This is a genomic window from Cognatishimia sp. SS12, assembly GCF_028369055.1.
Taxonomy (GTDB): Bacteria; Pseudomonadota; Alphaproteobacteria; order Rhodobacterales; family Rhodobacteraceae; genus Cognatishimia.
The window spans coordinates 168012-224703 of sequence record NZ_JAQNCZ010000005.1 but is presented as its reverse complement, the minus strand read 5'-3'; the positions used below and the strand labels follow the sequence as shown (position 1 = coordinate 224703).

At 59.3% G+C, this 56692-nt stretch carries 55 protein-coding genes and 1 tRNA gene (1 of these 56 running past the window's edge); 37 read left to right on the top strand and 19 right to left on the bottom strand.

The features are described from left to right. Nucleotides 1-117 precede the first annotated feature (117 nt). The 4 genes from N6L24_RS12715 to N6L24_RS12700 are packed head-to-tail and all read left to right on the top strand — an operon-like array spanning nt 118 to nt 5827. A complete protein-coding gene (locus N6L24_RS12715; protein ID WP_271845061.1) occupies nt 118-2052 on the top strand; it encodes an extracellular solute-binding protein in 1935 nt (644 codons plus the stop codon). 6 nt (nt 2053-2058) lie between these two features. Continuing rightward, a complete protein-coding gene (locus N6L24_RS12710; RefSeq protein WP_271845060.1) occupies nt 2059-3147 on the top strand; it encodes a microcin C ABC transporter permease YejB in 1089 nt (362 codons plus the stop codon). Continuing rightward, on the top strand, nt 3147-4253 hold the full coding sequence (locus N6L24_RS12705; RefSeq protein ID WP_271845059.1) for an ABC transporter permease: 1107 nt from the start codon (nt 3147-3149) through the stop codon (nt 4251-4253). Before N6L24_RS12710 ends, N6L24_RS12705 begins: the two co-directional genes overlap by 1 nt. Continuing rightward, a complete protein-coding gene (locus tag N6L24_RS12700) occupies nt 4250-5827 on the top strand; it encodes an ABC transporter ATP-binding protein (protein ID WP_271845058.1) in 1578 nt (525 codons plus the stop codon). The genes N6L24_RS12705 and N6L24_RS12700 overlap by 4 nt, the downstream gene beginning before the upstream one ends. A gap of 3 nt (nt 5828-5830) precedes the next feature. Here N6L24_RS12700 and hemN read toward each other — a convergent pair whose 3' ends face one another. Next, nucleotides 5831-7186: an oxygen-independent coproporphyrinogen III oxidase gene (gene hemN, locus N6L24_RS12695; RefSeq protein WP_271845057.1), complete on the bottom strand. Its 1356-nt coding sequence runs from the start codon at nt 7184-7186 to the stop codon at nt 5831-5833. A 63-nt stretch (nt 7187-7249) separates the two neighbouring features. Between hemN and fnrL the strand changes: the two genes are divergently transcribed. Beyond that, nucleotides 7250-7996 carry a transcriptional regulator FnrL gene (gene fnrL, locus N6L24_RS12690; protein WP_271845056.1) on the top strand — a complete coding sequence of 249 codons (747 nt, stop codon included), beginning with the start codon at nt 7250-7252 and terminating at the stop codon, nt 7994-7996. A 66-nt stretch (nt 7997-8062) separates the two neighbouring features. Here fnrL and N6L24_RS12685 read toward each other — a convergent pair whose 3' ends face one another. Beyond that, nucleotides 8063-8902 carry a universal stress protein gene (locus tag N6L24_RS12685; RefSeq protein ID WP_271845055.1) on the bottom strand — a complete coding sequence of 280 codons (840 nt, stop codon included), beginning with the start codon at nt 8900-8902 and terminating at the stop codon, nt 8063-8065. 189 nt (nt 8903-9091) lie between these two features. Between N6L24_RS12685 and ccoN the strand changes: the two genes are divergently transcribed. From ccoN to ccoP, 4 genes are read left to right on the top strand one after another with little or no spacing between them, the layout of a single operon-like run. Next, nucleotides 9092-10696, top strand: coding sequence for a cytochrome-c oxidase, cbb3-type subunit I (gene ccoN / locus N6L24_RS12680; RefSeq protein ID WP_271845054.1), 1605 nt, complete (start codon nt 9092-9094; stop codon nt 10694-10696). 14 nt (nt 10697-10710) lie between these two features. Next, nucleotides 10711-11439: a cytochrome-c oxidase, cbb3-type subunit II gene (ccoO, locus tag N6L24_RS12675; protein WP_271845053.1), complete on the top strand. Its 729-nt coding sequence runs from the start codon at nt 10711-10713 to the stop codon at nt 11437-11439. A 9-nt stretch (nt 11440-11448) separates the two neighbouring features. Next, nucleotides 11449-11634: a cbb3-type cytochrome c oxidase subunit 3 gene (locus N6L24_RS12670; protein WP_271845052.1), complete on the top strand. Its 186-nt coding sequence runs from the start codon at nt 11449-11451 to the stop codon at nt 11632-11634. Further along, nucleotides 11631-12497 carry a cytochrome-c oxidase, cbb3-type subunit III gene (gene ccoP / locus N6L24_RS12665; protein WP_271845051.1) on the top strand — a complete coding sequence of 289 codons (867 nt, stop codon included), beginning with the start codon at nt 11631-11633 and terminating at the stop codon, nt 12495-12497. The genes N6L24_RS12670 and ccoP overlap by 4 nt, the downstream gene beginning before the upstream one ends. Nucleotides 12498-12570: 73 nt before the next feature. Here ccoP and N6L24_RS12660 read toward each other — a convergent pair whose 3' ends face one another. Continuing rightward, nucleotides 12571-12867: an antibiotic biosynthesis monooxygenase family protein gene (locus tag N6L24_RS12660; RefSeq protein WP_271845050.1), complete on the bottom strand. Its 297-nt coding sequence runs from the start codon at nt 12865-12867 to the stop codon at nt 12571-12573. Nucleotides 12868-13236: 369 nt separating this feature from the next. Between N6L24_RS12660 and ccoG the strand changes: the two genes are divergently transcribed. From ccoG to ccoS, 4 genes are read left to right on the top strand one after another with little or no spacing between them, the layout of a single operon-like run. After that, the gene (gene ccoG, locus N6L24_RS12655; protein ID WP_271845049.1) at nt 13237-14664 is read left to right on the top strand and encodes a cytochrome c oxidase accessory protein CcoG; all 1428 of its coding nucleotides are present in this window, start codon (nt 13237-13239) and stop codon (nt 14662-14664) included. Continuing rightward, nucleotides 14664-15125, top strand: a complete 462-nt coding sequence (locus tag N6L24_RS12650) for a FixH family protein (RefSeq protein ID WP_271845048.1) — start codon at nt 14664-14666, stop codon at nt 15123-15125. Before ccoG ends, N6L24_RS12650 begins: the two co-directional genes overlap by 1 nt. Before the next feature lie 2 nt (nt 15126-15127). Further along, nucleotides 15128-17296 (top strand): heavy metal translocating P-type ATPase, encoded by a 2169-nt coding sequence (locus N6L24_RS12645; RefSeq protein WP_271845047.1) that lies wholly within the window; start codon nt 15128-15130, stop codon nt 17294-17296. Next, nucleotides 17293-17451, top strand: coding sequence for a cbb3-type cytochrome oxidase assembly protein CcoS (gene ccoS / locus N6L24_RS12640; protein WP_271845046.1), 159 nt, complete (start codon nt 17293-17295; stop codon nt 17449-17451). The genes N6L24_RS12645 and ccoS overlap by 4 nt, the downstream gene beginning before the upstream one ends. Here ccoS and N6L24_RS12635 read toward each other — a convergent pair. Next, on the bottom strand, nt 17448-18134 hold the full coding sequence (locus N6L24_RS12635) for a fumarylacetoacetate hydrolase family protein (RefSeq protein WP_271845045.1): 687 nt from the start codon (nt 18132-18134) through the stop codon (nt 17448-17450). The two genes, ccoS and N6L24_RS12635, sit on opposite strands and share 4 nt — an antisense overlap. A gap of 11 nt (nt 18135-18145) precedes the next feature. Further along, complete coding sequence (locus tag N6L24_RS12630) at nt 18146-19597, bottom strand: D-alanyl-D-alanine carboxypeptidase family protein (protein ID WP_442872603.1); 1452 nt, start codon at nt 19595-19597, stop codon at nt 18146-18148. 369 nt (nt 19598-19966) lie between these two features. Between N6L24_RS12630 and clpS the strand changes: the two genes are divergently transcribed. From clpS to N6L24_RS12605, 5 genes are all read left to right on the top strand, one after another. Next, on the top strand, nt 19967-20308 hold the full coding sequence (gene clpS / locus N6L24_RS12625; RefSeq protein WP_271845043.1) for an ATP-dependent Clp protease adapter ClpS: 342 nt from the start codon (nt 19967-19969) through the stop codon (nt 20306-20308). 27 nt (nt 20309-20335) lie between these two features. Then, the gene (locus N6L24_RS12620) at nt 20336-21319 is read left to right on the top strand and encodes a class I SAM-dependent methyltransferase (protein WP_271845042.1); all 984 of its coding nucleotides are present in this window, start codon (nt 20336-20338) and stop codon (nt 21317-21319) included. 37 nt (nt 21320-21356) lie between these two features. Next, complete coding sequence (locus N6L24_RS12615) at nt 21357-22160, top strand: SDR family NAD(P)-dependent oxidoreductase (RefSeq protein WP_271845041.1); 804 nt, start codon at nt 21357-21359, stop codon at nt 22158-22160. Nucleotides 22161-22170: 10 nt separating this feature from the next. Next, nucleotides 22171-23064: an oxygen-dependent coproporphyrinogen oxidase gene (gene hemF / locus N6L24_RS12610; protein ID WP_271845040.1), complete on the top strand. Its 894-nt coding sequence runs from the start codon at nt 22171-22173 to the stop codon at nt 23062-23064. An 80-nt stretch (nt 23065-23144) separates the two neighbouring features. Continuing rightward, nucleotides 23145-24266 (top strand): alpha-hydroxy acid oxidase, encoded by a 1122-nt coding sequence (locus N6L24_RS12605; protein WP_271845039.1) that lies wholly within the window; start codon nt 23145-23147, stop codon nt 24264-24266. Here the strand turns inward: N6L24_RS12605 and hemC are convergent. Beyond that, complete coding sequence (gene hemC / locus N6L24_RS12600; protein ID WP_271845038.1) at nt 24263-25219, bottom strand: hydroxymethylbilane synthase; 957 nt, start codon at nt 25217-25219, stop codon at nt 24263-24265. The two genes, N6L24_RS12605 and hemC, sit on opposite strands and share 4 nt — an antisense overlap. A 113-nt stretch (nt 25220-25332) precedes the next feature. On the opposite strand from hemC, the gene hemE reads away from it, so the two are divergent. Continuing rightward, complete coding sequence (gene hemE / locus N6L24_RS12595) at nt 25333-26367, top strand: uroporphyrinogen decarboxylase (RefSeq protein WP_271845037.1); 1035 nt, start codon at nt 25333-25335, stop codon at nt 26365-26367. A 55-nt stretch (nt 26368-26422) separates the two neighbouring features. On the opposite strand, the gene queF is transcribed toward hemE, so the two are convergent. From queF to N6L24_RS12570, 5 genes are all read right to left on the bottom strand, one after another. Further along, complete coding sequence (gene queF, locus N6L24_RS12590) at nt 26423-26884, bottom strand: preQ(1) synthase (RefSeq protein ID WP_271845036.1); 462 nt, start codon at nt 26882-26884, stop codon at nt 26423-26425. A 19-nt stretch (nt 26885-26903) separates the two neighbouring features. Then, on the bottom strand, nt 26904-27614 hold the full coding sequence (queE, locus tag N6L24_RS12585; RefSeq protein WP_271845035.1) for a 7-carboxy-7-deazaguanine synthase QueE: 711 nt from the start codon (nt 27612-27614) through the stop codon (nt 26904-26906). After that, complete coding sequence (gene queD / locus N6L24_RS12580) at nt 27611-27964, bottom strand: 6-carboxytetrahydropterin synthase QueD (RefSeq protein ID WP_271845034.1); 354 nt, start codon at nt 27962-27964, stop codon at nt 27611-27613. Before queD ends, queE begins: the two co-directional genes overlap by 4 nt. Continuing rightward, nucleotides 27964-28665, bottom strand: a complete 702-nt coding sequence (gene queC, locus N6L24_RS12575) for a 7-cyano-7-deazaguanine synthase QueC (RefSeq protein ID WP_271845033.1) — start codon at nt 28663-28665, stop codon at nt 27964-27966. Before queC ends, queD begins: the two co-directional genes overlap by 1 nt. A 123-nt stretch (nt 28666-28788) precedes the next feature. Next, a tRNA-Met gene (locus tag N6L24_RS12570) sits at nt 28789-28865 on the bottom strand. A gap of 196 nt (nt 28866-29061) precedes the next feature. Between N6L24_RS12570 and N6L24_RS12565 the strand changes: the two genes are divergently transcribed. The 8 genes from N6L24_RS12565 (at nt 29062) to N6L24_RS12530 (ending at nt 36724) form a co-directional block, all read left to right on the top strand. After that, complete coding sequence (locus tag N6L24_RS12565; protein ID WP_271845032.1) at nt 29062-29991, top strand: ABC transporter ATP-binding protein; 930 nt, start codon at nt 29062-29064, stop codon at nt 29989-29991. Further along, entirely contained in the window at nt 29988-30749 is a 762-nt protein-coding gene (locus N6L24_RS12560) for an ABC transporter permease (protein ID WP_271845031.1), read from the top strand. Before N6L24_RS12565 ends, N6L24_RS12560 begins: the two co-directional genes overlap by 4 nt. 96 nt (nt 30750-30845) lie before the next feature. Continuing rightward, nucleotides 30846-31643, top strand: a complete 798-nt coding sequence (locus N6L24_RS12555; RefSeq protein ID WP_271845030.1) for a S49 family peptidase — start codon at nt 30846-30848, stop codon at nt 31641-31643. 175 nt (nt 31644-31818) lie between these two features. Then, complete coding sequence (locus tag N6L24_RS12550) at nt 31819-32796, top strand: calcium/sodium antiporter (protein WP_271845029.1); 978 nt, start codon at nt 31819-31821, stop codon at nt 32794-32796. 399 nt (nt 32797-33195) lie between these two features. Then, nucleotides 33196-35073: an excinuclease ABC subunit UvrC gene (uvrC, locus tag N6L24_RS12545; protein WP_271845028.1), complete on the top strand. Its 1878-nt coding sequence runs from the start codon at nt 33196-33198 to the stop codon at nt 35071-35073. 293 nt (nt 35074-35366) lie between these two features. After that, complete coding sequence (gene pgsA, locus N6L24_RS12540; protein ID WP_271845027.1) at nt 35367-36026, top strand: CDP-diacylglycerol--glycerol-3-phosphate 3-phosphatidyltransferase; 660 nt, start codon at nt 35367-35369, stop codon at nt 36024-36026. A gap of 4 nt (nt 36027-36030) precedes the next feature. Beyond that, entirely contained in the window at nt 36031-36276 is a 246-nt protein-coding gene (gene moaD, locus N6L24_RS12535; protein ID WP_271845026.1) for a molybdopterin converting factor subunit 1, read from the top strand. Between the two features lies 1 nt (nt 36277). Next, the gene (locus N6L24_RS12530) at nt 36278-36724 is read left to right on the top strand and encodes a molybdenum cofactor biosynthesis protein MoaE (protein WP_271845025.1); all 447 of its coding nucleotides are present in this window, start codon (nt 36278-36280) and stop codon (nt 36722-36724) included. A gap of 5 nt (nt 36725-36729) precedes the next feature. Here N6L24_RS12530 and N6L24_RS12525 read toward each other — a convergent pair whose 3' ends face one another. The 3 genes from N6L24_RS12525 to ubiA are packed head-to-tail and all read right to left on the bottom strand — an operon-like array spanning nt 36730 to nt 39992. Next, entirely contained in the window at nt 36730-37062 is a 333-nt protein-coding gene (locus tag N6L24_RS12525) for a hypothetical protein (RefSeq protein WP_271845024.1), read from the bottom strand. A gap of 4 nt (nt 37063-37066) precedes the next feature. Beyond that, nucleotides 37067-38968, bottom strand: a complete 1902-nt coding sequence (locus N6L24_RS12520; protein ID WP_271845023.1) for an OmpA family protein — start codon at nt 38966-38968, stop codon at nt 37067-37069. Nucleotides 38969-39026: 58 nt separating this feature from the next. Continuing rightward, nucleotides 39027-39992 carry a 4-hydroxybenzoate octaprenyltransferase gene (gene ubiA, locus N6L24_RS12515; protein ID WP_271845022.1) on the bottom strand — a complete coding sequence of 322 codons (966 nt, stop codon included), beginning with the start codon at nt 39990-39992 and terminating at the stop codon, nt 39027-39029. Nucleotides 39993-40004: 12 nt separating this feature from the next. Between ubiA and N6L24_RS12510 the strand changes: the two genes are divergently transcribed. From N6L24_RS12510 to N6L24_RS12495, 4 genes are read left to right on the top strand one after another with little or no spacing between them, the layout of a single operon-like run. Further along, on the top strand, nt 40005-40730 hold the full coding sequence (locus N6L24_RS12510; protein ID WP_271845021.1) for a 16S rRNA (uracil(1498)-N(3))-methyltransferase: 726 nt from the start codon (nt 40005-40007) through the stop codon (nt 40728-40730). Continuing rightward, nucleotides 40727-41584 (top strand): GNAT family N-acetyltransferase, encoded by an 858-nt coding sequence (locus N6L24_RS12505; protein ID WP_271845020.1) that lies wholly within the window; start codon nt 40727-40729, stop codon nt 41582-41584. Before N6L24_RS12510 ends, N6L24_RS12505 begins: the two co-directional genes overlap by 4 nt. Continuing rightward, on the top strand, nt 41581-42090 hold the full coding sequence (locus N6L24_RS12500) for a hypothetical protein (protein ID WP_271845019.1): 510 nt from the start codon (nt 41581-41583) through the stop codon (nt 42088-42090). Before N6L24_RS12505 ends, N6L24_RS12500 begins: the two co-directional genes overlap by 4 nt. A gap of 60 nt (nt 42091-42150) precedes the next feature. Beyond that, on the top strand, nt 42151-43521 hold the full coding sequence (locus N6L24_RS12495; protein WP_271845018.1) for a glutamate--cysteine ligase: 1371 nt from the start codon (nt 42151-42153) through the stop codon (nt 43519-43521). Nucleotides 43522-43596: 75 nt separating this feature from the next. On the opposite strand, the gene N6L24_RS12490 is transcribed toward N6L24_RS12495, so the two are convergent. The 5 genes from N6L24_RS12490 to N6L24_RS12470 form a co-directional block, all read right to left on the bottom strand. Further along, complete coding sequence (locus N6L24_RS12490; protein WP_271845017.1) at nt 43597-44601, bottom strand: ATP-grasp fold amidoligase family protein; 1005 nt, start codon at nt 44599-44601, stop codon at nt 43597-43599. A gap of 38 nt (nt 44602-44639) precedes the next feature. Next, nucleotides 44640-45245, bottom strand: coding sequence for a glycerol-3-phosphate 1-O-acyltransferase PlsY (gene plsY, locus N6L24_RS12485; RefSeq protein ID WP_271845016.1), 606 nt, complete (start codon nt 45243-45245; stop codon nt 44640-44642). Next, nucleotides 45245-46522 carry a dihydroorotase gene (gene pyrC, locus N6L24_RS12480; protein ID WP_271845015.1) on the bottom strand — a complete coding sequence of 426 codons (1278 nt, stop codon included), beginning with the start codon at nt 46520-46522 and terminating at the stop codon, nt 45245-45247. Before pyrC ends, plsY begins: the two co-directional genes overlap by 1 nt. A 46-nt stretch (nt 46523-46568) precedes the next feature. Continuing rightward, nucleotides 46569-47120 carry a hypothetical protein gene (locus N6L24_RS12475; RefSeq protein WP_271845014.1) on the bottom strand — a complete coding sequence of 184 codons (552 nt, stop codon included), beginning with the start codon at nt 47118-47120 and terminating at the stop codon, nt 46569-46571. Between the two features lie 118 nt (nt 47121-47238). After that, the gene (locus tag N6L24_RS12470; RefSeq protein WP_271845013.1) at nt 47239-48195 is read right to left on the bottom strand and encodes an aspartate carbamoyltransferase catalytic subunit; all 957 of its coding nucleotides are present in this window, start codon (nt 48193-48195) and stop codon (nt 47239-47241) included. A gap of 115 nt (nt 48196-48310) precedes the next feature. Between N6L24_RS12470 and N6L24_RS12465 the strand changes: the two genes are divergently transcribed. The 6 genes from N6L24_RS12465 to N6L24_RS12440 form a co-directional block, all read left to right on the top strand. Continuing rightward, the gene (locus N6L24_RS12465; RefSeq protein WP_271845012.1) at nt 48311-49090 is read left to right on the top strand and encodes a uracil-DNA glycosylase; all 780 of its coding nucleotides are present in this window, start codon (nt 48311-48313) and stop codon (nt 49088-49090) included. A gap of 7 nt (nt 49091-49097) precedes the next feature. Then, a complete protein-coding gene (locus tag N6L24_RS12460) occupies nt 49098-49718 on the top strand; it encodes a LysE family translocator (protein ID WP_271845204.1) in 621 nt (206 codons plus the stop codon). Continuing rightward, entirely contained in the window at nt 49718-50266 is a 549-nt protein-coding gene (moaB, locus tag N6L24_RS12455) for a molybdenum cofactor biosynthesis protein B (protein WP_271845011.1), read from the top strand. The genes N6L24_RS12460 and moaB overlap by 1 nt, the downstream gene beginning before the upstream one ends. 138 nt (nt 50267-50404) lie before the next feature. After that, nucleotides 50405-51871 carry an efflux RND transporter periplasmic adaptor subunit gene (locus N6L24_RS12450; protein ID WP_271845010.1) on the top strand — a complete coding sequence of 489 codons (1467 nt, stop codon included), beginning with the start codon at nt 50405-50407 and terminating at the stop codon, nt 51869-51871. A gap of 3 nt (nt 51872-51874) precedes the next feature. Continuing rightward, complete coding sequence (locus N6L24_RS12445) at nt 51875-55258, top strand: efflux RND transporter permease subunit (RefSeq protein ID WP_271845009.1); 3384 nt, start codon at nt 51875-51877, stop codon at nt 55256-55258. A gap of 89 nt (nt 55259-55347) precedes the next feature. Then, nucleotides 55348-56692, top strand: the 5' portion of a protein-coding gene (locus N6L24_RS12440; protein ID WP_271845008.1) for a sensor histidine kinase. 125 nt of this gene lie beyond the right edge of the window; 1345 of the gene's 1470 nt are visible here — the first part of the coding sequence; it begins with the start codon at nt 55348-55350; its stop codon lies beyond the right edge, outside the window.

Here is a 56692-nt window from a genome sequence, read left to right as displayed (position 1 = left end):
CCGTGCTCACCGTGAGTTTATGTAATCTTGCCTTGAATGACCGCGCATCGGGCCACTATGTTGATTCATAAGAACAAAGCGCGCAGACCGCGCCGCAGTCCAGGATGGGAGCACACGATGCCAAGTCAGGCCGATACCAATAAATTCCTGAATTTCACCCGCCGCAACATGTTGGGCCTTATGGGCAGCAGCGCCGCCGCCATTGGCTTTGGTCTGCCGGGGCGTGTCTATGCCGATGATCATGAGATCATCAAGGCGCATGGGTATTCTTATTTCGGCGATCTGAAATATCCGGCGGACTATCCGCATTTTGATTACGTCAATCCCAATGCGCCCAAGGGCGGCGAAATTTCCGTATCAACCCGCGGCACCTTTGATGGCATGAACCGATTTGCCAGCAAGGGGCGGTCGGGCCTGTTTTCGGGGCTGACGGGCGAATCAATGTTTGCGGCCGGCCCCTTTGGCACTGCGGTTCCGTCTGACAGTCTGACCGATGGCTATGGGCTTTTGGCCCACACGGTTGAATACCCGAAGAACAAGACCTGGTGTATCTTCCACATGCGCCCCGAAGCGCGCTTTGCCGATGGCACGCCGGTGACGGCGCATGATGCGCTCTTCACCCATAACCTGTTCTTGGAACAGGGCATTCGCAGCTATGCCCGCGCGGTCAAACAGCGCATCAGCGGCGCTGAAGTGCTGGATGATCACACCATCAAATACAGTTTTGTCGATGGTATTTCCCGCCGCTCTCTGATCTCGCAGGTCGGGGCGACGGATGTGTTTTCCAAAGCGTGGTATGAAAAAACCGGCGAGCGTCTGGATGAACCCAGCCTGCTGACGCCGATGGGCAGTGGCCCCTATGTGGTCGATGATTTTGAGATCAACCGCTATATCGTCTACAAACGCAACCCGGACTATTGGGGCTGGCACCTGCCGATCAACAAGGGGCGGCACAACTATGACCGCGTGCGGGTGGAATATTTCGCCGATGACGCTGCCGAGTTTGAGGCCTTCAAGGCCGGGGTCTACACCTTCCGCGCGGAAGGCAGCACCAAGCGCTGGGCCACCGGCTATGATTTCCCGGCCATCGACAAGGGCCACGTAAAGCGGGAAACCCTGCCCAGCGGCACGCCGCCATCGCCCACCGGGTTTATTTTCAACTTCCAGCGGGAACGGTATCAAGATGTGCGCGTGCGCGAAGCCATGTCGCTCGCGTTCAACATGGAATGGACCAGCGAATCTCTGCAATACGGGCTGACGACGCAGCGCCATTCCTTCATCGAAGGCACCGAGATTGAGGCCAAAGGCCCGCCAGAGGGACTTGAGAAAGCGTTCTTGGAATCGCTGGGCGATGTGGTGCCGCCGGACTTTATGACCCAGGACGCGGTGCGTGCGCATACGTCCAACCCCGCCTCGACCGTCGATCGCCGCAACAAGCGTAAAGCTTTGAAGCTGCTGGAAGAGGCCGGCTGGACCATTGGCAGTGACGGGTTGCTGGCCAATGCCGAAGGCATGCATTTTGAGCATAAATTCATGCTGTCCTCCGCCACTTCGGACACCGCCGAGGCGATCATCACCACCTATGTCGCGAACCTTCAGGACTTTGGCTTTAAGGCCGAGATGGAAAAGGTCGACTCCGCGCAAATGCAGCAGCGTTTCCTGGATAAGGATTTCGACATGCTGTTCACGCGCAACCAGTCCTTCCAGACCTCGGGCACCGGGCTTAACCAATACTATGGCTCGGAAACGGCGGTTGTGTCGTCTTGGAACCCGCAGTCGCTGCAAAGCCCGTTGGTGGATGCCATTATCGACGCTTCGCTGAACACCACCTCGCGCGAGGAAGAGGTCGCCTCGCTCATGGCGCTGGACCGCGCGCTGCGCTATCTGCGCATACAGGTGCCGGTGGGCTATGTCGCCGACAACTGGGTGGCCTACTACGATATGTTTGAACACCCCGAAGAGCTGCCGCCGTTGTCAGTGGGGTATCTCGATTTCTGGTGGTTCAATCAGGAGAAATACGAGGCTTTGAAAGCCGCAGGCGCGGTGGAGTAATAAAACTTGGGCGCATATATCCTTCGCCGTCTTCTTTTCGTCATCCCGACCCTTCTGGGCATCATGATCATCAATTTCACCCTCGTGCAATTTGTGCCCGGGGGGCCGATTGAGCAGATCCTGGCCGAGATGCGTGGCGAGGGGGACGTATTTTCCAGCTTCTCGGGCGGCGGTAATGATGTCGGCACCGAAGAGACCTTTGGATCGGACAGCGACTATATTGGTGCGCGTGGTCTGCCCAAGGAATTCATCGAGGATCTGGAAAAAGAGTTTGGCTTTGACAAACCCCCGCTGGAGCGGTTTTTCAACATGATGTGGGGGTATCTGCACCTGGATTTTGGCGAAAGTTATTTCCGCAAGATTTCCGTTGTTGATCTGGTGCTGGAAAAACTGCCGGTGTCGGTCACGCTGGGGCTGTGGTCCACGTTGATTGCCTATCTTGTGTCAATCCCGCTGGGCATTCGCAAAGCCGTGAAAGACGGGAGCAAGTTCGACACCTGGACCAGCGGCGCGATCATCGTGGCCTATGCGATCCCCGGCTTTCTGTTTGCGATCCTGCTGGTGGTGCTCTTTGCGGGCGGGTCCTATTGGCGCGTCTTCCCGCTGCGGGGGCTGACCAGCGAAGGCTGGGAAAATCTGTCGCTGATTGGCAAAATTCTAGATTACTTCTGGCATATTGCCCTGCCGGTCATCGCCTCGACCATCTCAGCATTTGCCACGCTGACCTTGCTGACAAAGAACTCCTTTCTGGATGAGATCAAAAAACACTATGTCATGACCGCCCGCGCCAAGGGCCTGACCGAAGGGCGCGTGCTCTATGGTCATGTATTCCGCAATGCCATGCTGATCGTGATTGCTGGCTTTCCGGCGGTGTTTATTGGGGTGTTCTTTGGCGGATCTTTGATCATTGAAACGATCTTTTCGCTGGACGGCCTGGGGCGGCTTGGCTTTGAAGCTGCCGTGGCGCGCGATTATCCGGTGATTTTTGGCACGCTGTTCATCTTTGGCCTGATGGGGTTGGTTGTGGGGATTCTCAGCGATCTGATGTATGTCTTTGTTGACCCGCGCATTGATTTTGAGCGGAGGGAAGGCTGATGGCGCTCTCTCCGATCAATCAGCGCCGCTGGCGCAATTTCAAACGCAACCGGCGCGCGTTCTGGTCGCTGATCATCTTTTCGATCGCCTTTGGCCTGAGCCTCTTTGCGGAATTCATCGCCAACGACAAACCGATCCTCGTGCAGTATCGCGGCGAATATTTCACGCCGATCTTCAGCTTCTATCCCGAAACGGCCTTTGGCGGCGATTTTCAGACCGAGGCGGCTTATGCCGACCCGGAGGTGAAATGCCTTATCCGCACCGGCGGGCTTGAGGTCTGTTTTGATGACCCCGAGGCGATTTATGCCGATGCAGCCGACGGCGAGGTGGACGGGACGGCGATTGAAAAAGGCTGGGCGCTTTGGCCGCTGATCCCCTATTCCTACAACACGGCGGTGGACCGCCCGGGCGCGGCACCCTTGCCGCCCAATGATCAGAATTTGCTCGGCACCGATGACACGAAACGCGATGTGGTGGCGCGGGTAATCTATGGTTTCCGCCTGTCGATCTTCTTTACGCTGATCGTGACCACCCTTGCGAGCCTTGTGGGGATCATTGCGGGTGCCATTCAGGGCTATTTCGGCGGCTGGACCGATCTGATTTTTCAGCGCTTCATCGAAATCTGGGGCGCAACGCCCAGCCTCTATGTCATCATCATTCTCTTTGCCATTCTCGGGCGAAGTTTCTGGCTGCTTGTCTTGCTGACTGTGCTCTTTGGCTGGACATCGCTTGTGGGGGTGGTGCGGGCCGAATTCTTGCGGGCGCGCAATCTGGAATACGTGCGCGCAGCCAAAGCGCTGGGCGTCAGTAACCGGGTGATCATGTTCCGCCACATGCTGCCCAACGCCATGGTTGCGACGGTGACAATGCTGCCTTTTATCGTGACCGGCACAATCTCGACCCTCGCCGGGCTTGATTTTCTGGGCTTCGGCCTGCCTTCCAGTGCGCCGTCTCTGGGTGAACTGACCTTGCAGGCCAAACAGAACCTGCAGGCACCTTGGCTGGCCTTCACGGCCTTTTTCACCTTCGCCATCATGCTGTCGCTGCTTGTCTTCATCTTCGAAGGGGTGCGCGACGCATTTGATCCAAGAAAGACCTTTTCATGAGCATACTTGAGGTCAAGGACCTGCGCGTGGCTTTCCGGCAGGATGGGCAGCTGTTTGAGGCGGTGAAAGGCGTGTCATTTTCGGTGGATCGCGGCGAAACCGTTGCGCTGGTGGGCGAGTCCGGCTCCGGCAAATCGGTCACAGCCCTGTCGACCGTGTCGCTTTTGGGCGAAACCGCCGAGGTGAGCGGTTCGGTGCAATATGACGGTCAGGAAATGGTCGCTGCCCCCGCGCGGCTTTTGCGCAAGGTGCGCGGCAATGACATCAGTTTTATTTTTCAGGAGCCGATGACCTCGCTCAACCCGCTGCATACGCTGGAACGACAGCTGGGCGAATCTCTGGCGCTGCATCAGGGCATCACGGGTCGCAAAGCGCGCGAGCGCATTTTGGATCTGCTGCGCAAAGTGGGTATTCGCGACGCCGAAAGCCGCCTTAATGCCTATCCGCATCAGCTGAGCGGCGGGCAACGCCAGCGCGTGATGATCGCCATGGCACTGGCCAACCAGCCCGATATTCTGATTGCGGATGAACCGACAACTGCGCTGGATGTGACCATTCAAGCGCAGATCCTAGAGCTTTTGGCTGGTCTCAAGCAATCAGAAGGTATGGGGCTGCTCTTTATCACCCATGATCTGGGGATTGTGCAGCGCATCGCTGACAAAGTCTGCGTGATGAAAGACGGTGAAATTGTCGAGGCCGGCCCGGTGGCTGAGATCTTTGGCAATCCGCAACACCCCTATACGCAAAAACTGTTGAATGCGCATTCCGTAGGCACCCCCGGTCCGGTCGCGGCCGATGCGCCGACGGTGGTTGAGACCGAGGATCTGCGCGTCTGGTTCCCGATTCAGCGCGGGCTGCTGCGCCGCACCGTTGGGCATGTGAAGGCTGTCAATCAGGCTGACCTGACGGTGCGCGCAGGCGAAACGCTGGGCATCGTCGGGGAAAGCGGATCGGGCAAGACCACGCTTGCACTTGCGATTATGCGGCTGATTTCCTCCGAAGGGCAGATTGTCTTTGACGGGCAGGACATTCGCGGCCGGTCCACCAAAGAGCTGCGCGCGCTGCGCAAGGACATGCAGATCGTGTTTCAGGACCCTTTTGGCAGCCTGTCGCCGCGGATGAGCTGCGAGCAGATCATCGCTGAGGGGCTGGGCGTGCACGGCAACCCGGGAGGCCGCGCACCGCGAGAATTGGTCGCCGAGGTGATGCAGGAGGTGGGGCTTGATCCGGCGACGATGCATCGGTACCCGCATGAATTTTCCGGCGGGCAGCGCCAGCGTATCGCGATTGCCCGCGCCATGATTTTGCGGCCCAAGCTTGTGGTGCTGGATGAACCGACGTCTGCGCTGGACAAGACCGTGCAGGTCCAAATCGTCGATTTGCTGCGGGATCTGCAAAAGAAATATGGCCTCGCCTATCTCTTCATCAGTCACGATCTGCAGGTGGTCCGCGCGATGAGCCACCGCATTCTGGTGATGCGCCAGGGTGATATCGTTGAGGCAGGGGCCTCTGAGACCTTGTTCGAAGCGCCCCAGCATGAGTATACCAAAACGCTGCTTGCGGCGGCGGTCTGACCCTCAGATCGCTGAGCTATGGCCAGCTTTGCTGAGGTCATAGGCATCAAAGGCGCGCGCCACGATGCGGGTCAGGGGGCGGACGTCATCCGGGATGCGTAGCCCGCTGTCATCCACCTCAAGCAGCCCGTCAAATTGCCGGTTCACCGCGTCAAAGCGCGCCCGCAGCGCCGGGGCCGTGATGTCGTGATTGGCCAAGATCTCTTCGGCGTTGATACCAAAGTCGCACATGATCGCTTCGATCAGCCGGGCGTTCAGGCGGTCGTCGCCGCTAAAGACATGGCCACGCGCGACGGAAAACTCCCCCGCCTCGATCGCTTTGATATGCGCCGAGGTCGCAGGGGCGTTCTGGGCAAAGCCCTGCGGGAAACGCGAGATGGAACTTGCGCCAACGCCAATCAGCACATCCGCCTGATCGTCGGTATAGCCCTGAAAATTACGCCGCAGTTTGCCCGCTTTTTGCGCCTGCGCCAGCCCATCACTGGGCGCGGCAAAGTGGTCAATGCCAATCGCCTTATAGCCATCCGCCAGGAACAAACGTTCTGCGAGCTCAAACAGCGCCAGGCGCTCCTGCGGTGTTGGCAACGAAGCCGAAGGGATCAATTGCTGCCGCTTGGACATCCAGGGCACATGCGCATAGCCGTAAAGCGCCACGCGATCCGGGTTCAGTGAAAGCAGTTTCAGCACACTATCGGTCATGCGCGCCGGGCTTTGATGTGGCAAGCCGAAGAGGATATCGGCGTTGACGCTTTTGATGCCGTGGGCACGCGCCATCTCAATCGCAGCGCGGGTGGTGTCAAAATCCTGTATCCGGCCAATGGCCTGTTGGATCTTTTCGTCAAAATCCTGCACCCCAATCGACGCCCGGTTCATGCCGGCACCCGCAAGCGCGGCAAACCGCGCGGCGTCAATTTCATTGGGGTCGATTTCCACGGAAAATTCGCCATCTGGTGCCAGCGGAGCGACTGCAAATATCGCATCGGCGAGGTCTTGCATCATCTCGGGCGTCAATAGCGTCGGCGTGCCGCCCCCCCAATGCAGGCGCGATAGGGTGACATTTTCAGGCAAATGGGATTTCAGCAGCGCCAGCTCGGCCTTGAGCGTTTCGACATAAGCCCCCACCGGAGACATGGTTTTTGTGCCCTGTGTGCGGCAGGCGCAGAACCAGCACAGCCGTTTGCAGAATGGCACATGCACATAAAGCGACACCTGGCTGCCGGGCTTGATCTTGCTGATCCAGTCGACGAAATGGCCCGGCGTGACCGCATCGGTGAAATGCGGCGCGGTCGGATAGCTGGTGTAGCGGGGGACTTTTGCGTCAAACAGTCCCAAATCTGCGAATTGTGTTTTCAGTGTCATGTTGTTAGCGTTATGGGGAGGAAAACATTAGCTCTTTGACGCAGATCAAGAACGGCAAAAATCATGTCATTTGAACTCCCTATTGAAGCGCCGCGTGATTGTGGCAGTTGTCAAATCCGGCATCGTGCGGTCTGTGCCCGCTGCGATGCAGATGAGCTGAAAACTCTGGATGAAATCAAATACTACCGCAGCTTTCAGGCGGGCCAGACCGTGCTTTGGTCCGGGGATCGGATGGATTTTGTCGGTTCTGTCGTGACAGGGATCGCTTCGCTGACGCAAACCATGGAAGACGGGCGCACCCAGATGGTCGGCTTGCTTCTTCCGAGCGATTTTGTCGGCCGCCCGGGGCGCGAAACCGCCCCTTATGACGTGGTGGCGACCACCGATCTGGTGATGTGCTGTTTTCGCAAGAAACCCTTTGAAACCATGATGGGCACCACCCCGCATGTGGCGCAGCGCCTGCTGGAAATGACGCTGGATGAGCTGGACGCCGCCCGCGAATGGATGCTGGTACTGGGCCGCAAAACAGCGCGCGAAAAAATCGCCTCACTTCTGGCGATTATCGCGCGCCGGGATGCGACACTGAAGCTGGCCTCTTTGACCGGGCCGATTGTGTTTGACCTGCCGCTGACGCGCGATGCGATGGCGGATTACCTGGGTCTGACGCTGGAAACGGTCAGCCGCCAGATATCTGCCTTGAAACGCGATGGCATCATCAGGCTGGAAGGCAAGCGCCACGTGACCGTGCCCAATATGGACGCGCTGTTGGAAGAGGCCGGCGATGATTCTGACGGTGGCATGCTGATCTAATTGAGCAGCGGCCAAGCGCCATGGCCATCGCCCGAGTTTCATCGGGCCAAGATCTTCTTTCAGAATTTAATGCGCCATAAAAACCGGCAAGTCCGCTTCTTCCAGCATGTGCCGGGTTGCGCCGCCCAGAATGGACTCGCGGAAGCGCGAATGGCCATAGGCGCCCATGACAATTAACTCACTGGCGGAATCGCGGGCATGCCGCAAAATCAGGTCAGACACACGCGGCATGGTTTTGGACATCACATCAATTTCAACACGCGCGCCATGACGGGCCAGATACTGCGACAGAGGGCCGCCTGGATCGGAGCGATTGGGGCCATGTGTGGGGGGATCAATAACCGCCACGCGCACCAATTCAGCCTCGGTAAGCAGGGGCAGGGCAGCGCGGGCGGCATTGAGCGATTCTGAGCTTTCATTCCAGGCCAATGTCACGGTCTTGGGGGCTGTGACCATCGTCGTGCTGCCGGGCACCACCAGAACCGGGGTCTGCGCATCAAACAGTGCGGCTTCTACGGCGGTTTCCATTTCGATACCGCGGTCTTCGCCATAGGGACGTGCCAGGATCGCCAGATCGGCAAACCGTGCACGGGCCGCCACATGGCGCGCCATTTCGGCCACCTGTGTAACGCCGGTTTCCGTAGCCCAGCGGCACTCGGTTTTCTTGAGTTCCGCGCGCGCCAGATTTTCCAGCTTGCGGGCATCATCGCGCGCCGCATTCAGCGATTGTTCCAGCAGGACCGCAGTTGCTCCGGCATAATAATAACCGGTCTGGCTGCGATCGACGCCCAAACACAAGACATCTAGATGCGCGTCACAGTCTCGTGCCAATGCCGCCGCAGCGGAGAGGGTTTCGGTGATAAACGCACTGTCAGTCAAAACGGTAAAGAGTGATTTGTAGGACATATTCGGCTCCTTCCCATGGCCTTGCGCACCAAGACAAGCGCCCGGTGCTTTGACCCAGAATGCGCCAACAGCCGGGAAAATCTTTGATGCAGATCAAGGCGAGCACCGCCGCCGCAGCGCAAAAAGGCCCCAGTCAATATCCGCCACGAGTCTGCGCGTCGCAGCTGTGGCACGACGAAGGGACGCAAAATGATCAACACTGTAAAGCTGATCGCGCTGGGGCTCATCACGCTATGCGCGATGATTGCCGCCAACTACGCGCGCGATCTGGCCTATATGGTGCATGCACTGATTATCGTGCTTGTATCTGGGGGCCTGTTTCTCTGGGTGTTGCGGGGTGTCGACGAAGACAAACCCGCCCCCTCTCAACATGAATATATGGATGATGTGATCCGCGCCGGAGTGATTGCCACCGCCTTTTGGGGTGTGGTTGGCTTTCTGGTCGGCGTGGTCATCGCCTTTCAGCTGGCCTATCCGGCGCTGAACTTTGAATGGGCTGAGGGTTTTGCCAACTTTGGTCGCCTGCGTCCATTGCACACCAGCGCGGTGATTTTTGCCTTTGGTGGCAACGCGCTGCTGGCGACGTCTTTTTATGTTGTGCAGCGCACCTGCGCGACACGTCTTTGGGGCGGTAATCTCGCTTGGTTCGTGTTCTGGGGCTATCAGCTTTTCATCGTGCTCGCGGCCACCGGATACCTGCTGGGCGGCACGCAATCCAAAGAATACGCAGAGCCTGAATGGCACGTTGACCTGTGGCTGACCATCGTCTGGGTGGCTTATCTGTTGGTCTTCCTTGGCACCATCATGAAACGCAAAGAAAAGCACATCTATGTGGCCAACTGGTTCTATCTTGGCTTCATCGTCACGGTGGCGATGCTGCATGTGGTGAACAATCTGACCATTCCGGTGTCGATCTTTGGGTCAAAGTCCGTGATTGTCTGGGCCGGTGTGCAGGACGCAATGGTGCAGTGGTGGTATGGCCACAATGCTGTCGGCTTCTTCCTGACTGCGGGCTTCCTGGGGATGATGTACTATTTTGTGCCAAAGCAGGCTGGAAAACCTGTCTTTAGCTACAAGCTGTCGATCATCCACTTTTGGGCGCTGATTTTCCTATATATCTGGGCGGGCCCACACCATTTGCATTACACCGCGCTGCCGGATTGGGCATCGACCCTTGGCATGGTGTTCTCAATCGTACTGTGGATGCCAAGCTGGGGCGGCATGATCAACGGTCTGATGACGCTGCAGGGCGCTTGGGACAAGCTGCGCACCGATCCGATCATTCGGATGATGGTGGCCTCGCTGGCTTTCTATGGCATGTCGACCTTCGAAGGCCCGATGATGTCGATCCGCGCGGTGAACTCGCTGAGCCACTATACCGACTGGACCATTGGTCACGTTCATTCTGGTGCGCTGGGCTGGAACGGGCTGATCACCTTTGGTGCGCTCTACTATCTGGTGCCGGTGCTGTGGAAACGTGAACGCCTCTATTCGCTGAGCCTTGTGAGCTGGCACTTCTGGCTCGCCACGATTGGCATCGTGCTTTACGCCTCGGCCATGTGGGTCACGGGGATCATGGAAGGTCTGATGTGGCGCGAAGTGGATGCCAATGGCTTCTTGGTGAACTCGTTCGCCGATACCGTTGCAGCGAAATTCCCAATGTATGTGGTGCGTGGTCTGGGCGGTGTCCTGTATCTGGCGGGCGCGATCATCATGTGCGTGAACCTTTGGTTGACGGTGCGCAAAGCTCCGGCTCGTGAAGCGAGCCTGGGTGTTGCGGTTCCGGCTGAATAAGGAGGGCTGAAGACATGGCCATTCTGGACAAACATAAACTGATCGAAACCAACGCCACGCTCCTGCTGATCCTCAGCCTCTTGGTGGTCAGCATCGGGGGGATCGTACAGATTGCCCCGCTGTTCTGGCTGGAAAACACCATCGAGGATGTGGAGGGCATGCGCCCCTACACCCCGCTGGAACTGGCTGGGCGCGAAGTCTATCTGCGCGAAGGCTGCTATGTGTGCCACAGCCAAATGATCCGCCCCATGCGCGACGAAGTCGAGCGCTATGGCCACTATTCGCTGGCGGCAGAATCTCAATATGACCACCCGTTCCAATGGGGGTCCAAACGCACCGGGCCAGATCTGGCCCGGGTTGGGGGCCGCTATTCGGATGACTGGCATGTTGATCACCTGATCGATCCGCAATCTGTGGTGCCTGAATCGGTGATGCCGAAATATGGCTTCCTTGAGGACCGCAGCATTGATGGCCGGTATATCGGTGATCTGATGCGCACGCAGGCGATTGTGGGCGTGCCCTATTCGGATGAGATGATCGAAAATGCCCAGGCTGATTTCCTGGCGCAGGCCGATCCAGATCGGGATTATGACGGGCTGCTGGAACGCTATGGCGAGGACGTCGCTGTCCGCAACTTTGATGGCAATCCTGGCACCAGCGAGATGGATGCCATGGTCGCCTATCTGCAAATGCTGGGCACTTTGGTCGATTTTTCGACCTTCACGCCTGACGCAAACCGATAGGAGGGGATCATGGAAACCTATTCCTTCCTGCGCGCCTTTGCCGACAGCTGGATGCTTTTGTTCCTGTTTGGGTTCTTCGTTGCGGTGATCCTTTGGGTCTTCCGCCCCGGCTCAAGCCGTGAATACCAGGAAACCGCGGGTATCCCGTTTCGTCACGACGATGCCCCCGCTGTAGAGAAAGAGGGACCGAAATGAGTAAGAAACCGGTTCAAAAAGAAGAAACACCCACCACGGGCCACACCTGGGATGGTATTCAGGAATATGACAACCCGATGCCGCGCTGGTGGCTCTGGCTGTTCTACGCCACAATTGTCTGGGGTATTGGCTATACCATTGCCTATCCGGCTTGGCCGGGTGTCAAATCGGCCACCGCGGGGATGCTGGGCTATTCCACGCGCGCCGAAGTGGCGGCCGATATCGCGGCCGTTGATGCGCAGAATGAGGCGATCAACATTCGCCTTGCAACCGCTGACATGTCGACTTTGAGTGATGATGCAGAGCTGAATGGCTATGCCATTTCTGCGGGTGGCGCGGTGTTCAAGACATGGTGCGCCCAGTGTCATGGGTCCGGCGCGGCGGGGGCCAAAGGATATCCGAACCTGCTGGACAATGACTGGCTTTGGGGTGGCGACATTGACGCCATCACTCATACGGTGCGCCACGGTGTGCGTAATGAAACCGGCGAGGATCCGCGCTATTCGGAAATGCCTGCCTTTGGCCGCGATGAGCTGCTGGAAGATGCGCAAATCGATCAGGTGGTGAACTTCGTCATGTCGCTCAGCGGCGAGGCGCAGGCCCCCGAGCTGGTCAAACCCGGTGCCGTAGTCTTTGAAGAGAACTGTGCAAGCTGCCATGGCGAAACGGGTCTTGGGGATCGTGACCAAGGCGCGCCCAACCTTGCGGATGCCATCTGGCTCTTTGGTGGCAGTTATGCTGACATTCATGACACGGTCAGCAACAGTCGTTTTGGCGTGATGCCCAATTGGGATACGCGCCTGACAGAAGCGCAGATTCGCGCTGTTTCTGCCTACGTCCATCAGCTGGGCGGCGGCGAATAAACCGCACGGCGGCGCAACGCGTCGCCGTGCATCGTCCCTTTACTCGGGCGCAGCACTGTCTGCGCCCGTTTTTTTAGGCATCGACCAACTGGTAATGTGTAATCTGCCGCGATTGCACCAATTCGGCTTCGGCCGGATCAATGTGCGGGCTTTCGTAATCCTCCCCCACAAAGGCCTTGAGCGCCGATAGCGTCTCCCAGACCATGACAAATGCGAATTTGCGCGGGTGATCCGGCATGGGCGCGCCGGGCAAGACCGTATGGCAACCCTTGGTTTTTTTCATGAGGGGGATCGCCGTTTCGTGAAAGAATTTTGAGAATTCTTCCTCTTTGCCAGGGTGGGTCGTGACTTGAAATATGCGAATGATCATAGGGCCTCCTCTCTTGTGCCAAGCGCTGCAACACTGCGCCTTTCAGCATAGCACAGCGTCATTGGGTCCCAGACATTCGCATTTTTTGAACATCAATTTTCCTGGTTTGATCTGCGTCAAAGTCACCCACGGCAAAATCACGCATACCCAATCCGGAGTGAAACAGTGCATGCATGCCTGTTTTAGGGGTGTCGGGCGGCAAGCCGTCTGACCGAGGTGCTGACCTTCCGTCCTGTTCGCGCGTTTCCTGGAAGGTCAGCACCCCATTTTTTTTCGGAAAACTTGTCGCAGGAAAACTTGATGCAGGTCAAAGCATCGGGCGGCTAGAATTGCGACAAGGGATCATCGAATGAACGTGCGAGCATACCGATGACAAAACCTGTTTCTGCCCCAAAGCTTTTTGCGGCCCGCGAGCCGGTGTTTCCGCGCCGGGTCTCTGGCTTTTTCCGCAATCTGAAGTGGGTGATCATGGTGATCACCTTGGGCATTTATTACCTCACCCCCTGGCTGCGCTGGGACCGTGGCGCCAATCTGCCTGATCAGGCTGTTCTGGTGGATATGGCCAACCGGCGGTTTTTCTTTTTCTGGATCGAAATCTGGCCGCATGAATTCTACTTCGTTGCGGGGCTATTGATCATGGCGGGGCTGGGGCTGTTCCTGTTTACCTCAGCGCTTGGCCGGGTGTGGTGCGGCTATGCCTGCCCACAGACCGTTTGGACCGATCTGTTCATTCTGGTCGAACGCTGGGTGGAAGGGGACCGCAACGCGCGACTGCGCCTGCACCGGCAGAAAAATTGGAGTTTCCGCAAACTGCGGCTGCGCACCACCAAAACTGTTCTCTGGCTGTTGATCGCATTGGCGACGGGCGGGGCTTGGGTCTTTTACTTTGCGGATGCGCCGACGCTTCTGCGTGATCTTGTCAGCGGCAACGCCCATCCGATTGCCTATACCTCCATGGCGATTCTGACGGCCACAACCTTTTGGTTCGGCGGGTATGCACGTGAGCAGATTTGCATATACGCTTGCCCATGGCCGCGCATTCAGGCCGCCATGATGGATGAAGACACGCTGACCGTCGGATATCGCGACTGGCGGGGGGAGCCACGCGGAAAACTGAAAGCCAATGCCGAGGCACCACAGGGCGATTGCATCGATTGCATGGCCTGCGTCAATGTCTGCCCCATGGGGATCGACATTCGCGATGGGCAGCAGATGGAATGTATCACATGTGCGCTGTGCATTGATGCCTGTGACGATGTGATGGACCGTATCGGCAAACCGCGTGGGTTGATTGATTACCTTGCGCTCAGCGATGAACCACAAGAGCGCGCAGGCACCCCGCCGCGCCCGATCTGGCAGCATATTCTGCGCGTGCGCACGCTGGTCTATACGGCGCTTTGGTCGGCGGTCGGCATTCTGCTGGTGGTCGCGCTGTTCATGCGCAGCGAATTTGATGTGACAGTTGCCCCGGTGCGCAATCCGACCTTTGTCACGCTTTCTGATGGCGCGATCCGCAACACCTATGAGCTGCGCCTGCGCAACAAATTTGCTGAGGCAAAGGAATTTCGCGTCGAGGTGAAAGCAGATGTGCCTTTGGAAATTTCGCTGGAAGGGCGTGATGCGAATACCATGGTGGTTCCAGCCGATAGCACCCAGCTGCAAAGGGTCTATTTGATTGCGCCCAAGGGCACAGAGGGCGCGATAACCGAGCTTTCTGATGTTCGGTTCTGGATCGCCGACAGTACTGGCGATGCCCGCGAACATGCGGACAGTGTTTTTCACGGAAAGGGTCAATGATGGCAAAGGAACGCAAATTTACCGGCTGGCACGCGGCAATCATCTTTTGCAGCGCTTTCACCATCATCATTGGCGTGAACCTGGTGCTGGCCTTTTCGGCGGTGCGCACCTTTCCGGGGATCGAAGTCAAGAACTCCTATGTCGCAAGTCAAACGTTTGATGCGCGGCGCGATGCGCAGACGGCACTGGGCTGGGAGGTCAACGCAAAGGCCGAAGGCGGGCTGGTGATCCTGTCGATCACAGACGCCAATGGGCAGCCTGTGCAGGTCGGCTCGCTTGACGCCGTGGTTGGCCGCGCCACCCATGTCAAAGACGACCTGGCCCCCGAGTTTGTTTTTGACGGTCATGCCTATGTCGCGCGGGCCGAATTGGGGGAAGGAAATTGGAACATCCGCATGACCGCAGTGGCGCTGAACGGCACCCCGTTTGAGCAGCGTGTGATCCTGCACAAGGAGGGCTGACAATGGCGATCTCTGCCTGTCCAGCCTGCGAGGCGGCCCCCGTTGCGGCGGCGGCCGCTGCCGCGGTTCCGAAAGATACGCGCCTCTCGCTCAGCCTGCCGGGCATTCACTGTGCGGCCTGTATTTCAACCGTCGAAGAGGCCTTGCGCAGCGTGCCGGGCGTTCAGGAGGCAAGGGTCAACCTTACCCTGAAGCGCGCCAATGTGGACGCTGCGCCCCATGTCCGCCCCGATGCCCTGATTGCCCGGCTCAGCGCTGCGGGCTATGAGGCGCATGAGCTCGACGCCGGCAGCCTCGCCGCAACCGAAACCGACCGCGCGGGCCGCGATCTTTTGATGCGACTGGCCGTGGCCGGCTTTGCCAGCATGAATGTCATGCTTTTGTCGGTGGCAGTCTGGTCCGGCGCGGCTGAGGCGACGCGCGATCTTTTCCACTGGATCTCTGCGGTGATTGCCCTGCCGGCCATTCTCTTTTCCGGCCAGCCATTCTTTGCCAACGCCTTTGCGGCGCTGCGCGCCCGGCGCCTGAATATGGATGTGCCGATTGTGCTGGCCATTGTGCTGGCGCTGGCGACGTCGCTTTGGGAAACGGCGCTGTCGGGGCATCACGCCTATTTTGATGCAGCGCTGACCTTGGTGTTCTTTTTGCTCACCGGGCGCTATCTGGATTATCGCACCCGCGCCGTCGCGCGATCCGCTGCCGAAGAGCTTGCTGCCCTCGAAGTGCCGCGCGCGATCCGTGTCAAAGAGGGGATCGAGGCTGAGGTTGCCGTCAGCGAGTTGCGCCCCGGCGATACCGTGTTGGTACGGCCGGGCGGGCGTATGCCCGTCGACGGGGTGATTGTGTCTGGTCAGTCGGAGCTTGATCGCTCGCTCCTGACCGGCGAGACGCTGCCGGTCTTTGGCCAAACGGGTGACAAGGTCAGCGCCGGGGAGGTGAATTTGACCGGCCCCCTGACCATTCGTGCCACAGCCGTGGGCGAGGACACCAGCCTGCACCAGATGGCTGACCTCGTCGCCATCGCTGAATCGGGTCGCTCGCGGTACACGTCGCTGGCGGACCGCGCCGCCAAACTCTATGCGCCGGGGGTGCATATCTTATCGGCGTTGGCCTTTGTCGGATGGTATCTCTACACGTTTGACATCCGCACTGCGCTGAATATCGCGGCGGCGGTTTTGATCATTACCTGCCCCTGTGCATTGGGGCTTGCGGTGCCTGCGGTGACAACTGCGGCCTCCGGGCGTTTGTTTCGCATGGGGCTCTTGGTTAAACACGCAACTGCGCTTGAGCGGCTGGCAGAGGTCGACACCGTGGTGTTTGACAAAACGGGCACGCTGACGATGGGGCAGCCCGAGGTGCAAAGCCTGGATGGCATTCCGCAAGATGCATTGCGCGTGGCGCGCGCCCTGGCCGAGGCATCCGCGCATCCGTTGTCCAAAGCCGTCCGCAGCGCGGTTCACTCAGCAGGCATCCCACCTGCAGCGGTGCAAAACATCGAAGAAGTGCCCGGTTATGGCGTTCAGGGTCGCTGGCGTGGGCAAACCGTGCGGCTTGGTCGTAGCGCCTGGCTCGGCGTGGCAGAATGCGCGGCAAGCGCGGTGCATCTGCAATTGGACGGGGCCACCTATACGATCCTTTGCAAAGATGCGCTGCGCCAGGGGGCCGCAGAGGTGGTCGCCGCGCTTCAAAACGCGGGCAAAGAGGTGCAGTTGCTGTCCGGTGATACCGAAGGCGCGGTGCGCATGACCGCAGAGCAGCTCGGCATTGCGTATTGGCAGGCGGGCATGTTGCCGGCTGAAAAGGCGCAGGTCATAACGGCGCGCACATCCGGCGGTGCAAAGGTGCTGATGGTGGGGGACGGGCTGAATGATACAGCTGCCCTCAGCAGCGCACATGTGTCGATTTCGCCCGCTTCAGCGCTGGATGCGGCGCGCGTTGCATCGGATATCGTTTTACTCGGCAACGATCTGGGACCCATCGCTGACGCCCTGACCGTCGCGCAGAAGGCCACCCGGCGTATTCGCGAAAACTTCCGCATTGCAACGCTTTATAACGTGATTGCCGTGCCCCTCGCCGTGGCAGGGCTCGCCACGCCATTGATTGCGGCCTTGGCAATGTCCACAAGTTCGATCACAGTCAGTCTGAATGCACTAAGGCTGCGCGTAAAATGACCATCCTGACCTATCTCATACCAATTTCTCTGTTGCTGGGCGGGCTGGGCCTTTGGGGGTTTATCTATACCATCCGCAGCGATCAGTATGATGACCCGGACGGCAACGCGCAGCGTATTCTCGGCGGGCAATACGACGATAAACCGAAAGACTAGGGCGCGTAGCGCACCACCGCCTCTGACAGGCCGTCGATTCGAACGGTGCAGCTTTGCCCCGGCTGAAGTGGGCCGACACCGGCGGGGGTGCCGGTCATGATCAGATCGCCCGGCTCCAGGCTGACATAGCGGCTGAGATGGGCAATAACATTCGGGATGGGCCAGATCATATCGGCAATCTCGCCGTCCTGCCGCAAGACGCCATCCACCTCGGCCGTGATGCGGCCAGACCGGATATGGCCACATTCAGACACCGGATGCAGCGCGCCCATGACGGCAGAATTGTCAAACCCCTTGGACATATCCCAGGGGCCGCCACGTGATTTTGCCTCTGATTGCAGGTCGCGCCGCGTCAGATCATTTCCTGCGGCATAGCCCCAGATCACCTCTTCGGCCGTGTCCGGCGCAACATCTTTCGCGCTGGCCCCGATGGCCACAACCAGCTCTGCCTCGTGGTGCAGATCCTGCGTCATTGGCGGGAAAGGCAGCACTTGGCCGCTGGCCGTGACGGCATCCGCAGGTTTGGAAAAAAAGACTGGTGGCTCGCTATTGGGGTCCACGCCCATCTCACGGGCGTGTTCGGCATAGTTGCGCCCGACGCAATAGATGCGCCGCACCGGGAACAGCTCCGCCGTGCCAAAGATGCGCAGCTGTGGGCGGGCAGGGGCGGGAAAGGGTAACATTGCAGCTCCGTTCAGCTCGGCCCAATCATAAAGCAGGAAATCTGCCGCGCCTTCAGACGGCGGCATGCCAAGTCCGCGCCTTCACGGGTCAGACCCATAAAGTTCGCATCAAAGCCGCGCGGTGATTTGACAACTTTGCGCAGGCTGCCTTCCAGCGTGCTCATTTCGGCAAGCGCGGTTTTGAGTAGGGTCTTTTCGGCAGCATAGCGGCTTGGATATCGGCCGACGTTGATGCCCCAGTGGTGCCCGCCAGACGTGCTGAGCCGGGTGACGACCTGCGGCTGTAGATCTTCGATCGGCTCGGGTTCAATGACCAGCGCAGTCTCAACAGGTGCTTCGACCTCGGCAATCGCGGGCTGAGGGGTCACATCAGTAGCCTTGAGCGAGGAGGGGAAGAGAGAGGCGGTATTTGACTGCGCTTGGCGCAGGGCGTTTTCGATATCATTGTTGATCTCAGTGCCTGACGCAATTGTGACAACGGGTGCCGGTTTGGCGACAGTCGGCCGCACCCGTGGGCGCAGGCTTTTGTTGACGGCTGTCGCAACGCGCACGGTTTTGGAGGCCGTCTGCACGCCATCACCGCTGATCCCTGCGTTGCCCGCATAAGCCGGGCGTGTTGGTTTGCGCAGCGCAACGCGAGAGGGCGCACGGCGGAAGCCAAGATCAAGGAGTTCGGCAACACGCGCGTTGCGCGTCGCGGTGGATCGCCCGCCAAACACGGTGGCAATAATACGTTCCTGACCGCGTTCCGCCGAGGCCACAAGGTTGAAACCTGCGGCGCGGGTATAGCCTGTTTTGATGCCATCTGCGCCGCGATAATTGCCAAGGAAGCGCCGGTTGGTATTGGCAACTTCGCGCAGGCCCGCATGGGTCGATTTGCGCGAGAACAGGTTGTAATACTGCGGGTAATCATAAAGCAGATGCCGCCCCATTCTGGTCATGTCGCGCGCAGTGGAGAGGTGCCCGCTTTCGGTCAGCCCATGGGCATTCTTGAACGTGGTGTTTGTCATGCCAAGCGCTTTGGCCGTGCGGTTCATGCGCCGCGCAAAGGCCGCTTCGGAGCCGGAGATCGCCTCGCCAATGGCAGTGGCGGCGTCATTGGCCGATTTCACTGCGGCGGCGCGCACCAGATAGCGCAGGGCAATGCGCTGCCCGGCTTTCAGGCCCAGCTTGGACGGAGGCTCAGACGCCGCTTTCTTGGAAATGCGCACTTTGGTGTCCATCGACAGTTCGCCGTTTTGCACGGCTTCGAAGGCCACATACAGGGTCATCATCTTGGTGAGTGAGGCCGGGTGCAGGCGCGTGTCAGCATTGCGTGAGTGCAGCACTTCGCCCGAGCGCGCATCAATCACCATCGCGGCATAGGGTGCCGCCGCAGCTGGTGTCAGCGCAAACCATAAAAATCCGAGTATTGTCAGCACGTACAGCCCTAGACGGGCCGGCCTGCTCTGCCGATCCTTCACTTTTCTTGCCCTTAACTGCCTCTCGCCGCCGATTTTTCAGCTGACCTTTTGAAAGAAGGCTACCATAGGGTGCATTTTGAATAAACCCTTTGAAATAAATAGTTCGTTCGATTTCTGACGCGGGCCAATCAATATATTGCGGTATCATCATGATAGCTGGCTAAACCTGCGATTGTGACGAGACTGTGGCGCGCCGCGCAGAATCAGCTTCGTTTCGTTCGCAAAGAGATCCGGGTTGCTGCCACTGGCGCGCGGCGCGATTAATTGGTAATTTTGTCAATATGTTGCAGCCGGCGCGGCCTCTGGGGCTTTTCTCTGCGTGCAGAGCGGTTATATACAGCGTTCAACGCGAATTTCGGGTGATGTTGCATGATTTTGCAGCCCTTGCAGATGTCAGACGATGATCAGGATCGGGACGGGGATGTCTCCGTCGTGACCAAGACGCGCGCGCGCACCAAACGGCCGCCGCTCTACAAGGTTCTGTTGCTCAACGATGACTACACCCCGATGGAGTTTGTTGTGCATATTCTCGAACGCTTCTTCGGCATGACCCATGCCCAATCGTTTGAGATTATGTTGACCGTGCACAAGAAAGGCGTCGCCGTTGTGGGCGTCTTCAGCCACGAAATCGCAGAAACCAAGGTGACACAGGTGATGGATTTTGCCCGTCAGCATCAGCATCCCCTGCAATGCACCATGGAAAAGGAGTGATCCGGCCCGGCCGGATCTGAGACCCCAATGTTACAATCGCGTCTTTCTCTGGCTGCTGAAGGCGGCCAGTTTGAATTGCCTGCCGAAGGCCGCATCGCTGTTTATGCCCCGCCAATCGGCATGGATCTTTCGGCGCTGCCCAAGGAGCGCTGCCTGATCATTCAGCGCATGAAACCAGCCTATGACGCCTATGAGGCGGCGGGTTATGATGTGGCGGTCGCCGCAGAGGGAACGTTTTCTGCCGCAGTGGTGTTTCTGCCCCGCTCCAAATCCCTGGGGCGCACTATGATCGCCGAAGCGGCCGCCCAGGGCGGTCTGGTGATCGTCGATGGACAGAAAACCGATGGGGTTGAATCCTTTTTGAAAGATTGCAAACGCCGCAGCGCCATCAATGGGGCGCTGTCCAAGGCGCATGGTAAGCTGTTTTGTTTCACGGGTGGCGACTACGCCGATTGGGCCGCCACAGAGCCGGCAAAGATCGACGGGCGCTTTGCGGTCGCGCCGGGGGTTTTTTCGGCGGATGGGGTGGATCCGGCCTCTGCGCTTTTGGCAGAGGCCCTGCCCGGCAAACTGGGCAAGACCGTTGCAGATTTGGGATGTGGCTGGGGTTTCCTGACGCAGCAGATCCTGACGCGCAGCGATGTGGAAACGCTCTATGCGGTTGAGGCTGATCACGTGGCGCTGACCTGTGCCAAGCAGAACGTGACGGACCCGCGCGCGGCGTTCCATTGGGCGGACGCCACCACATGGGAAGCCCGCGCACAGATGAATGCCGTGGTGATGAACCCGCCTTTTCACACCGGACGCAAGGCAGAGCCGGATCTTGGCCGCGCGTTCATTTCTGCCGCCGCAGCCATGCTGATGCCAACCGGGCAGCTCTGGATGGTGGCAAACCGGCACCTGCCCTATGAGCAGCACCTGCAGGACCTCTTTGCCAAGGTGGAAGAAGTCGCCGGCGACAATCGGTTCAAAATTCTGCACGCGCAACGCCCGTCTCGCGCTAAACGCTGAAACCGCGTAGTCTGCCACAGAATCAACGAGGTAGAGCATGTCATTTTCGATCGCTGGCAAAACCGCCATTGTCACCGGCGCGGCCAATGGAATTGGCCTTGCCATCGCCCGCGAGTTCGCTTCGCAAGGGGCAAATGTGGTCATGGTCGACATGGACGACAAGCAATTGTCCAAGGAAGTCTCTGATATGCCCGAGGGGCTGAGCGTGCAGCACTTTGCCGGTGATCTGCGCGAACGGCTGACCATCGCCAACCTTTTGTCGGCGACCATCGACAGTTTTGACCGCGTCGATATTTTGGTGAATGCGAGCCGACAAATAATGCGGACCGATCCGCTGGATATGAACGATGACAGCATCCTGACCATGCTGAACCAAAATCTGATGACGGCGCTGCGTCTGTCGCAGGCGGTCGCCAAAAAGATGATCAAGCAAGCCGAAGATCTGGAAAAAGGCACCCCGGCCGGGGCGATCGTGAACCTTTCATCGATTGCGGCGTGCCGGACCAACCCTGATCTGATGGGCTTTTCAATGTCGACCGCGGCGCTTGATCAGATGACGCGCGGTCTGGCCACGGCCCTTGCGCCACACCAGATCCGGGTGAATGCAGTGGCCTTTGGGTCGGTGATGAGCGCGAGCCTCAAAAATACGCTCAAGGAACACCCGGAGTTCCGCGAGGACATTGCCGCATACACCCCGCTTGGCCGCATCGCGCCGCCAACGGAGCTGGCTGATACCGTGCGCTACCTGGCCTCTGACGCTTCTGGTTTCATGACCGGTCAGGTGATCACGGTTGATGGGGGGCGCACGTTGATCGACCCGGTTCGTTCGCCAGCGCATTGAGGACTTTGACATGACCGATGAGATGCAAGCGCAAAAGGCGCGTGCCAGCGACTGGTTCCGCAGCCTGCGCGATGAGATTGTTGCAGCCTTTGAAGGGCTGGAAGACAGCCATGATACCGGCCCCTTTGCCGATCAGGCACCGGGACGATTTGACGTCACTGAAACCAAACGCGCCTCTGAAGATGGCGCTGATGCCGGAGGCGGGCTGATGTCGGTTATGCGCGGCGGGCGCGTTTTCGAAAAGGTCGGCGTCAATGTCTCCGCCGTCTACGGCACGCTCGGCGCGCGGGCGCAGGCCGCGATGGCAGCGCGCAAGGGCCTGCCCGGGATGGCGGACGATCCGCGCTTTTGGGCGTCGGGCATATCGCTTGTGGCGCATATGCAGAACCCGCATTGCCCAGCAGTGCATATGAACACGCGCATGTTCTGGACACCACATGGCTGGTGGTTTGGCGGTGGTTCTGATCTTAATCCTTGCCTTGAGTACGACGCGGACACGGCGCATTTTCATGCGGTGCAGAAAACCCATTGTGACCGCCATGACCCGGCGCATTACCCGCGCCTCAAGGCTTGGGCCGATGAGTATTTCTACATCCCGCATCGGGGCCGCGCGCGCGGCGTTGGCGGTATTTTTCTGGATGATCACTGCACGGGCGACTGGGAGGCTGATTTCAGCTTTGTTCAGGATATCGGCCGCGCCTTTTTGCCCGCCTTCCTGCCGCTGGTCGAAAAACGGCGGGTGCAGGATTTTGGCGATGCCGAAAAAGAGGCCCAGTTGGTGCATCGCGGGCTCTATGCGGAATACAACCTCGTGTACGACCGTGGCACAAAATTCGGCCTTGAAACCGGCCATGACGCCAATGCGGTTTTGATGAGCCTGCCGCCGCTGGCAAAATGGATCTAACACCCCGGGGTCGCACTGCGCTTGCCTTTTGCTGAGCCGTCTTTTTAGATCGGCGCAACGCAAACAAAGGGCCGCAGCTGATGAGTGCACGATCTCGCATCCATTCTTATGAGGACGCGCGACGCTTGGCCCGCCGTCATCTGCCGCGGATGGTGTTTGATTACATCGATGGTGCGGCAGGGCTGGAGGCCGGCAACGCGCGAAATCGGCAAATGTTGAGCGATATCTGGCTGCAACCCAAGGTGCTGCGCAATGTCCAGCAGCGCAGTCTGGCCGGCAAAGTCTTTGGCACGGAAACCGGGCTGCCCTTTGGTATTGCGCCCATGGGCATGTGCAACATGACCTCGCCGGATGCAGATCGGTGCATGGCAGACTGCGCGCGTGCGCATCGTATCCCGCTGGGGGTATCGACGCTATCGACCACCTCACTGGAGGAGATGCAGCAGCGGTCGGGCGGGCAGGCGTGGTTTCAGCTCTACGTTAGTGGCGGGCTTTCTGACGCCGAAGGGCTGATCGCCCGCGCCGAGGCGGCGGGGTATGACACCTTGATTTTCACGGTGGATGTCCCCGAACTGGGTCGACGGCTGCGCGAACAGCGGCGCGGTTTTGTCATGCCGTTTCGCATCGGGCTGTCGCAATTCTGGGACTTTGCCCTGCATCCGCGTTGGTCAGTGACGCAGCTGCTGCGCGGACGCCCTGAGATGGCCAACTTTGGCGCGCCTTACGGGGCGTTTGAGCGCGCGGCCAGTCGCGCCGGATCTGATTGGGATGTGCTGGCGCAGCTGCGTGCGCGTTGGAAGGGCAGGCTGGTGCTCAAAGGTGTGCTCTGCCCAGAGGATGCAAAACGGGCGCAGGCCGCTGGTGTGGACGCCATTCAGGTATCAAGCCACGGGGGGCGTCAGCTGGATAGCGGTGTGCCGCCGATCCATGCGCTGCCCCTGATCCGGCAAGCCGTCGGGCCAGATTTCCCGGTGTTTTACGACAGTGGGATGCGCAGCGGAGAGGACATCATCAAAGCCTATGCGCTTGGCGCGGATTTCGTCTTTATGGGGCGACCGTTTTCTTTTGCCATCGCGGCTGCGGGGGCAAAGGGTCTTGCGGATTACATCGACAGTCTCAAGGCCGATCTGCATATCGCGCTGGCGCAGATTGGCTGCCGCAACATGGCAGAGTTGACACCAGAGGTGATCGCGCGCGCTTAGCGGAAATCAAAAAATCCCTTGCCAGCCTGGGCCAGCAGCTGTTCCCCGAGCTTGCGCCCCAGCTCTTCGGCGGCATCCAATGTGGCCAGACCTTCGGTTTGCAACCGCTCGCTGCCATCCGGGCGCAGAATTTCGCCGCGCAGGTGGATTTGTGTGCCCACAATCTCGGACAAGGCCGCAATCGGTGTCTCGCAGGACCCGTCCAAGGCGCGCAGAAACGCGCGTTCACACAGCACGCGGGTGCCGCAGGCATCGTCGTGAATGGCTGCCAGCAGATGCGCGGCGCGGCTGTCGCTTGCGCGCCGTTCAATCCCGATCGCGCCCTGGGCCACCGCGGGCAACATCTCTTCCGGCTCAATCGCCGAGGCGGCCTTATCGGCAAGCCCGAGCCGCGACAGGCCAGCCATCGCCAGAAAGGAACAATCGGCAACGCCTTCTTCCAGCTTTTTCAGCCGGGTCTGCACATTGCCGCGAAATTCCACCACGTTGAGGTCGGGCCGGGTTGTCATCAGCTGGGCTTTGCGGCGCAGAGACGAGGTGCCAACCACCGCCCCCGCAGGCAGGGCCGCGAGCGAGTCGTATTTGGCCGAGATGAAGGCATCGCGCACATCTTCGCGTGGCAGGAACGTATCCAAAACCAGCCCGGCCGGCTGTTCCGTTGGCATGTCTTTGGTGGAATGCACCGCGATATCAATATCGCCGCGCAACATTGCCTCTTCGATTTCCTTGGTAAAAAGCCCCTTATTGCCGATCTCTTTCAAGGGGCGATCCGCATTGATCATCTGCCGGTCATCGCCGGTTGTGTGGATCACCACGATGGCAAAGGCCGCGTCGGGCAGATCAAGGGCCGCCATCAGACGCGCGCGGGTTTCATGCGCTTGCGCCAGTGCTAGGGGCGAGCCACGGGTGCCGATTTTCAGCGGGGAGTCGGGTGAAGGCAAAGTCACGGTCATGCCGCTGGTCTAATCGCGCCAGATTGTCCTGACAAGCGCATTAGCGTCGCCATGGCCTTGACATCTTGCCGCTGGCGCTAGACCTAGCAAAAGACTTTTTGACGAGGTGGAGCATGGCACAGCAAAAAACAATCCTGCGGGCATTGGCCGGAGAGCGCCTGCCGACGCCACCAATCTGGATGATGCGTCAGGCGGGGCGCTATTTGCCTGAGTATCGCGCGACCCGCGCGCAGGCCGGGGATTTCCTGTCGCTGTGTTACAATTCCGAACTGGCCGCCGAGGTGACGCTGCAGCCGATCCGCCGCTATGGCTTTGACGCCTCTATCCTCTTTGCGGACATCCTGTTGCTGCCGCAGGCGTTGGGCGCGGATCTGTGGTTTGTGACCGGCGAGGGGCCGCGGCTCTCCACCATTCAGAGCCAAGCGGATTTTGACGCGCTGATCCCGGCCAATGGGGTGCATGACAAACTTGCCCCGATCTACGAAACCGTGCGCATTCTGCGCCGCGAGCTGCCCAGCGAAACCACGCTGATCGGCTTTGCCGGTGCGCCCTGGACGGTGGCCACCTATATGGTGGCGGGTCGCGGGACACCGGATCAAGGGCCAGCGCATCAGCTGAAAGATGAGAACCCGGCGCTGTTCCAGCAGATCATTGACCGTCTGGTGGACGGCACAATTGAGTATCTGAGCCAGCAAATCCAAGCCGGGGCAGAGGTTATCAAGCTGTTCGACAGTTGGGCGGGTTCGCTGAAAGGGGCGGATTTTGATCGTTATGCATTGGAGCCGACCAAACGCATCATCTCTGCGCTGAAGGAAAAGCACCCTGATACGCCGATCATTGCCTTCCCGCGCGGCGCAGGCGCACGCTATGTCGGCTTTGCCAAGGCCACCGGCGCAGATTGCGTGGCCGTGGATGACAGCGTGACTGCCGAATGGGTGGCGCAGAACGTGCAGCCCGATGGCTGTGTGCAGGGCAATCTCGCCTCGTCCCACATGGTGACAGGCGGCGAAAATCTGGTGAGCGAAACCCGCCGCATTGTCAAAGCGCTGAGCGGCGGCCCCCATATTTTCAATCTTGGGCATGGCATCACTCCGGACGCCAGCCCCGAGAACGTGCAACTGATGATCGACGCCGTACGCTCTGCGTGATCGGGCACACTCAGTAGACTAAAGTGGCCGCACCCATGATGCGGCCCATTTGTTGTCAGCCGCGCCCGCGATAGGGGGGCACGCCTTGGTCCGGGATCCAGACCCCTTCGGGCATGGCTCCGGTTTGCCAGAAGACATCAATCGGAATGCCGCCGCGCGGATACCAATAGCCGCCAATGCGCAGCCACTGTGGCTCCAGAAAGTCGGCCAGACGGCGGGCGATGGACACGGTGCAATCTTCGTGAAAAGCCCCGTGGTTACGGAAGGCCCCCAGAAACAGCTTGAGAGATTTGCTTTCCACCAGCCATTTGCCGGGCACGTAATCAATCACCAAATGTGCAAAATCCGGCTGGCCGGTCATTGGGCAAAGTGAGGTGAATTCCGGCGCAGTAAAGCGCACGTTGTAGGCCACATCGGCCTGCGGGTTTTCCACCCGCTCCAGCACGGCCGCTTCGGGGGAGGTGGGCAGTTCGGTTTTGCCGCCCAATTGCTGAAGGTTGCTATAGATCGAGTCCATTGAAAGCTCCTGTTTTGTCTTAAACGCCGCGCTGGTTGCCCCAGAGGATCACATGCAGCTGCGGCAGCACGCGGGGGGCAAACCATCGGTCGTTGGTCACTTTGTCCACCAGCCACAGCAGGCGGTCGGCGACATCCTGCGCCGCGACGGCCACCTGCGGGTCCACCTCGGGGTTACCGGGTTGCAGATACAGCGGCAGATCTGGATATCGCGCGGCGGCCTCTTTGGCCCAAGCGTAATCCTCATCGTCGAAAATGACGATTTTCATCACGGTTTGCCCGGCGCTCTGCCCGGCTGTGACACAATCAGCAAAAACCTCCCAATCCAGGGTTTCCCCGCTGGAGGGCGGCTTGGGGCTGAGCACCAGCGTATCAAGCGCGCCAAACCACGGCTTGGCCAGTGAGCCTTGGGTTTCGCAGGCAAAACGATAGCCCTGCGCTTTGCCAAGCGCGATCAGCGCGCCGAAATCCTGAATGGCCGGGTTGCCGCCTGAGAGCGACACGGTGATCGGCTGCCCGCCAGAGAGCTCTTGGACCTGCGCCCAAACCTCTTCTGTTTGCATCGCGGACCAGCTGTGGCGATATTCGGTGTCCACCGCATGCAGGCTGTCGCACCAAACGCAGCGGTAATCACAGCCCCCGGTGCGTACAAACACCGTCGGCTCGCCGATCAGCGCGCCTTCGCCCTGAATGGTGGGGCCAAAGATTTCTGCGATGCGCAGGCGGCTCATGGTCGATACTCCGCCCAAGTTTTTGGGGTTTCTGAAACGCGCACCGCGACGGTTTCGGGCCAGCGGGCCGCACACCAGTCAAAGAAATGCCGCGCCATGTTTTCGGCGGTGCTGATGCCGTCAAAGACGTCGTTCAGGTGCCGGTGGTCAAAGCGCGCGTCGATATAGTCTTTGAGCGCGCGCAATTCGCCATAGTCGCGCACAAAACCATCGGCGTTCAACTCTGCGGCGGCCAGTTCGACCGTCACGACGTAATTGTGCCCATGCAGGCGCGCGCATTGGTGATCGCGGGGCAGATGAGTCAGCTGATGGGAGGCGGAGAAATGAAACTCTTTTGCGATGCGAAACATCAGCTGGCCGCCTTTTCGGCAAGCGCGCTGCGCCAAAAATCCGGGTCGGCGTAGCGGGTCGGGTCAGGCACGCCAGCAATGTCAAACGCTTCGCGCCGCTCAACACACGTGCCGCAGCGCCCACAGTGCTCATCACCGCCTTTGTAGCACGACCATGTGTCGGCAAAGGGCGTATTGTGCTTGGCCCCGGCTGTGACGATGTCGGCCTTGGTCTGATGCACAAATGGGGTGTAAAGCGTGACGTCCGCATAGCCATCCAGCGCGGCTTGCTGCATCGTGTTGAACGCCTCGGTGAATTTTGGGCGACAGTCCGGGTAAATGAAATGATCCCCGCCATGGACCGCGGTCGCCACGGCGTCCGCCCCATGCGCGGCCGCCACGCCAAAGGCGACGGTCAGCATGATGGCATTGCGATTGGGCACGACGGTGACACGCATGCTTTCTTCGGCATAATGCCCATCTGGCACGTCGATGTCATCCGTCAGGGCAGAGCCGGTGAGCGCCGCGCCGATGCTTTGCAGATCAATCAGGTCAAACGGCACATTCAGACGCGCAGCGCAGGCGCGGGCAAAGTCGACCTCTTTGCGATGGCGTTGGCCATAGTCAAAGGAAATGATGCGGCTGAGCTCATGTTCCTCAGCCACCATATGGGCGAGCGACACCGAATCCAGTCCGCCTGAGCAGATAACAATCGTTTTCATAATGATCCCTTGTTTTGGTTCTCCGGGTGGGCTGCGACCGGATGGCGTCACATACCGAGAAACGCCGCAGAGGCCAAGCGCCAATTCTCTGAGAGATTGGGCGCGAAATGCAAAGGGAGGAAGTGGTGGCGTGGGGGAGACTTGAACTCCCGACCTATCGATTATGAGTCGATCGCTCTAACCAACTGAGCTACCGCGCCATGAGTGCAGCGGGGTTTAGTTTAGGGGGAAAAAAGGGTCAAGGGCAAAGCGACGGGAAATTTGATTGAAACGATTTTTTTTCAGAATTGGTCGCAGCCGGTGCCGGAAATGAAATTCGTATGCATCATATGCAATAACGCTTATTGGCGTAGCTTCCGCTTGGCCCTAGGTACAGAGGGAGATGAAGAGGGTGTGATGACGGCAATTTTGGAAATAAATGACCTCAAAAAGGTCTATGAGGGTGGCTTTGAAGCGCTGAAGGGCGTGACCCTTTCAATTGAGCGCGGCGAAATTCTTGCGCTATTGGGCCCGAATGGGGCCGGAAAGACCACGCTGATCTCAACCATCTGCGGGATATCGACCAGCAGTTCCGGCAGCGTCTTTGTGGACGGCCATTGCATCGAAAAGGATTTCCGCGTCACCCGCAGCAAGATTGGTCTTGTCCCGCAGGAGATCAACCTGGAGCCATTTGAAACGGTGATGAACACGGTGCGTTTCTCGCGCGGGCTGTTCGGCAAGCCGCGCAATGACGCCTATCTCGAAAAACTGCTGCGCCAGTTGTCGCTCTGGGAAAAACGGGGCAACCGCATCATGGAGCTGTCCGGCGGCATGAAGCGGCGCGTGTTGATCGCCAAAGCGCTGAGCCATGAGCCCAGCGTGCTGTTCCTGGATGAACCGACCGCGGGTGTGGACGTCGAGCTGCGCAAAGATATGTGGAACATCGTGGCCGAGCTGAAAGCCACCGGCGTGACCATCATCCTGACAACACATTACATCGAAGAGGCCGAGGCCATCGCTGACCGGATCGGTGTGATCAGCAAAGGTGAATTGTTGCTGGTCGAAGAAAAATCCGCGCTGATGAAACGCCTGGGGCAAAAGCAGTTGCAGATCGAGCTGCAAGAGCCCGTGACTGCGTTGCCCGAGGCATTGCAGACCGAAAACATCGCGCTGTCGGGCGACGGCAGCACGCTCACCTATACCTACGACACGCAGGCCAAGCGCACCGGGATCACCAAACTTCTGGCTGATCTGGCTGCGGCGGGTCTGCAGCTGCGCGACCTTCAGACAGAACAGAGCAGCTTGGAAGACATCTTTGTCGGCCTCGTGCAGGAGAAATCCACATGAACTGGACCGCGATCAAATCTATCTATTTTTTCGAAATGGCGCGTTTCTTCCGCACGCTGGCGCAGAGTTTTATCTCGCCGGTCATTTCCACATCACTTTACTTCGTGGTGTTCGGCGCGGCCATCGGCAGCCGTATCCAAGAGGTTGATGGCGTCAGCTATGGCGCGTTCATCGTGCCTGGTTTGATCATGCTGACGATCATGACGCAGGGGATCTCAAATGCCTCCTTCGGCATCTATTTCCCTAAATTCATTGGCACGATCTATGAGCTGCTGTCCGCCCCGGTGAATTTCCTGGAAATTGTGATTGGTTATGTGGGGGCGGCTGCAACGAAGTCTTTGTTCATCGGACTGGTGATCCTGGCGACGTCGTTCTTTTTTGTCGATCTGACTATCGCGCATCCTGTGGCGATGATGGCCTTTATGGTGCTGACCTGTACAAGCTTTGCGCTGTTTGGGTTCATCATTGGCATCTGGGCGAAAAGTTTTGAGCAACTGCAACTGGTGCCCTTGCTGGTGGTCACGCCGCTGATCTTTCTGGGCGGCTCGTTCTATTCGATCTCGATGCTGCCGCCGTTCTGGCAGACCGTGACGCTGTTTAATCCGGTGGTCTATCTGGTCTCGGGCTTTCGCTGGGCGTTCTTTGGGCTTGCGGATGTGCCGATCATCACCAGCCTTGCGGCGATCGGCGGGTTCACGGCGCTCTGTCTGTTTGCGATCTGGTGGATTTTCAGGACCGGCTGGCGCATTCGCAGCTAGCGCAAACATCAGGTGGGGCATGCAGAAAAGCCCCGCCTTTTGGCTTTCTAAGGGGGCTCCCTTGTTTGGCGTGGTTGGGCGCTCTACATGGCATCTATGACACGATGGAACCCTTTTGCTAAAAAGCCGCCGCTCGTTGCGGTCCTGTCCCTGTCCGGGGTGATCGCAGCCGGGACGCGCGGCAGCCTGAGTGATCAGGTGCTGGCCCCGATGATTGAAAAAGCCTTTCGCCGTGGCAAGCCTGCGGCTGTGGCCCTGATCATCAATTCGCCCGGCGGCTCCCCGGTTCAAAGCTCTTTGATCGGGGCGCGTATTCGGCGGCTGGCCGAAGAAAAAGACATCCCTGTTTTTGCATTCGTCGAAGATGTCGCCGCCTCGGGTGGCTACTGGCTCGCGGCGGCGGCAGACGAAATCTATGTCGATGCCTCCTCGGTGGTCGGCTCCATTGGGGTGATCTCGGCCGGCTTTGGCGCGCATGAGTTTCTGGCGCGTCACGGGATCGAGCGGCGCGTTCACACTGCCGGCAAATCGAAATCCATGCTCGACCCGTTCCGCCCCGAACAAGAGGCGGATGTTGCGCGTCTAAACCGCGTGCTGGAACAGATTCACCAAAATTTCATTGCCCACGTCAAAACGCGGCGCGGCGCGCGCTTGCAAGAAACAGACGATCTTTTCACCGGGGAAATTTGGATTGGCGAACAAGCCGTTGCGCAGGGGCTGGCGGATGGGCTTGGCCATCTGGTTCCGATGATGAAAGACAAATTTGGCGAAGATGTGCGCCTAAAACGCTATCAGGTGCGCCGGTCCGTCTGGCAGAGATTTGGCGCGCGCCTTGCACAAGATGCGTTATCCGGGATAGAGGAGCGGGCAGAATACGCGCGCTTTGGTCTCTGATGTGATCACCAAAATTGTCCTGTTGTTTCTCGTTGGCATGGCTGTGCTGGCGATGTTCGGAAAGCTGAGCTTTCCGGGACGCAAACAGTTGGACGCGCGAAAATGCGCTGCCTGCGGGCGCTACAAGATCGGTAAGGGGCCTTGCCCCTGCCAGAGCAAAAAGGGCTAAGACCACATGTTCGTATGGCTAACTGCCGGTTTGGGATTGATTATTCTGCTTCTGGCGGGGGACGCCTTGGTACGTGGGGCTGTGAACTTAAGCCTGCGCGTGGGCATCCCGGCCCTCATCGTCAGCCTGACCATTGTCGCCTTTGGCACCTCGGCACCCGAATTGCTGATTGCTATCAGCGCCATTGACGAACATGCGCCCGGTTTGGCGCTGGGCAATGTGGTGGGGTCCAATACCGCCAATATTCTGTTGGTTCTTGGGATCCCTGCGTTGCTCTCGCGGTTGCATACCAGCACCTGCGATACGCGAAAAAACTATCTGATGATGATGGGCGCGACGCTGCTCTTTATTGCGTTGGCCTTCACGGGGCGCTTTACTTGGGTTAGCGGCATTGTTCTGCTCTCTGTGCTGGCGCTGATCTTAGGCGATGCCTTTCGTGTCGCGCGCCAGCATCGGCGCAGCCGAGGGGCGGAGCCAACGGCGGAAACCTGCGCCTCCTCTGATGATCTGGAAGAGGTCGAAGGGTCTGACCCGGATATGCCGTGGTGGCGGATCATCGTGTTTCTGGTGCTTGGCCTGCTGGGGTTGCCGCTGGGCGCGGATCTGCTTGTTGACAGCGCGGTGGACATCGCGCGGCAGTTCCATGTGCGCGAGACCGTGATCGGGCTGACATTGGTGGCCGTCGGAACCAGCCTGCCAGAGCTGGCCACAACCGTGATGGCAGCGCTCAGGCGTCAGGCGGATGTCGCGCTTGGCAATGTCATCGGCTCCAACATGTTCAACCTTTTGGCCATCATCGGCATCGCGACATTTGTCGGCCCGATTCCAGTTGACCGCAGCTTCCTGCAATTTGATCTTTGGGTGATGCTGTTGGCCAGCCTGTTGCTGGTGCCTTTCGTCTTCATGAAGATGGATATTACGCGCCGCTGGGGCATGATTTTGGCCGGTCTATACGGGGTTTACATCCTCAGTATCTTGTCCTGATTTGCGATGAAATTCGCGGTCTCTGACAGGGCCTCATTCTCAACATATGAGAAACGATTGGCGTGCATCTGCCGCGCCAAAAAGTTAACGCGCGATGGGTGCATTTGACCTTGCACCAGAAAAGTTGTGCACCGGGCGCATCTGCGACATCAATTCGTTACAAAACCTCAATGTTTTCAGGCTTCTGAAGCGGTCGCGATAAAGTTTCGTTATTTTTCAATGGGTTAATTTTAAGCCTAAAAAATAGGCAGATTGCTGAAACAGGTGAAAAATAAGGGGTTTCGTGCGTTCACGGAAAGTTATCTGCAGAGTTATCCACAGAAGTCGTGGAAAGAATATCCCTTGCCAACTGGGGATGAAGATTGCAGCGCTCAGTAAAGAATCATAAGCTCCGTCAGCATGTCTGACCTTGATCCATCACAGCCCCCAACGCAGACGGGCCACGCCCTCATCCAGTCTTATGTTAAGACTCTGGATGGTTCGCCGGGCGTCTACCGAATGCTGGATGCGCAGGCGCGGGTTCTTTATGTGGGCAAGGCGCGCAACCTGAAGGCCCGGGTGTCAAACTATGCCCGGCCCGGCGGCCATTCGGGCCGCATTGCGCGAATGATCAGCGAAACCGCCGAAATGATGTTTCTGACCACCAGCACCGAGACCGAGGCCTTGTTGCTGGAACAGAACCTGATCAAGCAGCTCAAGCCGAAGTACAATGTGCTGCTGCGGGACGACAAAAGCTTTCCCAATATTCTGGTCAGCCGCGCGCATCGGTTTGCCCAGGTCAAAAAACATCGCGGTGCCAAAAAGGAGAAGGGCAATTATTATGGTCCCTTCGCCAGCGCCGGGGCGGTGAACCGCACCTTGCAGCAATTGCAGCGCGTCTTCATGTTGCGCGATTGTTCGGATGCCACATTCGAGAGCCGCACGCGCCCCTGCCTGCAATATCAGATCAAGCGCTGCACCGCCCCCTGCGTTGGCAAGATCAGCGCAGCGGATTATGCCGCTGCTGTCGCGGACGCAGAACGTTACCTGTCCGGCAAATCAACAGAAATTCAGGAGAAGCTGGCCGCAGAAATGCAAGAGGCCAGCGCGGCAATGGAATTTGAACATGCCGCCGTGCTGCGCGACCGTATTCGCGCGCTGACGCAGGTGCAGTCCGCCCAGGGCATCAACCCGCGCGGCGTCGCCGAAGCGGATGTGATCGCATTGCATCTGGAAAAGGGGCAGGCCTGCGTTCAGGTGTTTTTCATTCGCGCCAATCAGAACTGGGGCAACCGCGATTACTATCCCCGCGTCGGAGCCGACATTGAAGCAGCCGAAGTTCTGGAGGCCTTCGTTGGTCAATTCTACGATGGCAAGGAACCTCCGCGCCAACTTATCCTGTCGCATCCGCTCGACAATGCGGCGCTGATGGCGGATGCGCTGTCGGAAAAGGCCGGACGCAAGGTGGACATTCTGGTGCCCCAACGCGGCGAAAAGGCGGAACTGGTGGCGGGCGCTGTGCGCAACGCACGCGAATCCCTGGCCCGCAAGATGAGCGAAAGCGCGACCCAGACCAAATTGCTCAAGGGGCTGGCTACGGCCTTTGACCTGCCCAAGGTGCCGGAACGCATCGAAGTCTACGACAACTCTCATATCCAAGGGACCAATGCCGTCGGTGGCATGATCGTCGCGGGACCCGAAGGCTTGATGAAAAACGCCTACCGCAAGTTCAACATCAAAGGCGATGATCTCACCCCCGGCGATGACTTTGGCATGATGAAAGAGGTGCTGACCCGCCGGTTCAAACGGCTTTTGAAAGAAGACCCGGATCGCAGCCATGGCCAATGGCCGGATCTCTTGCTGATTGACGGCGGGGCCGGTCAGGTCTCGGCGGTGGCGGAAATCATGCGCGAATGGGGCGTCGAAGATATTCCGATGATCGGAGTGGCCAAAGGAGTGGATCGGGACCACGGAAAGGAAGAGTTTCACCGCGTGGGCCAGCGGCCCTTTGCCCTGCAGCGTAATGACCCGGTCTTGTACTTTGTTCAGCGACTGCGCGATGAGGCCCACAGGTTTGCCATCGGGACGCATCGCGCCAAGCGCGCCAAGGCGGTCGGGGCAACGCCGCTGGATGACGTCCCCGGTGTCGGCGCGACCCGCAAGCGGGCCCTGTTGGCGCATTTTGGCAGCGCCAAGGCGGTCAGCCGCGCCAACCTTGCGGATCTCAAGGTGGTTGACGGTATCTCCGATGCGCTGGCCGAAACCATTTATGATTTCTTCCACGAGGGCAGCCGCTGATCCCTATCCGATCGGATAGGGCGCTATCCGCATGATGCAAGCAGTATCCGTCGGATGACCGCACAAACGCGCCAGGTCTTGGTACAAGACAGACAAGCAGACGCTGGCGGGTCTGGGGCCAATGGGGAGATCGCATCCACCCCGGCCCGGAGGGACACAGCTGCTGGCGGCTGACTAGATTCGGGGATGAATCGAAGAAAATGCCCGTGCGTTTCCCAGCGCCGGGCTATTTCTTTTTCCGCAGGTGGGTGAACACGCTTTTTTATTAGGCCGAACCCCGCTAGGAATGGCCTATGACTTGGACGTTTCCTAATATTTTGACGGCCCTGCGCCTGCTCGCTGCTCCGCTCATCGCGGTGATGTTTCTGTTTTTCAGCCGCCCCTATGCCGACGCGGTGGCGATGGTGCTGTTTATTGTCGCATCGTTGACCGATTATCTCGATGGGTATTTGGCGCGGTCCTGGGGGCAGGTGACAAAGCTGGGCGCAATGCTCGATCCGATTGCGGATAAGGCGATGGTTGTGATTGCGCTGATGGTGATCGTGGCCTTTTCCTCGCTGGCGCTGTGGATTGTGCTGCCTGCGGCAATTATCCTGTTCCGCGAGGTGTTTGTCTCTGGTCTGCGCGAGTTTCTGGGCGACACGGCTGGCACGCTGAAAGTCACTAAGCTGGCAAAGTGGAAAACCGCCACGCAAATGGTGGCCATCGCGGTGCTGCTGTCACAGGGGATCTTTGAACATTACCTGGGCATGTGGTCCTGGGGGATGGATCAGGCCATGGTGGCTGATATCCTGAATGGCGCTGCCCCCGACGAACTGGGCCTGCGGCCCATGTTTCATGCGATGGTCTGGGCAGGCAATGGCGGGCTGATCCTGCTGTGGCTGGCGGCCGCGCTCACCCTGATTACTGGCATGGATTACTTTCGCAAGGCCGCGCCCTTCCTGAAGGATTGATCAGATGGATATTGTCTATTTTGCTTGGGTGCGCGAACGCATTGGACGGCCAAAGGAAAAGATCGACACCGACGCGCGCACCGTCACGGAGCTGGTCGAGGAGCTGCGCGCCCGCGAAGAGCGCTATGCTCTGGCCTTTTCGGACCTCAGCGCGCTGCGCGTCGCCGTTGACCAGGAGCTGACCGATTTTGATGCCCCGCTGGATGGCGCGCGCGAAGTGGCGTTTTTCCCGCCGATGACCGGGGGCTGACGTGGATATCCGCGTGCAAGACGCGCCGTTTGATCTGGGCGCAGAGGCGGCCGCGTTTGCCGCAGGACGCAAGGATCTGGGCGCGGTTGTCACCTTTACCGGCGTGGTGCGTGACAATGCGGCGGGCACGCTGCAGGCGATGCAGATCGAACACTACCCCGGAATGACCGAAAAGGCGCTGACCAAAATCGCCGAAGAGGCGGCTGCGCGCTGGTCGCTCGGCGATGTTCTGGTCATTCACCGCTACGGGGATCTGACGCCTGGAGAGCTGATCATGATGGTCGCCACCGCAGCGCGCCATCGCAAAGACGCTTTTGAAGCGGCAGAATATCTGATGGACTACCTCAAATCCCGCGCGCCCTTTTGGAAACGAGAGATCACCACTACGGGCGAGAGCAGCTGGGTCGCCGCCAAAGACGAAGATGAGGACGCGCTGAAGCGCTGGTAGCTGACTCAGGCCTTGGTGGTCTGGATCTGCTGCACATAGGCGCGCAGCTCTTCGGCTTCATGGCGGGCATCGCGCAGCCCTTCCATCGCAGCCGCCAGTTCCGCTTCGGTCTGATGCAACTGATTGGTCAGCTCAGCCTCGCGCTGCTGCATATAGGTGATGGCCTGATCGCGGGTTTCCTCGGCCTCATGCAGCTCTTGGCTCATGCTTTCAAGCTGATCAACATCGGCCTGCGCGACACGGGTGAACCGATGCACCAGCCAATTGGCAAACCAACCCATACAGAACGCAATGAACAGGACAATCGCCGTGGCGATGATGAATTCGATTCTAGACAATGTCTTACTCCTGTGCGGCCGGGGCCTCTGCGTCTTCTTTCACAGGTTCTTCGTTATTTTCAAGGGCGCTTTCACCAGAATCCTCTGATTCTGCTTCGGGGACCAGCAATACAAACTCAATCCGGCGGTTGGCTTCGCGGCCCTCTTCGGTGTCATTGTCGGCGATCGGGGTGGTTTCACCATAGCCGCGGGCGACAAATTCGCTGGTCAGGATACGCCGATCCCGCAGCGCGGCGAGTACGGATTGAGCGCGGTTCTGGCTGAGCGCCTGGTTCATGGTCTCGCGGCCCTGGCTGTCGGTATGGCCCTGAATTTCCAGCGGAAGCGGGCCGCAGGTGTCAAGAATTTCGGCAATCCGGTCCAGCACCGGCGCTGCTGCGGCATCCAAAGTCCCGGAGCCGGGTTCAAACGACAGCTTGCTGCCTTCCTGCACGGCCTGAAGCTGCGCGACGCATTCTTCGGGGGTCGGGATATTGGCCAATGGATCAAGCGCTTCGATATAAGCCACATCCATTTCAAACTGCTGCGTCTCGCCAAGCCGTTCGGCCAGCAGGCCACTGATCGTTGTATTTGCCTGCGCATTGCCGGTCTTGCCACTGATCTCTATTAGCTCGGGCGTCACCGTGACCGCGCCACTGCTGAGTTGCGCCAGCGCGTCGAGCGCCGTCATAACCCGGTTGGACCACCCTGCGGGCAGGCCATCGACGGGGCGAGTGGCGTCATAGACAGCCTCGCTGCCAAACCGCGCCTGCGCAAAACTGTTGATGGTGGTTTGGCTCATCTCGCCGCCCAGACGCCCACGCATTTGCATCAAGCCTTCGGGGCTGAGGGTTGCGATGAATTCGGGCAGGTTCGTTTCGCCTTCTGCGTCTGTCACCGGCAGGACCGCGTGCAGGGCAAATACCTCTGGCAGCGCCTTTTCGGTTTCGCCCACAACGCGACCGAACAGGGCCGGGTCCGTGCCCTCGGCGGCTTGCAGCGAAATATCGGCATCCGAAATGGTGACGGTTCCGCCCCCCAGCGCTCCTAACGCCTCAAGCACGGTCACGGAGGCTTTGCCCCAGCTCGGCGAAGGAACGCCAAGACCGATTGTGCAATCCTGTTTCGCCGGTGCGTTCAGGGCTTTGGCGGCGGCAAGAATGCTGTTCTTGGCTTTTTCGCTGTCCGCAGAGCAAGCGTCAAAGCGCACTGCGCCGTCTTCATAGACCGCCCGAAGGGTAAAAGGGGTGATGACCGGGCGCGGCGCGGAGATGTCCAACGAAACTGAAACGGTTTTGGGTGTTTCGGCGCGCAGGTCTTTTTCCAGCTCAAGCTTGCGCGCGCGGCTGTCGACCATGGCGGTGATGGCCACTTCGCCGGCTGAGACCGAGATTTTGGCGCGCTGCAGCTCATCAAGCGCCGAGAGCGCAAAGGACATGGCGGGACGCCAGCCGGTGGGCACATCATAATCGGCGGTTTCCATGAAATCTGCCAGCGCTTCGTCATCGCCGGATATCTTGCTGAGGCGGGATAGAATGCCCGCGGGGTCGGCATCTTGCGGCACCAGCCCGATCACCGAAATGCCGGATTCGCTGCGTAAAATTTCAACCGAAAATTTTGGGGCGGCGAGGGCGGCGGTGGCCGCGACCTCCATATTGTCGATCACCCGCGCTGCATCCACGATGGTGCCGGCCTGCGACATCGCAAGAAAACGTTCAGCTTCGGTTGGGGCCGTGCCGGTCAAAAAGACGTTTAACCCTTCGGCGTGGGCCTCGGCCCAATGCATCCCGGATTTTGACAGCAACGCCTGCACCCCGTCTTCTGAGCTTCTCTCGACAACCCGCGCGGTCAGGCTTGCTGCGGCGAGGCTGAGGATACCAGCCCACGCAAATGTGGCGAACACGGTCAGGGTCAAAGGCAGGCGCATATCACTCGTCTTCTTATTGCTGTGCGGGGTTGATACGCAATGCGGCCCTGCGGATCAATCACATGAACAACGCACCGGCGAAAAACAGCAAGGGAATCAGGCCCGTATTCCGGTTGGATCGGAACAGCCGTATCAGAACGTCCGGATTTTCGGTATCAAGGTTCTGCATTTGCCATTGCAGATGCCACCCCATCGCCCAAGGCCCGATCAGCGCAAAGACCATCGACAGCATGCTGCGGTCTTTCGTGGCCCCATATACGGCGATGGCCATCAGCAGCACGGTTGCGATCAAAAAGAACATCAGCCAACGCGGCGTGTTGTGTGCAAATAGCCGTGCGGTGGATTTCACCCCGATCAGCGCGTCATCCTCTTTGTCCTGATGGGCGTAGATCGTATCGTAAAACAGTGTCCACGTGATGCCCGAGAGGTACAGGACCAGCGCTGGCCAGGCCAAATTGTTGCTATGGGCGGTCCAGGCCAGCAAGGCCCCCCAGTTGAAGGCAATGCCCAGAAAAACTTGTGGCCACCAGGTAAAGCGCTTGGCAAATGGATAGATCAGCACCGGCACGATCGCCAAAATCCCCAGCCAGATGGCATTCGCGTAAAACGTCAAAAGGATCAAAAGGCCAAGAAGGGCCTGCAGCAGCATCCAGATCACCGCGCCCGGAACTGTGACTTGCCCTGACGGAATCGGTCGCGAGCGTGTTCGCGCCACCTTGGCATCAATTTTGCGATCGGTAATGTCATTCCAGGTGCAGCCCGCGCCGCGCATCAAAAACGCGCCCAGACCGCAGGCAATGAGAATCCAAAGGTCATGCAGGCTCGCGCGGTTGTTGCTGAGCATCGACAGCAGCAGCCCCATCACGCAGGGCAGAAACAACAGCCAAGTGCCAATCGGCCGGTCCGCGCGCGACAGACGCAGATAGGGGCGTGTGATTTCTGGTGCCCATTGGTCCACCCAATTGCCCTGCACGGCGTCGGAAACTTGGCCTTCTGGCTCTGGCGTTGTGCGTGGCTCGGTCATATGAAGGATCTCATGAAAGATGCAAAAGTCAGACTGTATGTAGAGCACCCGCTAGGGATAGGGCAATCGGTTCCTCTGGAGCGCGAGCAAGCCCATTACCTTTTTGGCGTCATGCGCCTTGCAGTTGGCGCGCAGGTGGCGCTGATCAATGGCAAGGACGGTGAATGGCGCGCCGAAGTGGTTGAGGCCGGCAAACGCGGTGGGCGTCTGCTCTGCGCCGCGCAGACCAAACCTTTGCAAATGCCGCCTGATCTCTGGCTCTTGTTTGCGCCGATCAAAAAGGCGCGCACGGATTTTATCGTCGAAAAGGCCACTGAAATGGGCGCGGCGCGGATACTGCCGGTGCAGACCGCCTATACCAATTCTGAACGCATCCGTCAGGACCGCCTGCAGGCCCATGCCGTTGAGGCGGCAGAGCAATGCGGCGGCACCTATGTGCCCGAAGTGGCCGAGCTGCAAAAGCTTGACCGCCTGTTGGCCGATTGGCCAGAGGAGCGCAAGATCATGTTTTGTGATGAGGCCGAGGTTGGCTCGGCCAAACGGCTGGGTGCGGCTGAGGGCGAAAAATGGGCGATTCTGATTGGGCCCGAAGGTGGGTTTTCCCCCGAAGAACGCGCAAAGCTGCACGCCCATCCGCAGGCGCATGTGGTGGCGCTTGGCCCGCGTATTCTGCGCGCAGATACCGCTGCCGTCGCCGCGATGACGATCTGGCAGCAGGCGCTAGGGGATTGGCAGTGATCTGCCCCGCAAAACTGGGTGAAGAGGCGGAAATTCTGGAGTTCTTGGCGCAATATGCGCACAGCTCGATGTTTCTGCGCAGCAACCTGCTGGAATTTGGGCTACGCCCTTCGGATGCTGCTTTTTCGTCGCGCTATTGGATTTACCGCGTGGACGGCGACATTCGCGGCGTGTTCGGGCACAGCAAAAGCGGCTATTTGATGTGCCAATGCCCGGATGGCCCGGATGCTGTCTGGGGCGCCTTTGCCGCCGCGTTGATTGGGTCGCCCGTTGCCGGCATCACGGGCCCTGTGCCGCAGATCGCGCAAGCGCAGGCGGCGCTGCGCTTTCCGGCCGATCAGATTGCCCTGGACCGGATCGAGCCGTTTTATCACCTGCCGCTGGCAGATATTGCCGCCACTGAGGCTGCAATTCGCAAGCCGGTCCCTGATGACGCGCTCCTCTTGCGGCATTGGTTTCGCGCCTATTTGGTCGACACTGGCATGAGCCCGGAAGCCGCCGACATCTCCGAAGAGTGCGCCGCGCGCGCGGTGCGGGCCATCGAAGATGGCAAAGTGCGTCTTCTGATCGAAAATGCTGCGCCTGTGGCCATGACCGGGCTAAATGCCCGCGCCGAGACCACCGTGCAGATCGGGGGCGTATTTGTACCCAAAGAGTTTCGCGGTCGTGGCCTTGCAGGGCGCGTGCTCGCAGCCCATCTTCTAGAACTCAGGTCCGATGGTATCACTGAGGCGGTGCTTTTCGCCGCAAGCAAGGACGCCGCGCGGGCCTATGAAAAGATCGGGTTTCAGCACGTAGGGCAGTATCAGATGATTTTGTTGCAAGCGCCTCTTACCTATACGGGCCCCGCATGAGTTTTCTGCGACCCGAGGCCACCGCCCAACTGCGGCGCTGGCGCGAAGTTCTTGTGGGCGTCGCAACTTTATTCCTGGGGCTTTACTGGGCGCTGGGCTCCGGGATCTTGAAATGGGTGGGTATGGCGCTCTGTCTGTCTGCATTGGCGCTGATCTACACGGGTGTGCAGCGCCTGCGGTTTCGCACCGGCCGGGACGGGCCAGGGATCGTCACCGTGGATGAGGGCGAGATTAGCTATTATGGCCCGCTGTCAGGCGGTGTTGCCGCGCTGAGCGACGTGTCCTTGGTGATGCTTGACCCCACGCAGACGCCGCCGGTTTGGGTCCTGCAGCAGGAGCGGCACGCGGACATCGCCATTCCGGTCAATGCCGCTGGGGCCGATGCGTTGTTTGATGCCTTTGCGGCGTTGCCGGGCATTCGCACAGAATTCATGCTGCAATCTCTGAAGTCCGCCCCGGATCACCCGGTTGTGATCTGGGCAAAATCTGCACCCCGGTTGCATTGACTTCACGGGCAATTCCCGCCACCAAAGCAGCCAGACCGAAAACAGGATCGGAGTCCTACAATGTCTATTCCACAGTCCGGCGGCGGCCCGATCGAGCGTCACGAACAGCTGGCTGAATATCTCGCAAGCGGCTGTAAGCCACGGTCTGAATGGCGCATCGGCACCGAGCATGAGAAATTTGGCTACTGCAAGGACTCGCTGAAGCCTCTGCCCTATGCCGGGGAACGGTCTATTCTGGCGGTGCTGGAAGGGCTGCGGGACCAGCATGGCTGGGCACCGGTGCAAGAGGCGGGCAAGCTGATCGGTCTGGAAAAGGACGGTGCCAATGTCAGCCTGGAGCCGGGCGGGCAACTGGAATTGTCGGGCGCACCGCTGGAAAGCATTCACCAGACCTGTGATGAGGTGAACGCCCACCTGCGCGACGTGAAAGATATTGCCGACAAGATTGGTGTGAAATTCATCGGACTTGGCGCGGCTCCGATCTGGACGCATGACGAAATGCCGGTGATGCCCAAAGGGCGTTACAAACTGATGACCGAATATATGGATCGCGTCGGCACCATGGGCAAATCCATGATGTATCGGACCTGCACCGTGCAGGTGAATCTCGATTTCGGCTCTGAGGCGGATATGGTGCAGAAACTACGTGTCGCCCTGGCGCTGCAGCCTGTGGCCACGGCGCTTTTTGCCAACTCTCCGTTCTTTGATGGCAAGGTAAATGGGCATAAATCTTGGCGATCGCGCGTCTGGCGCGATCTGGATAATGCGCGCACCGGCATGCTGCCGTTTGTCTTTGAAGACGGCATGGGCTTTGAGCGCTGGGTTGAATACGCGCTCGATGTGCCGATGTATTTTGTCTATCGCGACGGGCAGTATATCGACGCGCTGGGTCAGTCGTTCCGCGATTTTCTAAAGGGCGAACTGCCTGCGCTGCCCGGCGAAATGCCCACGCTGTCTGATTGGGCGGACCATCTGACAACCGCCTTCCCCGAAGCGCGGATTAAGAAATTCATGGAGATGCGCGGCGCGGATGGTGGACCATGGCGGCGCCTTTGCGCGCTGCCTGCCTTCTGGACCGGGTTGATGTATGATCAATCCTCGCTAGATGCGGCCTGGGATCTGGTCAAAGGCTGGGATGCGGAAACCCGCGAAGCGCTGCGGGTTGCGGCCTCAGAAGAGGGGTTGCAGGCGCATGTGTCTGGCATTGAGATGCACGGGTTGGCGCGCGAGGTGCTCGCCATTTCCGAAGCAGGGTTGAAAGCGCGGGCAAAGCCCGGCGCGGGTGGTCTGGTGCCGGATGAAACGCATTTCCTCAACGCTCTGAAAGAAAGCGTCGACAGCGGCATGGTGCCTGCAGATGAGCTGCTGGAGCGGTATCACGGGGACTGGAATGGTGATCTGACACGGATCTACAGAGAATTCAGCTATTGAGATTTGAATGAGAAACGGCGGCCAAAGTGGCCGCCGTTTATTTGCAAAAAGCGCGGGTATTGTGGTTTTTGCTAGTTATCCCCGAAAGAGGTCTGATTGCCACTTTTCCCCCATGATCGCATTGAGCGCATGGGAGCGGGGCAAGCGCTGCGCGCCGAACGGGGTGAGATTGAGCGCGCTCAGATAGGCTTGTTCGCCATTATGGCAGATATCGACGCGCACATACTCAAACGGCTCGGCAATCCGCAGCGCGGCATAGCGCAGGCTTTTGAAATAACTTGGCTCCGTGATGGGCGCGCTGTTGGGCAAGAAGAGTTCATGCGGCAGGGGCGTGAAATTTTCATCATAAAGCGCCTCGGCAGAGGACCGGCGATAGTCCGGCACCACAACGATGCCCAGAATATGCCCGCCGCCAATATGAAATCGCCAATGGGACACCGGGTTGTTCTCAACGCGCACGTCACGCTCTAGAAAGGCGCGCGGCGCGATCAGGTTCCGCCACCATTCGGACGTACGCTCGCCCGCATCCGTGTCTAGCCATTTGCGGGTCAGGCGCTTGGCGCGCAAGGTCATGGCCGGGTCCATCGGAAATGTTATCGCCAGCGCCGTATCTGGAAGCATATTCGACTTCGCAAAATACTGGCCGGGCGTAATCTCTGCGCCGACCCGGTCGCTGGTCAGCGCATGCGCCCCCTGCCAGACAACTGGCAAGGGCTTGATCACTTCGGACAGATCAGCGGGGATAAAGCGCGTCAATGCTAGGCTGTCTGCGGGCGAAGGCATTGGAATCGGTGCGAAAAATTTGCTGAGCACCAGTTTCTCGAAGAACCCTTTTGGGTTTTCAAAGTCGATCTGCGCGCCATAAACGCTGTGACTAATCACTGATGCGCGCGCGAGGCGTTGGCGAATGATCGACGGTGGGAGCACATCCAGCCCGCGCAGGGTGCCCGCCGGGGCCGGACGGTCGGTGCCAAATAGCCCCTTGCTTAGGATCAGCCGCAGCGCCGAGCGCGCAGAGCCGCGCAGGCGAGAGGAATCAGGATTTGCGGATCGTGCACGTTTAGATAAAGCATTGGCCATGTAACATCACTAAAAAGAGTAAAGACAAATTAATGCCGTTACTTTTGGCCAATTTTCGGCTCCGATCCAGCCCTAAGACGGGAAATATTGTCTTTGTGACGCCAAAACACCAAAAGTGTCACAATGAGACCCAAGGCCAGCATGTGCGCCTGACCGAATACCAAGATCCAGAGCGTACTGGACGCCGCCGCCACAAGCGCCGACAGCGATGAAATGCGCGCGATGATAGCGGTCGCAAGCCATGACAGGCAGCAGGCGATGCCCACGGGCCAGGCCAAGGCGAGCATCAGACCGAGAAACGTTGCAACGCCTTTGCCGCCCTTAAATCCCAACCAGATCGGAAAGCAATGGCCGACAAAGGCCGCAAGCCCTGCCAGTTGCGCTGCGTCTTCGCCGGCGAGGGCCCGCGCGATCAAGGCGGCGACCGCGCCTTTTGCGCCGTCCAAAATCAGCGTTGCCAGGGCCGCCGGCTTTGACCCGGTGCGCAGAACATTGGTGGTGCCGATATTGCCAGAGCCGATTTTGCGCAGATCCCCGAGCCCAAAGCTGCGCGTGATCACGATGCCAAACGGAATGGAGCCAAAAAGATACCCCACCACGGCCCACAGCAGGAGTGCGAGCACCCCGGTTTCAATTGTTGGCATTAGTCTCTCCGGTACACTGCTTGGCCTGCGACATAAGTCGCGAGCACCTTACCCTGCATCCGTGCGCCGTCAAATGGCGTGTTCTTGGATTTCGACTTAAGTTCAAAGCGGTTGAGGACAAAAGGCGCATCCGCATCAAAGAGGATCAGATCCGCCGGTGCCCCGGCACTGAGCCGCCCCGATGGCAAGCCAAGGCGTTTTGCCGGATTGAGCGTCATGGCGCGGAACAGCTCTGGCAGGGTCAGCTGCTCTGCATGATAAAGACGCAGCGCGGCAGGCAGCAGCGTTTCCAGCGCGACGGCACCAGAGGCGGCCTCCTCAAAGGGCAGACGTTTGCTTTCCTCGTCCTGCGGCGTGTGCATGGAGCTGATAATGTCAATCAGCCCGGACTTTACGGCCTCCACCAGCGCCAGGCGATCATCTTCGCCGCGCAGCGGCGGTTTGACCTTAAAGAAGGTGCGGTAATCGGCGACGTCCAACTCGTTCAGCGTAAGATGGTGGATGGATGTGCCCGCAGTGATGTCAAATCCGTTGGCCTTGGCGCGTTGCAGCGCGGGCAGGGCGCGGGCGGTGGTGATCTGATCTGCGTGATATTTCACACCAGTCATTTCAACCAGCGCAATATCGCGGTCGATGCCCATGCGCTCAGCCATCGGCGACACCGCAGGCAGGCCGCGCAGGCTGGCGAATTTGCCCGAGGTGCTGGCGGCCCCTTTGGACAGGATCGGTTCTTGCGGGTGTCCGATCACCAGCGCGCCAAGGCTGCGGGCATAGGTCAACGCGCGCGAATAGACCTTGGTGTCGGTGACGACATTGTCGCAATCGGTAAAGGCAATGGCCCCGGCATCCATAAGAAAGCCAAATTCCGTCATTTCGCGCCCGGCCCGCCCCTTGGTCAGTGCCGCCATGGGGACGACGTTGACAGGCGCGGCCTCATTGGCGCGGCGGGTGACGAACTCCAGCGTCTCGGGGCTGTCGATCGCGGGCTCGGTGTCAGGCCGCGTCACCATTGTCGTGACGCCTCCGGCCGCTGCGGCCAAACCGGCAGAACGATAGCTTTCCTTGTGCCGCTCGCCCGGCTCGCAGACCTTCACGCCAATATCCACGATCCCCGGCGCAAGGCATTTGCCCGCGCAGTCGATGACCTCGGCCCGGGCGGGCATCGCCACATTCGGCCCCAGATCCACAATCACGCCATTCTCAACCAGCAGGCTGCCAGCGTTATCAGTGCCTGCTTCGGGATCAATGAGGCGGGCGTTGGTAAAAAGCAGGCTCATAGGGTGGGCTGTCCTTTCTCAGACGGCGTCAACATGCATCGCGCCGTCACAACAGGATCCATACAATGATCCCGATCACCAGACATATGGCGGGCAGGATCAGCATGGCTTTCATAACATTCAATTGCGGATGGGCGGCGGGGCTGCCCTGATTGCTGGGCTCCAGCGCCGCCTTTGAGGGCAGCGCGCCAAATTGGATCGGCGCGCCAGCTTCGTGAAATACATCGACGAGTGAGACATGGCGCGCGGGAGTGAGCTGCGCCCCCTTATCGTCAAACGCCCCGGAAAACAGGATCAGCACAACCCCCTTGAGGGCACTCAATGCGGCACGTTTCTCTATCAGGGTTTCCGGCGATACACCTGCGCCTTCGGTGAGATAGCCATATAGCCCCATCTCTTCGAGGTCGCTGATGTCGAAAATCTCGGCATGGGCCGGATCGATCCAGTCAAGGCCGACCAAATCCGCAATGGCTGCGCCCGTCGGGGGCATGTCGGTTTTTGGGGATTTGATCCGCGCCAGTTCGGCCGCATCAATATCAACAGAGAAAAGCCGGATTACACCGCCCTCATACGGGGAAACTGTCAGTGCGTCCTCCATGGCTTTCACCCTCCCTTTACCCGCCGATCCAGACCATCAACCCGACCAGCGCGAACATCACCAATAGGGCGATGCTGGCGACACGGCCGCTCATCTTTGGGTCTTTGGGATCTTCCATTTACACCTCCACCGGCGCGTTGCTGCGGCTGTCTCGCAGGTTGCGTGCCAGCAGGTCCATCGCGGCCATGCGCACGGCAACACCCATTTCGACCTGCTCTTGAATAACGGAACGGTTGATATCGTCCGCAAGTTCCCCGTCGATCTCAACGCCGCGGTTCATCGGTCCGGGGTGCATGACAATCGCATCCGCCTTGGCATGGCTCAGCTTGTCGGCATCCAGACCGTAGCGGTGATAGTATTCGCGTTCTGACGGGATAAAGCCGCCGTCCATCCGCTCGCGCTGAAGGCGCAGCATCATGACAACATCGACATCTTTCAGCCCTTCGGCCATGTCCTCATAGACCTCGACCCCAAACTGATCGATCTGGCTCGGCATCAGCGTGGCCGGGCCCACAAGGCGCACGCGGTTTTCCATTTTGCCCAGCAGGATCAGGTTCGAGCGTGCCACGCGGCTGTGGCTGATGTCGCCGCATATCGCGATGTTGAGGCGATGCAACCGCCCTTTGGCCCGGCGAATGGTCAGCGCATCCAGCAAGGCTTGGGTCGGGTGCTCGTGTTTGCCGTCCCCCGCATTCAGAACCGCGCAATTCACTTTCTGCGCCAAAAGGTCCACCGCGCCGGAATGCGGATGGCGCACCACCAAAAGATCCGGGTGCATCGCATTCAGCGTCATAGCCGTATCAATCAGGGTTTCGCCTTTTTTGATCGAACTGGCCTGCATGGCCATATTCATCACATCCGCGCCCAGGCGTTTGCCAGCAATCTCAAAGCTGGCCTGGGTGCGGGTGGAGTTTTCAAAGAACATGTTGATCTGGGTAAGGCCGCGCAGTGCCTCTGAATGTTTCACATCGCGGCGGTTCAGATCGACGTATTGATCTGCAAGATCAAGGAGGGTGGTGATTTCCTGCGGGTGCAGATGTTCGATCCCCAAAAGATGTTTTTGACGAAACACCATCGCGCGGCTCCTTGTGTGATCTTTGCCGCTTATAGAAAGCTGCCCGCCACCCCGCAAGTCGCGTGGTGCGATTTGTACGGTTTCCGGCGTGCGCGCAGCGGTTTACTGTAAGCGCATGGAATCAGCACTGGATTATCATGGCGCGCTCGCGCTCTTGGATTGGCAGGTCGAGCTTGGCGCGACCGAGGCCATTCTGGACGCGCCGATCAATCGCTATGAGGTGCCGGACAAACAAGAGGCGCCCAAGCCGCCCGCTGCGGCGGCAGCGCCGCCCCCCGCGCCCGAAGTGGACCCGGTGGCGGTCGCAAAAATCTCTGCGGCTGCGGCACAAGATCTGGCAGCGCTGCGCGCCGCCATGGCGCAGTTTGATCATTGCACCCTCAAACGTGGCGCACGCGCCATGGTCTTTGCCGAAGGGGCCCCCGCGGCGCGGGTCATGGTCATTGGCGAGGCCCCCGATCGCGCCGAAGATGCGGCTTCACGCCCCTTCGCGGGTCCGGCTGGTGCATTGTTTGACAAAATGTTTGCCGCCATCGATCTAGATCGCAGTGCTGAAGATCGGCAAAATGGGCTTTATGTCAGCTATGTTCTGCCCTGGCGTCCGCCGCGTAATTGGGCCACGCGGCAGGCCGATATCGCCATGATGACACCCTTTCTGGCGCGTCATGTGGCACTGGCCAACCCGGATATTTTGGTGTTGATGGGCAATGTCGCCTGCGAAGCGGCCTTGGGCAAACGCGGTATCACCCGCCTGCGGGGGGAGTGGGGCGAAGCGTTTGGAAAACCCGCGCTGCCGATGCAGCCGCCCGAAGCTTTGATGAATGAGCCGCAGCGCAAGCGTGACGCTTGGAACGATCTCTTGTCACTCAAGTCCCGCCTCACGCATGGATCCTAATGGAGGCGTGATGGACCCCTTGTTGTTATTGGCCTTTGTGCCCGCTGCCCTTGCACTCAATCTGACGCCCGGCGCGGATATGATGTTTTGCTTAGGCCAAGGGTTGCGGTCTGGCCCACGCGCGGCCGTAGCTGCCAGTGCAGGGGTGTCGGCAGGTGCCATCGTACATATGACGCTCGCAGGGCTGGGCTTGGGCGCTATTGTGGCCACCGTGCCCTATGTATTTGACGTGATCCGCTGGATTGGTGTGGCCTATCTCTTGTGGCTTGCGCTGACGGCATTGCGCAGCACCGTTCGTCAAAGTGACGTCGCCCCGTTAGGAGCGTTTCAGGCCTTTCGCCAAGGGTTCTTGGTAAACCTCAGCAATCCCAAAGTCATTTTGTTTGTGCTGGCCTTTGTCCCCCAGTTCGTCGACCCAACGCGCGGTTCTGTCTTAGCGCAGTTCCTGGCCTATGGTTTAATCATCGCTTTTGGCGGATTTGTGGTGAACGGGCTGGTTGGTATCTTTGCAGGCAGTCTAGGACGCAGCATGGCCAGCTCGTCCAAATTCCAGCGCTGGATCGGGTATATCACCGGCGGTATTTTTGCGGGGCTCGCGCTGCGGCTCGCTATTTTGGAGCGTTCCTAATGGGCCGAATTGACGACAGCCGCCCCTTCATTCCGGTGCGCATTGCGGTCCTGACGGTCAGCGATACGCGTGGGCTGGACCAAGACAAAAGTGGCGACACGTTGGTCAAGCGGTTGACCGAAGCTGGGCACATTTTGGCGGACCGCAAAATCGTCAAGGATGAACGAGATGACATTGCCGCGCAGCTGCGCGCCTGGTGCGCCGAGTCTGAGATTGATGTGATCATCTCAACCGGCGGCACCGGCCTGACCGGGCGCGACGTGACGGTCGAGGCACATCGCGATGTCTATGAAAAGGAAATGGATGCATTTGCCACCGTGTTCACCATGGTGTCGATGCAAAAGATTGGCACATCCGCGGTGCAAAGCCGCGCGACCGGCGGTGTCGCGATGGGCACCTATCTGTTTGCGCTGCCCGGCAGCTCCGGGGCTTGCAAGGATGCTTGGGATGAGATTCTGGCCTATCAGCTCGACTATCGGCACATGCCCTGCAACTTCGTCGAAATCCTGCCCAGGCTGGATGAACACCTTAAGCGCAGCAAAGGCTGACGTCAGTCGCGGATAAGTGAATATGAAACATCGCAAGTTTTTTTGACGGAAATGCGATGCTGCTGCGTATAACATATTATTTGCGGCCAGTTTCGTGAGGTTTCTTGCCGCATCCGCTTCAAAGCAGAAGGATAAGATATGCGTTTCCTGCGGCAAAGTTTAACGGGCCTGTTTCTGCTTTCGGTCACTGTCGCACTCTTGGCGATGGCGGCGCAGCTCTTTACCGGGGCTTTGCAAGAACGCCTGTCCAAGGAACCGCGCAGCCCCCAGCAGCGCGAGCGTGTCTTTACGGTGAATGTGATCAGGGCTGCGGCAGACACCATTGCGCCGCAACTCGCCGCCTTTGGCGAAGTGCAAAGCCAGCGTCAGCTTGACATCCGCGCCTCAGCGGCCGGGATGATCGTGCAAATGGACCCGGCCTTCCGCGAAGGCGGTCAGGTGACGGCGGGGCAATTCTTGCTGCAAATCAATCCCTCCACGGCCGAGGCCGCCTTGGCGCGCGCAGAAAATGAATTGCGTGCCGCAGGGGCCGAACTGCGTGATGCTGAACGCAGCTTTGCATTGGCCGCCGATGATCTGACCGCTGCCGAGGAGCAAGCCGCGCTGCGCACCCAGGCGTTTGACCGGCAGAAGGATCTGGAAGAACGTGGTGTCGGCACCGCCGCAGCGATCGAGGGGGCAGAGCTTTCAGTCGCCGCCGCACGCCAACAGGTGCTCTCGCGGCGGCAGGCGCTGGGGCAGGGCGAGGCGCGCATTGATCAAGCCAAATCGCGGCTTGAGCGCGCCGAAATTGCCCTCAGCGAAGCGCAGCGCACATTGGATGACCTGACGCTGCGCGCGGATTTTGATGGAATTCTTTCAGATGTCACCGCCATTCGCGGCGGGTTGGTCAGCACCAACGAACGCCTCGCGCGATTGATCGACCCAGATGCGCTCGAAGTGGCATTTCGTGTGTCGACGGCGCAATATGCCCGGCTTTTGGACCAAGACGGGCGACTGCGTCCCAAAGAGGTCGCCATTGCACTGGATGTTTCGGGGTTTGTCCTGTCCGCAGAGGGGCGGATCAGCCGGGACAGCGCGGCTGTGGGCGATGGGCAAACCGGGCGCCTGATTTTCGCAACCCTGACAGCAGCGCGGGGGCTCAAACCGGGCGATTTCGTCAGCGTGTCTGTCACCGAAGATGCAATACAAAACGTGGTGCGCCTGCCGGCCTCTGCCGTGGATGCGCAGGGGCGGGTCATGGCGGTCGCCGACGACAACCGCCTTGAGGCGCTGCCGGTCACTCTATTGCGCCGCCAAGGGGATGATGTGCTGGTGCGCGCACCGGGGCTGGATGGGCGCGATATTGTCACGCAGCTCACGCCGCTGCTGGGCCCGGGCATCCGCGTCAAACCGGTGACGCCCGGTGCCGAGGCCCCCCAGCCTGCTGCGCCAGCCGCAGATCTGCTGGAACTCTCCGAAGAACGCCGCGCCAAATTGCTGGCCTTCGTCTCTGCCAATGAGCGCATCCCCGCAGATCGAAAACAGCGTATGATTGACCAGCTTTCGCAACCCCAGGTTCCGGCGCAAATCGTCAGCCGGCTGGAAAGCCGGATGGGGGGATAAGCCATGGTTCGCGAAATTTCCCCCAAAGCCCGAGGGCTGCTTTCATATTTCACCCGTCACCGGACGGCCGCGAACCTGCTGCTGGTCTTGCTGCTGGTGGCGGGCCTCAGCGCGGCCCCCAATATGCGCGCGCAGTTTTTTCCGGATATCGTCGTAGATGACGTGCGCGTCAGCGTTGGGTGGGAAGGGGCCGGGGCCGAGGATGTCGACGGCGCCATCGTGCAGGTGCTTGAGCCGGTGCTGCTGGCCGTTGAGGGCGTGACCAGTACCACCGCGCGATCCAGCGAAGGCAGCGCGTCGATCACACTGGAGTTTGAACCGGGTTGGGATATGGCGCGCGCGGCGAATGATGTGCAGGACGCCGTCGATACAATCACAACCTTGCCTGACGATGCGGATGAGCCGCGCGTGCGGCGCGGGGCCTGGCGTGATCGGGTCACGGATGTTGTCATTTCCGGCCCGCTTGCGCCGGAACAACTGGGCCGCTTTGCCGATGAATTTGTCGTGCGCCTCTTTGCCGAAGGCGTCACGCAGACCACCATTCGCGGCGTGGCCGCGCCCAGCATGATTGTCGAGGTGCCCAGCGTCAATCTGATCAAACACGACATCTCCATGAGCGAAATCGCGGATGCCATTGCCAGCGAAGTGGATGCCGACCCCGCAGGGGACATCGCCGGGGCCAATTCACGGGTGCGCACAGGGGTCGCCAAACGCAGCAGTGACGAAATTTCGGATGTTGTGCTGCGGCTCAATTCTGACGGCTCGGCGCTGCGTATTGGGGATCTCGCGACCATCATCGTCGAGAGCGCCGGGCGCGATCGCAGTTATTTTGTGGGGGACAATTCGGCGATTTCCGTGCGCGTTGATCGCTCTGCCAAAGGCGATGCCATCGCGATCCAGCAGCAGGTCCAGGATGTTGCCGATGCGCTGCAGGCGACCCTGCCGGAGGGCACCGAGATCGAGTTGATCCGCACCCGCGCCGAGGCGATTTCAGGGCGCTTGAACCTTTTGCTGGATAACGGGCTGATGGGGCTTGGTCTGGTCTTGGCGCTGCTGTTCCTGTTCCTCAATGCCCGCATCGCCTTTTGGGTGGCAGCGGGTATTCCCGTGGCGATGTGTGCCGCCATCGCATTGATGTATCTGGCGGGCATTACCCTCAACATGATCTCTCTCTTTGGGTTAATCATCACCTTGGGGATTGTCGTGGATGACGCCATTGTTGTGGGTGAACATGCGGACATGCGGGCGCGGCGCTTGGGTGAGAGCCCCGTTGTGGCCGCGGAAAATGCCGCCAACCGCATGGCGCTACCGGTCTTTTCTGCAACGCTGACAACCGTGATCGCCTTTTTTGGTCTGACGGCCATTGGTGGGCGGTTCGGGGATTTGATCATCGATATCCCATTTACGGTGATTGTCGTGCTGATCGCCTCGCTGGTGGAATGTTTCCTGATCCTGCCCAACCACATGAGCCACGCGCTGGCCCATAGCGCAAAAGAACATTGGTATGACGCGCCCAGCCGCGTTGTGAACCGCGGGTTCCGCTGGCTGCGCGACGTGATTTTCCGCCGGCTGATGGCTTGGGTGATCTGGGCGCGCTATCCGGTTCTGGCGGCGGTCGTGCTGGCGCTGTCCTCTCAGGCGGCGCTGTTCATGAAGGGCGAGGTGCAGTGGCGCTTTTTCAATGCGCCCGAGCGCGGCTCCATCTCGGGCAATTTCATCATGGCCGCCAGCGCGACGCGCGCAGATTCCCTGGCGATGATGCAGGAACTCCAGCGCGCCACCGAAGAGGTGGCCGCCGAATATGAAGCGCGGCATGGCAGCAACCCGATCTTATTCGCGATGGCGGAAATTGGCGGCAACACCGGGCGCGGACTGGCCGGGGCCGAAAACCGCAGCGCGGATCAATTGGGCGCAATTGCCATCGAGTTGATCGACGCGGATCTGCGGCCCTACTCGAGTTTTGCCTTCCTAGCGGATTTGCAAGATCGCGTTGTGCACCATCCGCTGGCCGAAACCGTGAGTTTCCGGGGCTGGCGCTCTGGTCCGGGGGGCGACGCGCTGGATGTGCAGTTCTTTGGGGCGGATGCCGCGACCCTCAAGGCGGCGTCTGAAGCGCTGAAAGAAGCGCTCTTGCCTTTCCCCGAGGTGTCGGCGGTTGAAGACAGCCTGCCCTATGACAAAGAGGAACTGGTGCTTGAGGTAACGCCGCAGGGCCAAGCGCTGGGCTTTACCATTGAGGCGCTGGGCCGTGATCTGCGCCATCGCCTGAACGGGCTGGAGGCCGCGCGGTATCCCGATGGGCCGCGCACCGCCCGCATTCGCGTTGAGCTGCCCGCCGGTGAGCTGACCGCTGATTTTCTGGAACGCAGCATGATGCGCGCGCCCAACGGGGCCTATGTGGCGCTCGCGGATATCGTCAGCGTGGACCGCAATACCGGGTTCTCCACCGTGCGCCGTGAAAATGGCATTCGCGTGATTTCTGTCACTGGCGATATCGCCGATGACGACCCTGAGCGGGCCGAGGCGATTGAAACCGCGCTTTCCGAAGACATTCTGCCCGAGATTGCCAGCGTGCATCAGGTGGATTGGCGTCTGTCCGGGCTGAGCGAGCAGGAAGACAGCTTTCTGGCCGACGCGCGCAATGGGCTGATCTTGTGCCTGGCGGGCATCTATCTTGTGCTGGCGTGGGTCTTTGCCAGCTGGTCGCGCCCGCTGGTGGTCATGGCGATTATTCCCTTTGGTCTTGTTGGTACGATCTGGGGCCATCATTACCATGATGTGCCGCTGTCGATGTTCACGGTTGTCGGGCTTTTGGGGATGACCGGGATCATCATCAACGATTCCATTGTTCTGGTGACAACCATTGACGAACACGCCAAAACGCGCGGTCTGGTGCCGTCGATCATCGAGGGCACAGCCGACCGCTTGCGCCCAGTGATGTTGACCACTTTGACAACGGTGCTTGGGCTGACACCTTTGCTGTTCGAACGCTCCCAGCAGGCGCAGTTCCTTAAGCCGACGGTGATCACTTTGGTCTATGGTCTCGGATTTGGCATGCTGCTTGTGCTCTTGGTGGTCCCCGCGCTTTTGGCGGTGCAGCAAGATGTTGCGCGCCAGTTTGTGGCCTTGCGCCGCGCCGCACAGGCGCGGGCCATGCGCGGACTGCTCTGGGGCAGTGGCGCAGTGATTTTGATTTGGTTTGCACTGACACTTGGCTGGCATGGCATGACGGGGCAGGTAAATCCGGTGTTGCACAGCGTGCTGCCTGACGCGGATAGCGCGCGCTCTGCCGATGCTCTGAGGCTATTTGTGATGGGCGCAGCGATCCTGACGATCTCCGTGTTTGCGACAGCGGCGCTGCGTCTTTTGCGTCGTCAGCGCGTGTGAATACGCCAGACCAGCTGCGTCTCTGTCGTTTTACGCTTCGCGTCTAACGTGAATGGCCGTAAACTCAATTGCTGGCCAAAGGAATCACGATGCGGCAAGAGATCTTAAGCGATCATCACGACAGGCTCAGCCAACAGATTTCGTTGGTCGTAGACGCATTTTCCCAGGCCAATTTTGCGGCCCTCCTGTTTGCACCGGATAACAAGCTGACCTTGCTGTGGCGCAACAAAGCGCATGAAGTGATGTCGGCATCCGAAGGGCGTGATGTGGTCGGGATGGGCATGTTCGAAGCGTTTCCGCCCAGCGAAGATGCCGAAGACGGCGGTGCTGCAAAGCAGGCGATCTATGATACGGTTGCCCAGATCATGGAAACCGGGACGGCCACAGAAATTGGCCCCTACCGCTATGATCTCACCACTGAGAACGGCGATTATGCCGAATATCATTGGATCATCCGCACGTCGCCGGTCATGCGCGATGGCAAGGTTGTTGCCTGCTTGCAAGTTGCCGAGGATGTGACGCGACAAGAGTTGGACCGTCATTTGTCTGACGCATTGCGCCGCATGGCCAAAGTGACCGCTGCGATCAGCCAATTCAGTTATGACCCTGCGAGCGGTCGCCTTGAGCGCAGCGCAGCCGTGGATGAAATGTTCGGATTTGAACCGGGCGAGGCCGGAGACAAGGCCGCGCCCTTCCTTGAGCGTATTCACCCGGAAGACCTGCCCTTCTTTCATGCTGAAGTAGATCGCGTTTTTGCCGCGCCGCGCGGCACGATGGCCTCTTTGGATTATCGCGTACCGCAGAAAGACGGCACCACACGGTATTTGCGCGTGCGTGCCGAGGTTGTGACGGACCCCGAGGATCGGCGCGAAAAACTGGTCGGCAGCCTTGTGGATCTGACCGATGTCGAAATGGACCGTCAAGCGCTGGCGCGGGAATTGTCGCTGCGCGAGGCGTTGATTGATGAAGCCAATCACCGGATCAAAAACTCTCTGGCCATTGCGATGGCAATGCTGCGCTCCGAAAAAAGCGCGCTGCGCAAATCGGGCGGTGAGGTCGAAGATGCGCTGGCCTCCCTGAGCGCGCTAGAAGCCCGCATTGGCGCGATTTCCAGCACCCATGGGCTGATGCAGCTCAGCGGGGATCGTATCGATGTGTCGCTGCAGTCCTTGCTTTCGGAAATTGTTGCAACACTTCGGCAGACCGCGGATTTGCCGGAAGAAGACATCTGCCTGACGGTAACTGGCGAGGAGCGTCACATACCGAGCGATAAGGCCAGTGGACTTGGGCTGATCATGAATGAGCTGCTGACAAATGCACTGAAATATGGCCTGCACGAGGAAGGCGGTGCAGATATCTCTGTCACGCTGCACACAAAGGCCGACGCCGCAGAGATCATCGTGCGCAATAAGATCGAGCGCGCGCAGCCAATCG

Coding starts and splice junctions, on each gene's coding strand:
- pgsA (WP_271845027.1), top strand. CDS start 35,367: ATGACTTGGACGTTTCCTAATATTTTGACGGCCCTGCGCCTGCTCGCT.
- ubiA (WP_271845022.1), bottom strand. CDS start 39,992: ATGACCGAGCCACGCACAACGCCAGAGCCAGAAGGCCAAGTTTCCGAC.
- queC (WP_271845033.1), bottom strand. CDS start 28,665: ATGAAAACGATTGTTATCTGCTCAGGCGGACTGGATTCGGTGTCGCTC.
- N6L24_RS12635 (WP_271845045.1), bottom strand. CDS start 18,134: ATGTTACCCTTTCCCGCCCCTGCCCGCCCACAGCTGCGCATCTTTGGC.
- queE (WP_271845035.1), bottom strand. CDS start 27,614: ATGAGCCGCCTGCGCATCGCAGAAATCTTTGGCCCCACCATTCAGGGC.
- N6L24_RS12645 (WP_271845047.1), top strand. CDS start 15,128: ATGGCGATCTCTGCCTGTCCAGCCTGCGAGGCGGCCCCCGTTGCGGCG.
- N6L24_RS12520 (WP_271845023.1), bottom strand. CDS start 38,968: ATGCGCCTGCCTTTGACCCTGACCGTGTTCGCCACATTTGCGTGGGCT.
- N6L24_RS12550 (WP_271845029.1), top strand. CDS start 31,819: ATGTTCGTATGGCTAACTGCCGGTTTGGGATTGATTATTCTGCTTCTG.
- N6L24_RS12650 (WP_271845048.1), top strand. CDS start 14,664: ATGGCAAAGGAACGCAAATTTACCGGCTGGCACGCGGCAATCATCTTT.
- ccoO (WP_271845053.1), top strand. CDS start 10,711: ATGGCCATTCTGGACAAACATAAACTGATCGAAACCAACGCCACGCTC.
- N6L24_RS12490 (WP_271845017.1), bottom strand. CDS start 44,601: ATGGCCAATGCTTTATCTAAACGTGCACGATCCGCAAATCCTGATTCC.
- N6L24_RS12615 (WP_271845041.1), top strand. CDS start 21,357: ATGTCATTTTCGATCGCTGGCAAAACCGCCATTGTCACCGGCGCGGCC.
- N6L24_RS12700 (WP_271845058.1), top strand. CDS start 4,250: ATGAGCATACTTGAGGTCAAGGACCTGCGCGTGGCTTTCCGGCAGGAT.
- N6L24_RS12560 (WP_271845031.1), top strand. CDS start 29,988: ATGAACTGGACCGCGATCAAATCTATCTATTTTTTCGAAATGGCGCGT.
- hemC (WP_271845038.1), bottom strand. CDS start 25,219: ATGACCGTGACTTTGCCTTCACCCGACTCCCCGCTGAAAATCGGCACC.
- uvrC (WP_271845028.1), top strand. CDS start 33,196: ATGTCTGACCTTGATCCATCACAGCCCCCAACGCAGACGGGCCACGCC.
- N6L24_RS12555 (WP_271845030.1), top strand. CDS start 30,846: ATGACACGATGGAACCCTTTTGCTAAAAAGCCGCCGCTCGTTGCGGTC.
- N6L24_RS12670 (WP_271845052.1), top strand. CDS start 11,449: ATGGAAACCTATTCCTTCCTGCGCGCCTTTGCCGACAGCTGGATGCTT.
- N6L24_RS12705 (WP_271845059.1), top strand. CDS start 3,147: ATGGCGCTCTCTCCGATCAATCAGCGCCGCTGGCGCAATTTCAAACGC.
- N6L24_RS12495 (WP_271845018.1), top strand. CDS start 42,151: ATGTCTATTCCACAGTCCGGCGGCGGCCCGATCGAGCGTCACGAACAG.
- moaB (WP_271845011.1), top strand. CDS start 49,718: ATGGGCCGAATTGACGACAGCCGCCCCTTCATTCCGGTGCGCATTGCG.
- queD (WP_271845034.1), bottom strand. CDS start 27,964: ATGTTTCGCATCGCAAAAGAGTTTCATTTCTCCGCCTCCCATCAGCTG.
- plsY (WP_271845016.1), bottom strand. CDS start 45,245: ATGCCAACAATTGAAACCGGGGTGCTCGCACTCCTGCTGTGGGCCGTG.
- queF (WP_271845036.1), bottom strand. CDS start 26,884: ATGGACTCGATCTATAGCAACCTTCAGCAATTGGGCGGCAAAACCGAA.
- N6L24_RS12500 (WP_271845019.1), top strand. CDS start 41,581: ATGAGTTTTCTGCGACCCGAGGCCACCGCCCAACTGCGGCGCTGGCGC.
- N6L24_RS12605 (WP_271845039.1), top strand. CDS start 23,145: ATGAGTGCACGATCTCGCATCCATTCTTATGAGGACGCGCGACGCTTG.
- N6L24_RS12450 (WP_271845010.1), top strand. CDS start 50,405: ATGCGTTTCCTGCGGCAAAGTTTAACGGGCCTGTTTCTGCTTTCGGTC.
- N6L24_RS12565 (WP_271845032.1), top strand. CDS start 29,062: ATGACGGCAATTTTGGAAATAAATGACCTCAAAAAGGTCTATGAGGGT.
- N6L24_RS12475 (WP_271845014.1), bottom strand. CDS start 47,120: ATGGAGGACGCACTGACAGTTTCCCCGTATGAGGGCGGTGTAATCCGG.
- ccoS (WP_271845046.1), top strand. CDS start 17,293: ATGACCATCCTGACCTATCTCATACCAATTTCTCTGTTGCTGGGCGGG.
- N6L24_RS12465 (WP_271845012.1), top strand. CDS start 48,311: ATGGAATCAGCACTGGATTATCATGGCGCGCTCGCGCTCTTGGATTGG.
- ccoN (WP_271845054.1), top strand. CDS start 9,092: ATGATCAACACTGTAAAGCTGATCGCGCTGGGGCTCATCACGCTATGC.
- N6L24_RS12445 (WP_271845009.1), top strand. CDS start 51,875: ATGGTTCGCGAAATTTCCCCCAAAGCCCGAGGGCTGCTTTCATATTTC.
- N6L24_RS12620 (WP_271845042.1), top strand. CDS start 20,336: ATGTTACAATCGCGTCTTTCTCTGGCTGCTGAAGGCGGCCAGTTTGAA.
- clpS (WP_271845043.1), top strand. CDS start 19,967: ATGATTTTGCAGCCCTTGCAGATGTCAGACGATGATCAGGATCGGGAC.
- fnrL (WP_271845056.1), top strand. CDS start 7,250: ATGTCATTTGAACTCCCTATTGAAGCGCCGCGTGATTGTGGCAGTTGT.
- N6L24_RS12660 (WP_271845050.1), bottom strand. CDS start 12,867: ATGATCATTCGCATATTTCAAGTCACGACCCACCCTGGCAAAGAGGAA.
- hemF (WP_271845040.1), top strand. CDS start 22,171: ATGACCGATGAGATGCAAGCGCAAAAGGCGCGTGCCAGCGACTGGTTC.
- ccoG (WP_271845049.1), top strand. CDS start 13,237: ATGACAAAACCTGTTTCTGCCCCAAAGCTTTTTGCGGCCCGCGAGCCG.
- hemN (WP_271845057.1), bottom strand. CDS start 7,186: ATGACACTGAAAACACAATTCGCAGATTTGGGACTGTTTGACGCAAAA.
- N6L24_RS12510 (WP_271845021.1), top strand. CDS start 40,005: ATGAAAGATGCAAAAGTCAGACTGTATGTAGAGCACCCGCTAGGGATA.
- ccoP (WP_271845051.1), top strand. CDS start 11,631: ATGAGTAAGAAACCGGTTCAAAAAGAAGAAACACCCACCACGGGCCAC.
- moaD (WP_271845026.1), top strand. CDS start 36,031: ATGGATATTGTCTATTTTGCTTGGGTGCGCGAACGCATTGGACGGCCA.
- N6L24_RS12470 (WP_271845013.1), bottom strand. CDS start 48,195: ATGGTGTTTCGTCAAAAACATCTTTTGGGGATCGAACATCTGCACCCG.
- N6L24_RS12715 (WP_271845061.1), top strand. CDS start 118: ATGCCAAGTCAGGCCGATACCAATAAATTCCTGAATTTCACCCGCCGC.
- pyrC (WP_271845015.1), bottom strand. CDS start 46,522: ATGAGCCTGCTTTTTACCAACGCCCGCCTCATTGATCCCGAAGCAGGC.
- hemE (WP_271845037.1), top strand. CDS start 25,333: ATGGCACAGCAAAAAACAATCCTGCGGGCATTGGCCGGAGAGCGCCTG.
- N6L24_RS12685 (WP_271845055.1), bottom strand. CDS start 8,902: ATGTCCTACAAATCACTCTTTACCGTTTTGACTGACAGTGCGTTTATC.